Annotated in this window: 27 protein-coding genes and 2 pseudogenes (1 of these 29 running past the window's edge); 18 read left to right on the top strand and 11 right to left on the bottom strand. The window is 72.1% G+C overall.

Annotation, left to right across the window (positions count from 1 at the left end; translation table 11 throughout):
• The 7 genes and pseudogenes from ACFWJW_RS11525 to ACFWJW_RS11495 form a co-directional block, all read left to right on the top strand.
• Positions 1-1120, top strand: the end of a protein-coding gene (locus ACFWJW_RS11525; RefSeq protein ID WP_387238187.1) for an SDR family NAD(P)-dependent oxidoreductase. The gene continues 4355 nt to the left of window position 1, outside the view; the window shows 1120 of its 5475 coding nt (coding positions 4356-5475); the start codon falls outside the window, past its left edge; it ends in the stop codon at positions 1118-1120.
• A 47-nt stretch (positions 1121-1167) separates the two neighbouring features.
• A complete protein-coding gene (locus tag ACFWJW_RS11520; protein WP_387238165.1) occupies positions 1168-12159 on the top strand; it encodes a type I polyketide synthase in 10992 nt (3663 codons plus the stop codon).
• Between the two features lie 36 nt (positions 12160-12195).
• Positions 12196-21993, top strand: a pseudogene (locus tag ACFWJW_RS11515) (type I polyketide synthase); the annotation flags it as partial.
• A 366-nt stretch (positions 21994-22359) separates the two neighbouring features.
• On the top strand, positions 22360-23145 hold the full coding sequence (locus ACFWJW_RS11510) for a hypothetical protein (protein WP_387238162.1): 786 nt from the start codon (positions 22360-22362) through the stop codon (positions 23143-23145).
• Between the two features lie 36 nt (positions 23146-23181).
• Positions 23182-26277 carry an amino acid adenylation domain-containing protein gene (locus ACFWJW_RS11505; RefSeq protein WP_387238159.1) on the top strand — a complete coding sequence of 1032 codons (3096 nt, stop codon included), beginning with the start codon at positions 23182-23184 and terminating at the stop codon, positions 26275-26277.
• Positions 26278-26333: 56 nt separating this feature from the next.
• Entirely contained in the window at positions 26334-27236 is a 903-nt protein-coding gene (locus ACFWJW_RS11500; protein ID WP_387238156.1) for an FG-GAP repeat domain-containing protein, read from the top strand.
• 29 nt (positions 27237-27265) lie between these two features.
• Positions 27266-33043, top strand: a pseudogene (locus ACFWJW_RS11495) (type I polyketide synthase); the annotation flags it as partial.
• Positions 33044-33129: 86 nt separating this feature from the next.
• Here the strand turns inward: ACFWJW_RS11495 and ACFWJW_RS11490 are convergent.
• Positions 33130-34419 (bottom strand): cytochrome P450, encoded by a 1290-nt coding sequence (locus ACFWJW_RS11490; protein WP_387238153.1) that lies wholly within the window; start codon positions 34417-34419, stop codon positions 33130-33132.
• Between the two features lie 553 nt (positions 34420-34972).
• On the opposite strand from ACFWJW_RS11490, the gene ACFWJW_RS11485 reads away from it, so the two are divergent.
• Complete coding sequence (locus tag ACFWJW_RS11485) at positions 34973-35755, top strand: DUF3159 domain-containing protein (RefSeq protein ID WP_387238151.1); 783 nt, start codon at positions 34973-34975, stop codon at positions 35753-35755.
• Between the two features lie 263 nt (positions 35756-36018).
• Positions 36019-36780, top strand: a complete 762-nt coding sequence (locus ACFWJW_RS11480; RefSeq protein WP_387238148.1) for a thioesterase II family protein — start codon at positions 36019-36021, stop codon at positions 36778-36780.
• Positions 36781-36852: 72 nt separating this feature from the next.
• Here the strand turns inward: ACFWJW_RS11480 and ACFWJW_RS11475 are convergent, their stop codons facing one another.
• A complete protein-coding gene (locus tag ACFWJW_RS11475) occupies positions 36853-38478 on the bottom strand; it encodes a flavin monoamine oxidase family protein (protein ID WP_387238145.1) in 1626 nt (541 codons plus the stop codon).
• Between the two features lie 370 nt (positions 38479-38848).
• On the opposite strand from ACFWJW_RS11475, the gene ACFWJW_RS11470 reads away from it, so the two are divergent.
• A complete protein-coding gene (locus ACFWJW_RS11470) occupies positions 38849-39901 on the top strand; it encodes an Lrp/AsnC family transcriptional regulator (protein ID WP_387238142.1) in 1053 nt (350 codons plus the stop codon).
• On the opposite strand, the gene ACFWJW_RS11465 is transcribed toward ACFWJW_RS11470, so the two are convergent.
• Both ACFWJW_RS11465 and ACFWJW_RS11460 read right to left on the bottom strand, forming a co-directional pair.
• On the bottom strand, positions 39891-41414 hold the full coding sequence (locus tag ACFWJW_RS11465) for an amidase family protein (RefSeq protein WP_387238140.1): 1524 nt from the start codon (positions 41412-41414) through the stop codon (positions 39891-39893). The genes ACFWJW_RS11470 and ACFWJW_RS11465 overlap by 11 nt on opposite strands.
• Positions 41415-41461: 47 nt before the next feature.
• Positions 41462-43018 (bottom strand): AbgT family transporter, encoded by a 1557-nt coding sequence (locus tag ACFWJW_RS11460; protein WP_387238137.1) that lies wholly within the window; start codon positions 43016-43018, stop codon positions 41462-41464.
• A 410-nt stretch (positions 43019-43428) separates the two neighbouring features.
• Between ACFWJW_RS11460 and ACFWJW_RS11455 the strand changes: the two genes are divergently transcribed.
• On the top strand, positions 43429-43848 hold the full coding sequence (locus ACFWJW_RS11455) for a hypothetical protein (protein ID WP_387238134.1): 420 nt from the start codon (positions 43429-43431) through the stop codon (positions 43846-43848).
• 152 nt (positions 43849-44000) lie between these two features.
• On the opposite strand, the gene ACFWJW_RS11450 is transcribed toward ACFWJW_RS11455, so the two are convergent.
• The 3 genes from ACFWJW_RS11450 to ACFWJW_RS11440 all read right to left on the bottom strand — a co-directional run bounded on the left by ACFWJW_RS11450 (position 44001) and on the right by ACFWJW_RS11440 (position 45883).
• Positions 44001-44444: a hypothetical protein gene (locus tag ACFWJW_RS11450; RefSeq protein ID WP_387238130.1), complete on the bottom strand. Its 444-nt coding sequence runs from the start codon at positions 44442-44444 to the stop codon at positions 44001-44003.
• Positions 44445-44740: 296 nt separating this feature from the next.
• Positions 44741-45313, bottom strand: a complete 573-nt coding sequence (locus ACFWJW_RS11445; protein WP_387238127.1) for a dihydrofolate reductase family protein — start codon at positions 45311-45313, stop codon at positions 44741-44743.
• 174 nt (positions 45314-45487) lie between these two features.
• Positions 45488-45883, bottom strand: coding sequence for a dihydrofolate reductase family protein (locus ACFWJW_RS11440; RefSeq protein ID WP_387238124.1), 396 nt, complete (start codon positions 45881-45883; stop codon positions 45488-45490).
• 121 nt (positions 45884-46004) lie between these two features.
• Here ACFWJW_RS11440 and ACFWJW_RS11435 point away from each other — a divergent pair, with 121 nt between their 5' ends.
• Entirely contained in the window at positions 46005-46520 is a 516-nt protein-coding gene (locus tag ACFWJW_RS11435) for a DinB family protein (RefSeq protein ID WP_387238121.1), read from the top strand.
• 88 nt (positions 46521-46608) lie between these two features.
• Here ACFWJW_RS11435 and ACFWJW_RS11430 read toward each other — a convergent pair whose 3' ends face one another.
• On the bottom strand, positions 46609-47502 hold the full coding sequence (locus ACFWJW_RS11430; RefSeq protein ID WP_387238118.1) for a GNAT family N-acetyltransferase: 894 nt from the start codon (positions 47500-47502) through the stop codon (positions 46609-46611).
• A gap of 176 nt (positions 47503-47678) precedes the next feature.
• On the bottom strand, positions 47679-48620 hold the full coding sequence (locus ACFWJW_RS11425; RefSeq protein WP_387238115.1) for an MBL fold metallo-hydrolase: 942 nt from the start codon (positions 48618-48620) through the stop codon (positions 47679-47681).
• Between the two features lie 309 nt (positions 48621-48929).
• Here ACFWJW_RS11425 and ACFWJW_RS11420 point away from each other — a divergent pair, with 309 nt between their 5' ends.
• The 6 genes from ACFWJW_RS11420 to ACFWJW_RS11395 all read left to right on the top strand — a co-directional run bounded on the left by ACFWJW_RS11420 (position 48930) and on the right by ACFWJW_RS11395 (position 55824).
• Entirely contained in the window at positions 48930-49136 is a 207-nt protein-coding gene (locus tag ACFWJW_RS11420) for a hypothetical protein (RefSeq protein ID WP_387238112.1), read from the top strand.
• Positions 49123-50520: an amidase gene (locus tag ACFWJW_RS11415; protein ID WP_387238109.1), complete on the top strand. Its 1398-nt coding sequence runs from the start codon at positions 49123-49125 to the stop codon at positions 50518-50520. Before ACFWJW_RS11420 ends, ACFWJW_RS11415 begins: the two co-directional genes overlap by 14 nt.
• 161 nt (positions 50521-50681) lie before the next feature.
• A complete protein-coding gene (locus tag ACFWJW_RS11410; protein WP_387238106.1) occupies positions 50682-51254 on the top strand; it encodes a TetR/AcrR family transcriptional regulator in 573 nt (190 codons plus the stop codon).
• A 222-nt stretch (positions 51255-51476) separates the two neighbouring features.
• Positions 51477-53213 (top strand): sensor histidine kinase, encoded by a 1737-nt coding sequence (locus tag ACFWJW_RS11405; RefSeq protein WP_387238184.1) that lies wholly within the window; start codon positions 51477-51479, stop codon positions 53211-53213.
• A 98-nt stretch (positions 53214-53311) separates the two neighbouring features.
• Entirely contained in the window at positions 53312-53965 is a 654-nt protein-coding gene (locus tag ACFWJW_RS11400; RefSeq protein ID WP_387238103.1) for a response regulator, read from the top strand.
• Positions 53966-54258: 293 nt separating this feature from the next.
• Positions 54259-55824, top strand: a complete 1566-nt coding sequence (locus ACFWJW_RS11395; RefSeq protein ID WP_387238100.1) for an alpha/beta hydrolase — start codon at positions 54259-54261, stop codon at positions 55822-55824.
• A gap of 204 nt (positions 55825-56028) precedes the next feature.
• Here ACFWJW_RS11395 and ACFWJW_RS11390 read toward each other — a convergent pair whose 3' ends face one another.
• The gene (locus ACFWJW_RS11390; RefSeq protein ID WP_387238097.1) at positions 56029-56847 is read right to left on the bottom strand and encodes a tyrosinase family protein; all 819 of its coding nucleotides are present in this window, start codon (positions 56845-56847) and stop codon (positions 56029-56031) included.
• 40 nt (positions 56848-56887) lie between these two features.
• Positions 56888-57361, bottom strand: coding sequence for a tyrosinase family oxidase copper chaperone (locus tag ACFWJW_RS11385; RefSeq protein WP_387238094.1), 474 nt, complete (start codon positions 57359-57361; stop codon positions 56888-56890).
• Between the last annotated feature and the right edge of the window lie 310 nt (positions 57362-57671).

Raw genomic sequence — 57671 nt, 5'->3', positions numbered from 1 at the left:
GGCCCGGGTCCTGGACGGTCTGCCCGCCGACGCCCCGCTCACCGGGGTGGTGCACACGGCCGGTGTCCTGGACGACGGGGTGCTCGGTTCCCTCACCCCGGAGCGGCTCGACGCGGTGCTGGCGCCCAAGGTGGACGCCGCGGTGAACCTGCATGAACTCACCAAGGACCGTGAGCTCTCCGCGTTCATGCTGTTCTCCTCGGCGGCCGGGGTGCTCGGCGCCCCGGGACAGGCCAACTATGCGGCGGCCAACAGCTTCCTGGACGCCCTGGCCGGCTATCGCCGTTCGCTGGGCCTCCCGGCGGTCTCCCTCGCATGGGGACGCTGGGCCGGCACCAGTGAGATGACCGGCGGGCTCGACCAGTCCGACCTGCGGCGGATGAGCAGTGGCGGCATCGACGCGCTGACCTCCGCGGAGGGGCTCGCCCTGTTCGACGCCGGGACCGTCTCGGCGGAGAGCCTGCTGATTCCGGTACGGCTGAACACCGCCGCGCTGCACGCCCGGGCGGCCGACGGGATGCTGCCACCGGTCATGCGGGACCTGGTCCGGGCGCGCGTGCGCCGCTCCGCCGCCGGCGGGCAGGCCATGGCCGAGGACCTGCGCGGGCGCCTCGCCGGGCTCGGCGGTCCCGAGCGGCAGCAGCTGCTGCTCACCGTGGTGCGTACGCAGGTGGCCGCGGTCCTGGGTTACTCCGGGCCGGAAGAGGTTCCCGGCGGGCGGCCGTTCAGCGAGCTCGGTTTTGACTCGCTGACCGCTGTGGAGCTGCGCAACACCCTGACCGCGGTCACCGGACTGCGGCTGCCGGCCACCCTGGTCTTCGACTATCCGACCTCGGAAGTCCTCGCCGAAAAGCTCCGTGCGGAGCTGCTCGGCGAACGGGACGAACAGTCCGCCCTCCTCTCCGTCTTCGCCGGGCTCGACCGGCTGGAACTCTCGCTGCCCGAGATCGCCACGGACGAGGTCGCCCGGGACCGGCTCGCCGTCCGGCTCCAGAGCCTGCTGTCGGAGCTGGGCGGGGCGCAGGAGGACGACGGGGCCGGGACGGTCGCCGCGACGCTGGACGCGGCGAGCGACGACGAGGTCTTCGACTTCATTGAGCGAGAGTTCGGGAGTTCCTGATATGGCACGTGCACACGTCGCGGGCGTCACCTGGAGGGCCGCAGCAGATGGCGAATGAGGAGAAGCTCCGCGAGTACCTCAAGCGGATGACGGCCGAGCTCTACGAGACGCGTCAACGCCTTCAGGACGCCCAGGAGAAGAGCCATGAACCGCTCGCCATCGTCGGGATGAGCTGCCGGTACCCGGGCGGGGTGACCTCGCCCGAGGAGCTGTGGCGGCTGCTCGACTCCGGTGGCGAGGGAATCACCGGATTCCCCGACGACCGCGGCTGGGACACCGAGGGTCTGTACGACCCGACGGGCCGGGCCGAGGGCACGTCGTACGCGAAGGAAGGCGGCTTCCTGCACGAGGCGGCCGACTTCGACCCCGCCTTCTTCGGGATCAGCCCCAAGGACGCGCCCGCGGTGGACCCGCAGCAGCGGCTGCTCCTGGAGACGTCCTGGGAGGCCCTGGAGCGGGCCGGGATCGATCCGGCGAGCCTGCGCGGCAGCCGGACCGGGGTGTTCGCCGGGCTCATGTACCACGACTACTTCGGCAGCACGAGTTCCGGGTCCGCGCTCTCCGGCCGGGTCGCCTACCACTTCGGCTTCGAGGGCCCCGCGATCACCGTGGACACCGCGTGCTCGTCGTCGCTGGTGGCGCTGCATCTGGCCGGGCACGCCCTCCGCAAGGGCGACTGTTCGCTGGCCCTGGTCGGCGGGGTGACCGTGATGGCCACCCCGTGGACCTTCATCGAGTTCTCCCGGCAGCGCGGGCTGGCCGCGGACGGCCGGTGCAAGTCCTTCGCGGACGCGGCCGACGGCACCGGCTGGGCCGAGGGCGCCGGTGTGCTGCTGGTGGAGAAGCTCTCCGACGCCCGGCGGAACGGACACCCGGTGCTGGCCGTGGTGCGCGGTACCGCGGTGAACTCCGACGGCGCCTCGAACGGGCTGAGCGCCCCGAACGGCCCCGCCCAGCAGCGGGTCATCGAACAGGCCCTGGTCAACGCGGGACTGGCCCCCGGCCAGATCGACGCGGTCGAGGCACATGGCACCGGTACCACCCTCGGTGACCCCATCGAGGCGCAGGCGCTGCTGGCGTCGTACGGACAGGACCGGGAGCGGCCGCTGTGGCTCGGCTCGGTCAAGTCGAACCTCGGGCACACCCAGGCCGCCGCCGGGGTCGCCGGCATCATCAAGATGGTGCTGGCCATGCGGCACGGCGTGCTGCCCAAGACGCTGCACGTGGACCGGCCCTCCAGCCATGTGGACTGGACCGCGGGCGCGGTGGAGCTGCTCACCGAGGCGCGCGAGTGGCCGCGGACCGGGCAGCCCCGGCGGGCCGCGGTGTCCTCCTTCGGGTTCAGCGGCACCAATGCGCATGTGGTGCTGGAGCAGGCCGAAGCGGTGGCGGCCGTCGGGACCGACACCGGGGCCGAGGACGGGGCGGAGGCCGCCGCGGAGCCGGTGCCGACCGCCGGGCCGGTGCCCTGGGTGCTGTCCGCCCGTTCCGAAGAGGCGCTCGCCGCCCAGGCCGCCCGGGTCGGCTCGTTCGCCGAGGACCGGCCGGAGACCACGCCGGCGGACATCGGCTGGTCGCTGGTCAACACCCGCTCCGCGCTGGAACACCGCGCGGTGGTCCTCGGTGCCGACCGGGACGGACTGCTGTCCGCCGCCCGGGGGCTGGCCGCCGGACGGCGCCCGGCCGGAGTGGTCGCCGATGTCGTCGCCGACGGCAAGCTCGGTGTGCTGTTCACCGGGCAGGGCTCCCAACGGCCCGGGATGGGCCGGGAACTGTATGCGGCGTACCCGGTGTTCGCCCGCGCCTTCGACGAGGTCTGTGCCGCGTTCGACGGCCGGCTGCCGAAGCCGCTGCGCGAGGTCGTGCACGGCGCGGGCGAACTCCTCGACCAGACGCAGTACACCCAGGCCGCCCTGTTCGCCCTTGAGGTCGCGCTGTACCGGCTGACCGAATCCTGGGGCCTGGCGCCGGACCTCCTGATGGGCCACTCCATCGGTGAGATCACCGCCGCCCATGTGGCCGGAGTCTGGTCGCTGGCGGACGCCGCCACCCTGGTGGCGGCCCGTGGCCGGCTGATGCAGGAACTCCCCTCCGGCGGCGCCATGGTGTCGGTACGGGCCACCGAGGACGAGGTCCGCCCCCTGCTGGCGGGCGAGGACCAGGCCGGTCTCGCGGCCGTCAACGGGCCCGAGTCCGTGGTGCTGTCCGGTGCCGAGGACGCGGTCGGCCGGATCGCCGCCGAACTGTCCTCGCGCGGCCGCAAGGTGAAGCGGCTGCGGGTCAGCCATGCCTTCCACTCGCCGCTGATGGAACCCATGCTCGACGCCTTCCGCGCGGTCGCGAAGGGCCTCACCTACGCCGAGCCCCGGATGCCCGTGGTGTCCAACGTGACCGGACGGCTCGCCACCGCCCAGGAACTGTGCGACCCCGAGTACTGGGTGCGGCACGTCCGCGAGGCGGTGCGCTTCCACGACGGCCTGCTCGCCGGGCACGCCGAAGGGGTCACCACCTTCCTCGAACTCGGGCCCGGCGGGGTGCTCTCCGCCATGGGCCAGGACTGTCTGCCCGGTCACGACACCGTCCGGTTCCTGCCCGCGCTGCGCGAGAACCGCACCGAACCCGTCGCGCTGCTGGAGGCGGTGGGCGGGGCGTACGCCCGTGGCGCCACCGTGGACTGGAACCCGCTGCTCACCGGAGCCCGGCGGGTCGAGCTGCCCACCTACCCCTTCCAGCGGCGGCGGTACTGGCTGGACGAAGCGGCCGTCACCGGCGAGCCGGACCGTCCGGCCGCCGCGGACGACGCCCGGTTCTGGGACCTGGTCGCCCGCGAGAACCTCCCCGAACTGCTGCACACCCTGGAGCTGGACGAGGACCAGCCGCTCGGTGCGATCCTGCCGGCGCTGTCCGCCTGGCGCCGGCGTCAGGAGCACGAGTCCACGGTGGACAAGTGGGCCTACCGGATCTCCTGGAAGCCGGTTCCGGCCGGCGCCGCCGCGCTCACCGGCACCTGGCTCCTCGCCGGACCGGACGAGGACGACCGCCTCGCGGACGCCCTCACCGCGCACGGCGCCCAGGTGGCACGTCTCGCCCTCGGCGGCAGCCGTGAGGAACTCGCCACCGCCCTGGCGGAACTCGGCGGCGAGATCGCCGGAGTGCTGGCCCGGCCGACCGTCACCGAGGCACTGGCCCTGGTACAGGCGCTGGGCGACGCGGGTATCGGCGCGCCCCTGTGGTGCGTCACGAGCGGGGCGGTGTCGACCGGCGCGGCGGACCCGCTGCGGGAGCCGGAGTTCGCCCAGGTATGGGGGCTCGGCCGGACCGTCGCCCTGGAACGGTCCGACCGCTGGGGCGGACTCATCGACCTGCCCGCGGAACTCGACCGGACCGCGGCGGCCCGGCTCTGTGCCGTCCTCAGCGGCGCCGGTGACGAGGACCAGCTCGCCATCAGGCCGGCCGGGGTGTTCGCCCGCCGGCTGGTCCGCGCCCGCCTCGACCGGGACGCCGCGCCCTGGAAGCCCCGGGGCACCGTACTGATCACCGGCGGCACCGGTGCGCTCGGCGCCGCGTCCGCCCGCTGGCTCGCCGCCAACGGGGCCGAGCACCTGGTGCTCACCAGCCGCCGTGGCCCGGACGCCCCCGGCAGCAGCGAACTCGCCGCGGAACTCACCGCGCTGGGCGCCGAGGTCACCCTCGCCGCCTGCGACGTGGCCGACCGGGAGAGCCTCGCCCGGCTGCTCGACGGACTGCCCGAACCCCCGTCGGCGGTGCTGCACATCGCCGGCACCGGCGGGCCGGTCATGCCGGTCACCGAGCTCGGTGAAGCGGACCTCGACGGGGTTCTCGCCTCCAAGGTCGCCGGTGCGGCCCACCTTGACGCCCTTCTCGGGGACCGGCAGCTGGACGCGTTCGTGCTGTTCTCCTCCGTCGCCGGGGTCTGGGGCAGCGGCGGCCAGGCCGGTTACGGCGCGGCCAACGCCTACCTCGACGCCCTCGCCGAACAGCGCCGGGCCCGCGGACTCACCGCCACCTCGGTGGCCTGGGCCCCCTGGGGCGGGGGCGGCCTCGCGGAGGACGCCGCCGTACAGGACCAGCTCCGTCAGCGCGGACTGCCCGCGATGGCGCCGGAACTGGCCATCAGCGCGCTGGCCGCGGCGCTCGGCCAGGACGAGACCTGTCTGACCGTCGCCGATGTCGACTGGGACCGGTTCATCCCCGGCTTCACCTTCGTCCGGCCGAGCCCGCTGTTCGCCGGAGTGCCCGAGGCCCGCGGTCTGCTGAGCGGGGGTGACGGCCCGGCGGTCGCCGATTCGGCGCTGCGCCGGGAACTCGCCGGGCTGACCGACGCCGACCGGGACAAGGCGCTGCTGGACTTCGTCCGCACCCAGATAGCGGACGTGCTCGGCTACGACAGTCCCGAACTCGTCGATCCGGCACGGGCGTTCAAGGACCTGGGCTTCGACTCGCTGAGCGCGGTGGAGTTCCGCAACCGGCTCACCACCGCGTCGGGGCTGACCCTGCCCGCCACGATGATCTTCGACTATCCGACCCCGGCGGTCCTCGTCCGCCATCTGCGGGACGAGATCACGGACTCCGCCGGCACCCCGTCGGCCACTCCGACCGCCGTCGCGGCGTCCGACGAACCGATCGCCATCGTCGGCATGGGCTGCCGGCTGCCCGGCGGCGTACGGAACCCGGAGCAGCTGTGGCAGCTCCTGGCCGAGGGGCGGGACGGGATCACCCCGTTCCCCGCCGACCGGGGCTGGGACACCGAGGGGATGTACGACAGCGACCCCGACCAGGCCGGTGCCAGCTATGTGCGGCACGGCGGTTTCATCGACGGCCTGGCCGAATTCGACGCCGGCTTCTTCGAGATCAGCCCGCGTGAGGCGCTCTCGATGGACCCGCAGCAGCGGCTGCTGCTCGAAGTGGCCTGGGAGGCCATCGAGGCCGCCGGGATCGACCCGGCGACCGTGCACGGCACCGACACCGGCGTCTTTGTCGGCGCCAACGGCAACGACTACATGAGCGTCCTGGCCGGCGCCGGACAGGGACCCGACGGGTTCCTGGGCACCGGCACCAGCTACAGCGTGATGTCCGGCCGGGTCGCCTACGCCCTCGGCCTCGAAGGCCCCACGATGACCATCGACAGCGCCTGCTCGTCCTCGCTGGTGGCGCTGCATCTCGCGGCCGCCGCCCTGCGGTCGGGGGAGTGCTCGCTGGCCCTGGCCGGCGGCGTGACGCTGATGACCACCCCCGGCTCCTTCATCGAGTTCAGCCGGCTGCGCGGACTGGCCCCCGACGGCCGGTGCAAAGCCTTCGCCGAGGGTGCCGACGGCACCAACTGGGGCGAGGGCGTCGGTGTCCTGCTCGTCGAGCGGCTCTCCGACGCGGTGCGCAACGGCCATCCGGTGCTCGCCGTGGTCCGTGGTTCCGCGATCAACCAGGACGGTGCCTCGAACGGCCTGACCGCGCCCAACGGGCCCTCCCAGGCCCGGGTGATCCGGCAGGCCCTCGCCGCCGCCGGTCTCGCAGCGTCCGAGGTGGACGCGGTGGAGGCACACGGCACCGGCACCCGCCTCGGCGACCCCATCGAGGCGCAGGCGCTGCTCAGCACGTACGGGGCGGAGCGCGACGGGGACCGGCCGCTGTGGCTCGGTTCGGTGAAGTCGAACATCGGGCACACCCAGGCCGCCGCCGGGGTCGCCGGCGTGATCAAGATGGTGCTCGCCATGCGGCACGGGCTGCTGCCGCAGACGCTGCATGTGGACGCGCCCTCGACCCATGTGGACTGGTCCAGCGGCGCGGTGGAACTGGTCACCGCGCCCCGGGCCTGGCCCGAACTGGACCGGCCCCGGCGCGCCGGGGTGTCCTCCTTCGGCTTCAGCGGCACCAACGCCCATCTGATCCTGGAGCAGGCCCCGGACCTTCCGGCGCCCCCCGTGGACGACGCGGTGGCGGACGGACCGCTGCCGTGGGTGCTCTCCGGCAAGACCCCGCAGGCACTGGCCGCCCAGGCCGCACGGCTCGCGGAGCACCTCACGGCCGCCCCGGACACCGCGCCCGGCGACCTCGCCTGGTCGCTGCTCACCTCCCGGTCGGCCTTCGAGCACCGGGCCGCGGTGATCGGCACCGACCTTGACGACCTCCGGCGCGGCCTGGCGGCGCTGGCCTCCGGTGCCGCCGGGGCCGAGGTGGTAACCGGCACGGCCACCACCGGTGCGCTCGCGGTGATGTTCACCGGCCAGGGCGCCCAGCGGGCCGGCATGGGCGCCGGCCTGCACCGCCGCTACCCGGTCTTCGCGCGGGCCTTCGACGAGGCCGCCGCCGAACTGGACCGGTGGCTGCCGCGGCCGCTCCGGGAGATCGTCTGGGCCGAACCCGGCTCCCCGGACGCCGCGTTACTGGACCGGACCCAGTACACCCAGGCCGCCCTGTTCGCGGTCGAGGTCGCCCTGTACCGGCTGCTGGAGTCCTGGGGCGTCCGCCCCGACCGGCTGGTCGGCCACTCCATCGGTGAAGTGGTCGCGGCCCATGTGGCCGGGGTGTGGTCGCTGCCGGACGCCTGCGCCCTGGTCGCCGCGCGCGGCCGGCTGATGCAGGAACTGCCCGCCGAGGGCGCGATGGTGTCGGTCCGCACCACCGAGGACGAGGTCACCGCACTGCTCGCCGGGCGCGAGCACGAGGTCGGTATCGCGGCCGTGAACGGCCCCGCCTCCGTGGTCATCTCCGGAGCGGAGAAGGCCGTACTGGAGGTCGCGGAAACCCTCGCCGCCGCGGGGGTCACCACCAAGCGGCTGACGGTCAGCCATGCCTTCCACTCCCCCCTGATGGAACCGATGCTGGACGCCTTCCGGCGGACCGTGGCCGGGCTGACCTTCCGGGCGCCGCGCATCGAGATCGTGTCCAACGTGACCGGCCGGCCGCTCACCGCGGAGGAGGCGTGCTCGCCGGACTACTGGGTCGGCCATGTCCGCGGTGCGGTGCGGTTCTGCGACGGGGTGCGCGCCCTGGAGGCCGCCGGGGTGCGGACCTTCCTCGAAGTCGGCCCGGACGGCGTGCTGTCCGGGATGGGCCAGGAGTGCGTGACCGGCGAGGACACCGTGCTGGTGCCGACGCTGCGCCGGGACCGCGCCGAGGACGGGGCCGCGGTGACCGCGCTGGCCCGGCTGCGGCTGCGGGGCGTCCCGGTCGACTGGACGGCCTTCTTTTCCGGACGCGGTGCGCGGCGGGTGGACCTGCCCACCTACGCCTTCCAGGGTGAGCGCTACTGGCCGCGGCCCTCCGGCACGGCCGGTGATGTCACCGCCGCCGGACTGGGCGCCGCCGGTCATCCGCTGCTCGGCGCCGCCGTCGCGGTGGCCGGCTCCGACGAGGTCCTGTTCACCGGGCGGATCGGCACCCACAGCCACCCCTGGCTCGCCGACCACGCCATCGGCGACCTGGTCCTGCTGCCCGGCACCGCGTTCGTCGAAATGGCGATACGGGCCGGTGACGAGGTCGGCTGCGGACTGCTGGAGGAACTGACGCTGGCGGCGCCGCTGGCGCTGCCCGAGCGGGGCGCGGTCCGGCTCCAGGTCGTGGTCGGCGCCGCCGACGAGGACGGCCGCCGCTCGCTGAGCGTGCACTCCCAGCCGGAGTCGGCCGCCGCCGAGCAGGACTGGACCCGGCACGCCACCGGCGTCCTGGCCCCCGCCGGCGCCCCCGGCGGCTACGCCGAAACGGCCTGGCCCCCGGCCGGCGCCGAGCCCGTCGACACCGCCGACTACTACCCGCGGCTGGCCGAGGCCGGCATGCACTACGGCCCGGTCTTCCAGGGCCTGCGGGCGGCCTGGCGGCGCGGCGAGGAGGTCTTCGCCGAGGTCGCCCTGCCCGAGGCGGCGGCCGAGGACGCCGGTTCCTTCGGGCTGCATCCCGCCCTGCTGGACGCCGCGCTGCACGCGGCCGGGCTGGGGTCCTTCTTCGACGGTGAAGGGGGCGCACGGCTCCCGTTCGCCTGGAGCGGTCTGACGCTGCACGCGGCCGGCGCCGCCACCTTGCGGGTGCGGATCGCACCGGCCGGGACGGACGCCGTCTCGGTGGCCGCCGCGGACGAGACGAACACCCCGGTCGCCACCGTGGAGTCCCTGGTCCTGCGCAGCCAGGACCCGGCCGCCACGGCCCTGGCGCCGTCCCTGCCCGACTCGCTGTACCGGACCGACTGGCCGGCGCTCGCCGCCGAACCCGCCGACACCACGGCCTGGGCGACCCTCGGAGTGCTCGACGGGGCCCCGGAGACGGCCGTTCGGTACGCCGGCCTGGCCGCGCTGACCACCGCGCTCGACACCGGCACCCCGGCGCCGGAAGTGGTACTCGTCCCGTGCGCCGGCGACACCGATGCCGATGAACTCCCCCGTGAAATACGGTCGTTGACCGGGCGGATGCTGGAGCTGGCCCGGGACTGGCTGGCCGATGACCGCCTGGAGCACACGACCCTGGCCGTGGTCACCCGCGGCGCGGTCGCGACGCACGCCGACGAGGGCATCGCGGATCTCGCCGCGGCCCCGGTCTGGGGCCTGCTGCGGTCCGCGCAGTCGGAGAACCCGGAGCGGATCGTCCTGATCGACTCGGACGGTTCGGGCGGCCCGGAGCTGCTCGCCGCGGCGCTCGGCTCCGGGGAACCCCAACTGGCCGTACGTGCGGGCGAGTTGCGGACCCCGCGGCTGGCGTCGCTGGCCTCCGGCGGCACGCTGGTGCCACCGGCCCGCGGCGCGGCCTGGAAGCTGGACATCACCAGCGCCGGCACGTTCGACAACCTCGCGCTGGTGCCCTCGGACGCGGACCGCGCCCTGGTCCCCGGCGAGGTCCGGATCGGGGTGCGCGCGGCGGGGCTGAACTTCCGCGACGTCATGATCGCGCTCGGGATGTACCCGGAGAAGGCGGCCATGGGCATCGAGGCCGCCGGTGTGGTCCTCGAAGCCGGCCCCGAGGTCACCGACTTCGCCCCGGGCGACCGGGTGATCGGCATGTTCGCCGGGGCGTTCGGGCCGGTGGCCATCACCGATGGCCGGATGCTGGCGCGGATCCCCGACGACTGGTCCTACGTCCGGGCCGCCTCGGTGCCGATCGTCTTCTCCACCGCCTACTACGGCCTGGTGGAGCTCGGCGGACTCCAGGCCGGGGAGTCGGTGCTGGTGCACAACGCGGCCGGCGGAGTCGGCATGGCCGCCGTACAGCTGGCCCGGCACCTCGGCGCGGAGGTCTTCGGCACGGCCAGCACCGGAAAGTGGGACACCCTGCGCGCGAACGGTCTCGACGAGGAGCACATCGCCTCCTCCCGCGACCTGGACTTCGAGGAGAAGTTCCGCCGCACCACTGGCGGCCGCGGAATGGATGTCGTCCTGGACGCGCTGGCCCGGGAGTTCGTGGACGCCTCGCTGCGTCTGCTGCCCCGCGGCGGCCGGTTCCTGGAAATGGGCAAGACCGATGTGCGCACCCCCGAGGAGGTCGCGGCCGCCTACCCCGGTGTGGAGTACCAGGCATTCGACCTGATGATGGGCGCCGGTCCGCAGCGGGTCGGCGAGGTGCTGCGGGAGGTGGTGCGGCTGCTCGACTCCGGTGCGCTGCGGCCGGTCCCGGTCACCACCTGGGACGTCCGGCGGGCCCCGGACGCCTTCCGGTACCTCGCCAAGGCCCGACACACCGGCAAGCTCGTGCTGACCATGCCGGAAACCCTCGACGAAGGGGGCACGGTCCTCGTCACCGGCGGCACCGGCACCCTCGGCGGACTGGCCGCCCGGCGCCTGGTGCGCGAACACGGCGTCCGGCACCTCCTGTTGACCAGCCGCACCGGCCGGTCGGCGGACGGCGCACCGGAGCTGGAGAGCGAACTGCGCGCCCTCGGCGCCGAAGTGGAGATCGCCGCCTGTGACGCGGCCGACCGCGAGGCGCTGCGGGAGCTGCTCGCCGGCATCCCCGCCGACCGTCCGCTGACCGCGGTGGTGCACACCGCCGGAGTCCTGGACGACGGGGTGATCGGCTCGCTGACCCCGGAACGGCTCGACACGGTGCTGCGGCCCAAGGTGGACGCCGCGGTGAATCTGCACGAGCTCACCGCCGGCCAGGACCTCGCCGCCTTCGTCCTGTACTCCGCCGCCGCCGGCACCTTCGGCGGCGCCGGGCAGGGCAACTACGCGGCGGCGAATGTGTTCCTGGACGCGCTGGCCGCCCACCGGCGGGCCAACGGTCTGTCCGGCACCGCGCTGGCCTGGGGCCTGTGGGCGGAGACCAGCGGCATCACCCGGCATCTCGGCGAGGCCGATGTCCGGCGGATGAGCCGGGCCGGAATGCCCCCGCTGTCCACCGAAGAGGGCATGACGCTCTTCGACGCGGCACTGCGGGCCGACGAACCGGCGATGCTGCCGGCCCGGCTGGACGTCTCGGTGTTCCGCGGCGCCCCCGCCGAGGCCGTACCCCCGCTGCTGCGCGGGCTGGTGCGGACCCCGGCCCGGCGGACGGTGGCGGCGGCCACCCGCTCGGCGGACGACTTCGCCCAGCGGCTGACCGGCCTGACCGCCGAGGAGATCGACGGCGTGCTGCTGGACTTCGTCCGGGAACAGGCCGCGGCCGTCCTCGGCCACGGCTCGCCGGCCGCGGTGGAACCGGGCCGGGCGTTCAACGAGATGGGCTTCGACTCGCTGACCGCGGTCGAGTTCCGCAACCGGCTGAACGGGGCCGCCGGGCTCCGGCTGCCCGCCACGCTGGTCTTCGACTACCCCAACGCGGACGTGCTGGCGGCGCACCTCAAGGAGATGCTGGCCCCCGAGGCCGCCGATCCGGCCGCCGTGGTGCTCGGCGAACTCGAACGGCTGGAGAGCGCCCTCGCCGCGCTCTCCCCGGACGAGGGTGCCGGAGCCTCCATCGCCGGCCGGCTGAAGGCCCTCACCACAGCGTGGGAGGACCGGCGGTCCACGGCCGGCCCGACCGATGTCAAGGACAGGCTCCAAGCGGCGAGCACCGACGAGGTCTTCGCGTTCATCAACGACGAACTCGGACTCTCCTGATGCGCAAGCCGGAGACCGACAAGGAAGGCGCGCCTGATGGCGGATGAAGAGAAGCTGGTCGACTATCTCAAGCGGGTCGCGGCTGATCTGCACGACACCCGGCAGCGCCTGCGCGAGGCCGAGGAGAAGGGCCGGCAGCCGCTCGCGATCATCGGCATGAACTGCCGCTACCCGGGGGCCGCTACCCCGGAGCAGCTCTGGGATCTGGTCGCCGCCGGTGCGGACCCGATCTCCGACTTCCCCGCCGACCGCGGCTGGGACACCGACGAGCTGTACGACGCCGACCCGGAGAAATCCGGCAAGAGCTATGTCAAGCAGGGCGGCTTCGTCTACGACGCGATCGACTTCGACGCCGCGTTCTTCGGCATCAGCCCGCGCGAGGCGCTCGCGATGGACCCCCAGCAGCGGGTGGTGCTGGAAGCCGCCTGGGCGGCCTTCGAAGACGCGCGGATCGACCCGTCCAGCGCGCGGGGCAGCGACACCGGGGTCTTCTTCGGTGCCAGCGGCGCCGAGTACGTCCCGGTGATCCAGCAGCTCCCGGACGCGTCCGAGGGCTACACGATGACCGGCGTGGCCAGCAGCGTGCTGTCCGGCCGGGTCTCGTACTCCTTCGGCTTCGAGGGCCCCGCGGTGACCGTGGACACCGCCTGCTCGTCCTCGCTGGTCGCTCTGCACATGGCGGCCCAGGCGCTGCGGCAGGGGGAGTGCTCCCTGGCGCTGGCCGGCGGGGTCACGGTGATGGGCACCCCCGGGGTGTTCACCAGCTTCTCCCGGCAGCGCGGACTGTCCCCGGACGGCCGCTGCAAAGCCTTCGCGGCCGGGGCCGACGGCACCGGCTGGGCGGAGGGCGTCGGGGTGGTGCTCGTCGAGCGGCTCTCCGACGCGCTCCGCAACGGGCATCCGGTGCTCGCGGTGCTGCGCGGTTCCGCGGTGAACCAGGACGGCGCCTCGAACGGCCTGACCGCGCCCAACGGCCCCTCCCAGATACGGGTCATCCGCCGGGCCCTGGAGAACGCGGGCATCACCGCGGCCCAGGTCGACGCGGTCGAGGCGCACGGCACCGGCACCACCCTCGGTGACCCCATCGAGGCGCAGGCGCTGCTCGCCACGTACGGCAAGGCACGGACCGCGGAACGGCCGCTGTGGCTCGGCTCGGTCAAGTCCAACATCGGGCACGCCCAGCAGGCCGCCGGTATCGCCGGTGTGATCAAGATGGTGATGGCGCTGCGCCACCGGGTGCTGCCGAAGACCCTGCACGTGGACGCGCCCACCCCGCACGTGGACTGGGAGTCCGGTGCGGTGGAGCTGCTCACCGAGGCCAAGCCGTGGGAGAGCGCCGACCATCCGCGGCGCGCCGGGGTGTCCTCGTTCGGCATCAGCGGCACCAATGTGCACCTGATTCTGGAGGAGGCCCCCGCCGCCGAGGCCGGCCCCCCGGCCGCCGAGGAGGCCCCGGCCCGGACCCCGGGCCTGGCCGCCACCGGCACCGTGCCCTGGATCCTGTCCGGTGCGACCGCCGGGGCCCTGCGGGCACAGGCCGCACAGCTGCGGGCCTTCGTGGCGGACCGGCCGGAGCTGGACCCGGCCACCGTCGGATACTCCCTGGCCACCACCCGGGCCGCCCTGGAGCACCGGGCGGTCGTCGTAGGCGCGGACCGCGCGGAGCTGCTCGGCGGGCTGACCGCGCTGGAACACGGTGAGCCCGCCGGAAACCTGGTGGAAGGCATCGCCGGCAGCCGCGGCAAGACCGCTTTCCTCTTCCCCGGCCAGGGCTCGCAGTGGGCCGGCATGGCCGTGGAACTGCTCGACTCCGCCCCGGTGTTCGCCGACCGGATACGGGAGTGCGAGACCGCGCTGTCGGCGTTCACCGACTGGTCGCTGACCGACGTCCTGCGGGGCGCACAAGGCGCACCGGGCTTTGACCGGGTGGACGTGGTGCAGCCCGCGCTGTGGGCGGTGATGGTCTCACTGGCCGCGCTGTGGCAGTCCTGCGGCATCACCCCGTCCGCCGTGGTGGGGCACAGCCAGGGCGAGATCGCCGCCGCCTGTGTGGCCGGGGCGCTGTCCCTGGAGGACGCGGCCCGGGTGGTCGCCCTGCGCAGCAAGACCCTGATCGAACTGGCCGGACACGGCGGCATGGTGTCCGTTCCGCTGCCGCTGGACCAGGTGGAGGAGCGGCTGCGGGCCTGGGGCGAGCGGCTGTCCGTCGCCGCGGTCAACGGGCCCGGCTCGGTGGTCGTCTCCGGTGAACCGCGGGCCCTGCAAGAGCTGCTGGACGGCTGCGCGGCCGACGGGGTGCGCGCCCGCCGGATCGAGGTGGACTACGCCTCGCACTCGGCCCAGGTGGAGCAGATCCGGGAACGGCTGCTGGAGGTGCTCGCACCGGTCCGCCCGCGGGCCGCCGGCATCCCGGTGTACTCCACGCTCACCGGGGACTGGCTGGACACCACGACCATGGACGCGGATTACTGGTACCGCAGTCTGCGGCAGACCGTCCTGTTCGAGCCGGCCGTCCGCGGTCTGCTCGACGCCGGCTACGGCACCCTGATCGAGGTCAGCGCGCACCCCGTCCTCGCGCTCGGCGTGCAGGACACCATCGAGGCCACCGGCAAATCCGCGCTGGTCACCGGTTCGCTGCGGCGCGACGAGGGCGGCGTGGACCGGTTCCTCACCTCGCTCGGGCAGGTGCACGCCCATGGCCAGAGCCCGGACTGGGCCGCCGTGTTCGGCGGGGCCGCGGACGGCACGGTCGCCCTGCCGACCTACGCCTTCGAGCGGCAGCGGTACTGGCCGAAGGGCACGATGACCGCGGCCGGGGACGCGGCCGGCTTCGGGCTGAGCGCCGCCCGCCACCCGCTGCTCGGCGCCGTGGTGACCCTGGCCGACGACGAGGGAGTGCTGTTCACCGGGCGGCTGTCGCTGTCCACCCACGCCTGGCTGGCCGACCATGTGGTCGCCGGGCGGGCGGTCCTGCCCGGCACCGCGTTCGTGGAACTGGCCGTGCGCGCCGGTGACGAGGTCGGCTGCCAGGTCCTGGAGGAACTCACCCTCGCCGCCCCGCTGGTACTGCCCGACCGGGGCGGCATCCGGCTCCAGCTCGCCGTCGGCGGGCCCGACGACGCCGGCCGCCGTGAGCTGAGCGTGCGCTCCCGGCCGGAGGACGCACCCGACGAGGAGCCCTGGACCACGCACGCCACCGGCACCCTCGCCACCGGCGCGGGCTCCGCCGGCCCGCGCGCGGAGTCCTGGCCGCCCGAGGGCGCCGAACCCGTCGAGTGCGACGGGCTCTACGAACGGTTCGAGGGCACCGGCCTGTCCTACGGCCCGGTGTTCCGGGGCCTGCGCGCGGTGTGGCGACGCGGCGGCGAACTGTTCGCCGAGGTCGCGCTGCCCGAGGCGGCCGAAGACGAGGGCGCCGCGTTCGGACTGCATCCCGCGCTGCTGGACGCGGCCCTGCACCCGCTCGCCCTCGGCGGGTTCGTCGAGGACGGGAGCGGGGACCGGCCGTGGCTGCCGTTCGCCTGGTCCGGGGTGCGCCTGCACGCCGCGGGCGCCGGCACGGTGCGGGTACGACTGACCCCGACGGGCACGAACGCGCTCTCGGTGACCGTCGCGGACGCCACCGGAGCCCAGGTCGCCTCGGTGGCCTCCCTGATGCTGCGTCAGCTGACCGCCGACACGCTCGACGGGACCGGCCCCGCCTTCCACGACGCGCTCTTCCGGGTCGACTGGACCCCGGCGCCGGCCCCGGCGGAGATCTCGGCCGGCACCGTCGCCCTGCTCGGCGCGGCCGCCCCGGACCACCGTGCGGCACTCGAAGCGGCCGGCTCCCGGGTCGACGAGTACCCGGAACTGGCCGCGCTGCGCCGCGCCATGGACGCCGGTGCGCCGGTGCCCGACGTCGTGCTCCTCTCCTGCGCCTCGCCGGAGGCGCCCGAGGTCACCGCGGCCGTACGGGAGGCGACCGGCCGGCTGCTCGAACTCGCCCAGGACTGGCTGGCCGAGGAGCGGTTCGCCGACGCCCGGCTGGTGATCGCCACCCGGGGCGCGGTGGCCACCGAGCCCGGGGCGGACCTGACGGATCTGGTGCACGCCCCCGTCTGGGGCCTGCTGCGCACCGCCCAGTCCGAACACCCCGGCCGGTTCGTCCTGCTGGACTCCGACGGGCTGGAGACCTCGGCCCGGGCCCTGCCCGCCGCGCTGGCCCTCGGCGCGGACCAGCTCGCCCTGCGGGCCGGTGAGATCCGGCTGCCGCGGCTGGCCAGGATGGCCGTATCCGCCGACCCCGCACCCGAGTTCACCCCCGGCGGCACGGTACTGATCACCGGCGGCACCGGAACCCTGGGCGCGCTGTTCGCCCGTCATCTGGTGACCGAGCACGGCGTCCGGCACCTCCTGCTGACCAGCCGCAGCGGCAGCTCGGCCAAGGGCGCGGCCGCATTGACGGCCGAACTGCAAGAACTCGGCGCCGAAGTGGAGATCGCTGCCTGCGACGCGGCCGACCGTACGGCGCTGCGCGAACTGCTCGCCGCCATCCCCGAGGACCGCCCGCTGACCGGCGTGATCAGCGCCGCCGGCACCCTGGACGACGGGGTGCTGGAGTTGCTGGACCAGGAGCGTCTGGACGCGGTGATGCGGCCCAAGGTGGACGCCGCCTGGCATCTGCACGAGCTGACCCGGGACCTCGACCTGGCGGCCTTCGTGGTGTTCTCCTCCGCCGCCGGTGTCCTCGGCGGCTCCGGACAGGCGAACTACGCCGCCGCCAACGCCTTCGTCGACGCCCTCGCCGCACACCGGCGGGCCACCGGGCTTCCCGCGCTCTCCCTGGCCTGGGGCCGCTGGACGGAGACCAGCGGTCTGACCGAGGCACTGGACGAGGCCGCGCTCGCCCGGATGTCCCGCTCCGGGATGACCGGACTCTCCACGGAGCAGGGCGTCGCGCTGTTCGACGCGGCACGCGCCGCGGGGGACGCGCTGCTGGTCCCCGCACGGCTCGACCTCGCCGCGCTGCGGCAGCAGGCCGGTTCCGGGATGGTGCCCGAGCTGCTGCGCGGCCTGGTCCGGATGCCCGGCCGGCGGCAGGTGGACAGCGGCGCCGCCGCCACCTCCGAACTGCGCGAGCGGCTGACCGGGATGTCCGCGGCGGAACGGGACCGCACCCTGCTCGATCTGGTCCGCGCCCAGGTCGCGGCCGTGCTCGGCTACGCCGGTCCGCAGGCCGTGGAATCCTCCCGGCCGTTCAAGGAGATCGGCTTCGACTCGCTGACCGCGGTCGAACTCCGCAACCGGCTCGGCGCGGCGGTCGGCCTCCGGCTGCCCGCGACCCTGGTGTTCGACTATCCGACCCCGCTGGAGCTCGCCGGGTTCGTCCGGGACGAACTGCTCGGCGCGGCCGCTGGCACCACAGCCGGTGCACCCGCCGCCGTCCGCGCCGATGAGCCGGTCGCCATCATCGGGATGAGCTGTCGCTACCCCGGTGGCGTCGACTCACCGGAGAAACTGTGGCAGCTGCTGACCAGCGGCACGGACGCGGTGTCCGCCTTCCCCGCGGACCGGGGCTGGGACATGGAGCGCCTCTTCGACCCGGACCCGGACCACCCGGGCACCAGCTACTGCACCGAGGGCGGATTCCTCTACGACGCGGCGCGGTTCGACGCCGGCTTCTTCGGGATCAGCCCGAAGGAGGCCCTGGCGATGGACCCGCAGCAGCGGCTGCTGCTGGAGACCTCCTGGGAGACCTTCGAACGCGCCGGGATCGACCCGGCGACGCTGAAGGGCAGTGGCACCGGAGTGTTCGCCGGGGTGATGTACAACGACTACGGCATGCTGACCGCCGCGTCCGAACAGCTCGACGGCTATGTGGGCGTCGGCGTCGCCGGCGGCGCCGTCTCCGGCCGGATCTCCTACACCTTCGGCCTGGAGGGCCCCGCGGTCACCGTGGACACGGCCTGTTCGTCCTCGCTGGTCGCCCTGCATCTCGCGGTACAGGCCCTGCGGCAGGGAGAGTGCTCCCTCGCCCTGGCCGGCGGGGTGTCGGTGATGGCGACGCCGGGCACCTTCATCGACTTCTCCCGGCAGCGCGGGCTCGCCCCGGACGGCCGGTGCAAGTCCTTCGCGGACGCGGCCGACGGCGCCGGCTGGGCCGAGGGCGCGGGCGTCCTGCTCGTCGAGCGGCTGTCCGACGCGGTGCGCAACGGGCACCCGGTGCTCGCCGTGGTGCGGGGGTCGGCGGTGAACCAGGACGGCGCCTCCAACGGGATGACCGCGCCGAACGGCCCGTCCCAGCAGCGGCTGATCCGCCAGGCCCTGGCCAACGCCCGGCTGAACGCCGACCAGATCGACGCGGTGGAGGCACACGGCACGGGCACCACCCTCGGTGACCCCATCGAGGCACAGGCCCTGCTGGCGACCTACGGGCAGGACCGGCCCGAGGACCACCCGATGTGGCTCGGCTCGATCAAGTCCAACATCGGGCACACCCAGGCCGCGGCCGGTGTGGCCGGGGTGATGAAGATGGTCCTCGCCATGCAGCACGGCGTACTGCCCCGGACGCTGCATGTGGACCGGCCCTCCACCCACGTGGACTGGGAGTCCGGCGCGGTGGAGCTGCTCACCGAGGCACGCGAGTGGCCGGAGACCGGACAGCCCAGGCGGGCCGCGGTCTCCTCGTTCGGGATCAGCGGCACCAACGCGCATCTGATCCTGGAACAGCCCTCGGCGGCCCGCACCCCGGCCGACGCCGGCACCGGGCCGGCCCCCGCGGTGCTGCCGTGGGTGCTCTCCGCGCACTCGGCCCAGGCCCTGCGGGCGCAGGCCGGACGGCTGGCCGCCCTCGCCGAGGGCGACCCGGACCCGGTGGACGTGGGCTTCTCCCTGGTGTCGACCCGGTCCGCGCTGCGGCACCGCGCCGTGCTGGTCGGGGACCGCGAGGCCCTGCTCACCGGCGCCCGGGCACTGGCCGAGGGGACGACCCCGGCGGGTGTGGTCTCCGGCGTCGCGGGGGAGGGCCGGATCGGCGTGCTCTTCACCGGCCAGGGTGCCCAGCGCCTCGGAATGGGCCGCGAACTCCACAGGAATCACCCGGTGTTCGCCCGCGCCTGGGACGAGGTGTGCGCGGCATTCGACGCACTGCTGCCCCGGCCGCTGCGCGAGGTGGTGTGGGCCGAACCGGGCACCGCCGAGGCGGCCCTGCTGGACCAGACCCAGTACGCCCAGGCCGCGCTGTTCACCGTCGAGGTCGCGCTGTTCCGGCTGGTGGAATCCCTCGGCGTGGTCCCGGACGCCCTGCTGGGCCACTCCATCGGTGAGGTCACCGCGGCCCATCTCGCGGGTGTCTGGTCACTGGCGGACGCGGCGAAACTGGTCGCGGCCCGCGGCCGGCTCATGCAGAGCCTGCCCGCCGGCGGCGTGATGGTCGCCGTACGGGCCCCCGAGGACGTGGTGCTGCCGCTGCTCTCCGGCCAGGTGAGCATCGCCGCGGTGAACGGGCCGGAGGCCGTGGTGCTCTCGGGCGCCGAGGCCCCGGTGACCGAACTCGCCGCGGCCCTGGCGGACAAGGGCTACCGCACCAAGCAGCTCCGGGTCAGCCATGCGTTCCACTCGCCGCTGATGGACCCCGTCCTGGACGAATTCCGTACCGTCGCCGAGAGCCTGACCTACGCCGAACCGCGGATCCCCGTGGTCTCCAACCTGACCGGCCGGCTCGCCGAGCCGGACCAGTTGCGCGACCCCGGTTACTGGGTCCGGCACGTCCGGGAAGCCGTGCGCTTCCACGACGGCATGCAGGCGCTGCACACCGAGGGCCTGGACACCTTCCTCGAACTCGGCCCCGGCGGTGTGCTCAGCGCCATGGGCCAGGAGAGCCTGCCCGGCGGGGAGTTCCTGCCCGCGCTGCGCAAGGACCGGGCGGAGCACGAGGCGCTGCTCCAGGCCCTGGCCGGCGCCTATGTCCGCGGCGCCACGGTGGACTGGCTCCCGCTGTGCGGCGGTGGCCGCCGGGTCGCCCTGCCCACCTACGCCTTCCAGCGGCAGCGGTACTGGCCCGAGGCCGACGGCCCGGCCGGTGACAGCCGCCCGGACGCGGCGGACCCGGTCGAGTCCCGCTTCTGGGAGCTGGTGGAACAGGAGGACCTCGGCGCGCTGCTGCGCACCCTGGACCTCGACGAGAACCAGCCGATCGGCGCGCTGCTGCCGGCCCTGTCCGCCCTCCGCCGCGGGGAGTCCGCGGTGGACGGCACGCGCTACCGGGCCGACTGGCACGCGGTCAGCGATCTGTCCACGGCCGGACTGTCCGGCACCTGGGCGCTGCTCGTCCCGGAGCAGCACCTGGAAGGGGACTGCGCACGGTCGGTCGCCGAGGCGCTGCGGGCGCACGGCGCCGAGGTGCGGCAGCTCACCGTGACCGGCGCGGACGCCGGCCGGGAACGGCTGACCGGGCTGCTCGCCGGACTCCCGGCGGACCTCGCCGGGGTGGTCTCCCTGTGGGCACTGGACGACCAGCCGCACCCGGAGCACCCCTCGGTCCCGTCCGGCGTGGCCGGAACCCTGGCGCTGAACCAGGCGCTCGACGAGGCATCGCCGGGAACACCGCTGTGGTGCCTGACCCGGGGCGCGGTCTCGCTGACCCGTACGGGCCGTACGGCCGGCACGGCACCGGCACTGGTGTGGGGCCTCGGCCGGGCGGTCGCCGCGGCCCGGTCCGGACACCGGGGCGGCCTGATCGACCTCCCGGAGACCCTGGACGCCCGCCAAGGGGCCTGGCTGGCCCAGCTGCTGGCCGATGCCGACGGCGAGGACGAGCTGGCCCTGCGCCCCTCCGGGGTGTTCGCCCGCCGCCTCGGCCACGCGGGCCGGGGGGCCGCCCACCGGCCCTGGCGGCCGACGGGCACCGTGCTGCTCGCCGGTGAACTGGGCGCCGCCGGCGCCCAGGTAGCCCGCTGGCTGGCCCGTAACGGCGCCGCGCATCTGCTGGTGCCCCCGGCACTCGCGGGGGAGTCCCTCGGCGTCCCGGTGACCGTCATCGACGAGGCCCTGACCGACCGCGAGGCGGTGGCCCGGCTGCTGGACCGCGTCCCCGCGGCCCATCCGCTGAGCACCGTCGTGCACGGCATCGGCGGCGCCGGGGACCAGCCGGTCGGCTCCGCCACCGTCGCCGAGTTCGGCCAGGTGCTGGAGCGGGCCGTGCGCGAGTCCGAGAATCTGCACGAACTCGCCCGCGACGCCCCGGCGTTCGTGCTGCTCGCCCCGGCGGCGAGCACCTGGGGTGATCCCTCGCGGGCCGCGGTCACCGCGGCGGGGGCGTACCGCGAGGAGCTGGTGCGCCGGCGCCGGGCCGAAGGGCTCAGCGGAACGGTGCTCTGCTGGGACGGTGCGCCCGCCCCGGAGAGCGTGTTCGCCCGGGCGGTCGAGTGCGGCGAGCAGTCCGTCACCGTCGCCGAGGCGGACTGGGCGGAACTCGCCGTCACCCGGACCGGTTCGCTGCTGCGTGCCCTGCCCGAGGTGCGCCGGCCCGCCCAGGAGCCCGCGGCGGACACCGGTGACGACGTGGACCCGGAAGCCTTGCGGGCCTATCTGAAGGAGCTGACCGCGGCGGACCGGCAGGAGACCCTGCTGGACATCGCCCGCGGTGTGGCGGCCCGGGCACTGGGACACGAAAGCGCTTCGGCGGTCGAACCCGACCTCGATTTCCTCGATGCCGGCTTCAATTCGCTGTCCGCGGTCGAATTCCGTAATGCACTGAACCGCATCACCGGACTGTCGCTGCCCGCCGCGCTTGTCTACGATTATCCGACGCCCAACGCGGTCGTCGAGTTCCTGGAATCCGAACTCGGCTGACACCGCCCGGGTGTTGTTCAGGTCCTCGCCGGACGGGCCCGTCCCGTCCGGCGAACCGGCCTTCCCCCTGGGCCGGTTCGGGGTACTAAGGGGGTGTCTCTTCGATCTGCGTGGATCAGCCTGCGGCGTCTGGTGCCGTGCATCGCAAGGCGGAGCGTCTCCCTCGGACTGGGTGTCCGTGGGTGATGCGACAACGCCGCGAGGTGCGGTGCCAGGCGTCGCAGGCCCACGGAGATCGGAGAGACACCCCCTTTAAGGGGTTCCTTAGGGGTGTTCCGTCTCCCGGGACGGCCCATACGCTGCGTGCACCGACACGCTCAGCTCGGAGAGTGAATCCACATGGCAGTTCCTGGCTCGTGGAAATCGTTGACTTCGGACGGAAAGGATCTGGTACTCGCGGTCGATTTCGCGGTGACCGGAAGGCCGCAGGCAGGTTTTCCGGATTTCGTCGCGCTTGCCAATCCGCAATTCTCGCTCTGGGAGACACTCCCGCCCGCCCCGGAGGAGGACGCCGGAATGACCGGCGCCGACTACGTCGAACGCTGGGCGGCGGATGTGCTCCGGGAGGGCCGGCCGGTCCGGGCCGTCATGGGCTACTGCGTCGGAGCGGTGTACGCGGCGGCGCTGGCCGAGCGCATCGGGCGCAGCCAGGGCGAGACGCCCGTCCTCGTCGGCTTCGACCCCGAGCTGCCCCGGCGTGATGTGGTCTGTCACCACTTCCTGACCACCATGGAGGGGATGTCCGGGCTGCTCACGCCGGCGGAGATCGCGCACGCCCAGCAGGCCGCGGGGCAGGCGCTGACCGACGAGGGCGACATCAAGCAGTTCGGTGAGCGGCTGCTGGAGATCTTCCGGGAGGTCGGCGGCCCGGCCTTCGCGCGGGTGGGCCTGGACGCCAAGCGCAGCGAGGAATTCGTCGCCACCTTCGGCCTGTTCCTGCACTTCTTCGTGCGGGGCAGCGACCTCGACCCGACGGCCGGCTGGAAGTCGCTGACCGCGATGACCTCCGCGACCCCCACCAGTGGCCTCAACCCGCTGTCCGAAGCCGACCGGGCCGCCCGGGTGGCCAAGGAGATCCGCTTCCCCGTCGAGCACGCCGATCTGTTGCGCACGCCCGACGTCGCCACCACGGTCACCGGTCTGCTGAGCTGACCGACCGCACCCCAGCACGTCGAAAGGAACTCGCGCATGCAGCCCATGAGCACGCCCCTCTCCCGGGCCAGTCAGAAAGAGGAGGCGTTGTGGCTGCTCGACAAGCTGGTCCCGGACAGCGGGGTGAACAACATCCCGGCCGCCATCCAGGTGGCGGGCCGGCTGCGGACCACGGCCCTGCGCGAGGCCGCCGCCCGGCTCCTGCGCAAGCACGAGGTGCTGCGCACCGTCTTCCATGACGAGGGCGCCGGGCTGCGCAAGGCGATCCTGGCCCCGGCGGACGCCACGGTCGACATCGAGGTGAGCCGGTCGACGGCGGACGGGCTGGCGGACGATCTCACCGCGCTCGCCGCCCGCCCGTTCAAGTTCAACGGCCGGCCCATGCTGCGGATCTGCCAGGTCGAGGCGCCCGAGGGCGATGTGCTCTGCGTCGTGGCCCACCACCTGGTGTTCGATGTGGCGTCCGCGCAGATCGTGATGGGTGAGCTGACCCGGCTCTACGACGCGGTCCTCGCCGGGAAGGATCTCTCCGGCGAGGCGATCGTGCCGGTCGCGGCGGTCGCCGCCGACGAACCCCGCCCGGAGAGCTTCCAGTTCTGGCGCGACCATCTGAGCGGCTTCGACGCCGGCGCGCTGGATCTGTGGATGGACCGGCAGGGGAGCGCGGAGACCACCTTGAAGGGGGCCACCGTCGCGCACGACCTCTCCGACGGGGCCCGGGACGTCGTCCGCCGGCTGCGCAGGGAACTGCGGGCCTCCGAACCCGTCATCCTGCTCGCCGCCTACTATCTGCTGCTCGCCCAGCACGGCGCCGGGCCGGACATCGTGATCGGCTCGCCCGCGGACATCCGCGGGCAGCAGGCCGCCGGCGCCATCGGCTACTACGTGAACATCCTGGCGCTGCGCGTCCGGACCGACCCGGCGCAGAGCTTCCGCGCCCTGGTGCGGCAGGCCCGGGACGTGTTCCTGGAGGCGGTCTCCCATGTCGATGTGCATGTGGACCTGCTGCTGCCGGAGATCCCGCGGGTCAACTCCGCATGGAGCACCACGCTGTTCCGGCATATGTTCAACTACCTGCCGGGCGGGCTCTCCGCGGAGACGACCATCGGCGGCCTTCCGGCGCGGGCCCTGATGGTCCGCAACGGCTACAGCCGGATGAACCTCGAATTCGACATCCTCTCGGAGCCGGACCGCATCACCGTCGAGGCGCTGTACGGGGTGGAGTCCCACCGCCGGGCCGATGTCGCACTCCTTCTCCAGCGCTATGACGCGCTGCTGGTCGCGGTCGGCGCCGAACCGGACCGGCCCGTCGGCGAACTGTCCTCCTGGTCGGAGCGGGACCGTACGGTCATCGCCGCGGCCAACCGCACCGCCACCGACGCACCGACCCCGTCCGTGCTGCGCACCGTCGCCGAACGGGCGGCCGCCGCCCCGGAGGCGGTCGCCGTCGCGCACGGCGACCGCAACGTGACCTACGCCGAGCTGTGGCAGGCGGCCGTGGACACCCGGGCGCTGCTGAGCGCCTCCGGGGTGGCCGAGGGCGATGTGGTCGCCGTGGCCGCTCGCCGTGGCCCCGAACTCGCCGCCGCGGCCCTGGGCGTGTGGCTGGCCGGCGGCGCCTACCTGCCGGTCGACCCCGACCATCCCGCGGACCGGATCGCCTACCAGCTCTCGGATTCCGGCGCCCGTGCCGTACTGGCCGGTGACACGGTCACCCTGCCCGACGGCACCCCCCGCCTGGACATGGCCGGTCTCCGCGCCGCGGAGGGCGGGCCCGCCGTCCTCCCGGCGGACCCCGACCCCGTCTCCTGCGCCTATCTCATCTACACCTCCGGTTCCACCGGCCGCCCCAAGGGCACCAAGGTCGCGCACGGCAACCTGGCCAATCTCGTCCAACACTTCCTCGACGAGCTCGCGCCCGGCCCCGGCGACACCACGCTCTGGATGACCACCTTCGCCTTCGACATCTCCGCGCTGGAGCTGTTCCTCCCGCTGGCCTCCGGCGGACGGCTGGCCGTCGCCCCCGACGAGGCCCGGGTGAACGGCGGCGTGCTCAGGGACCTGCTGATCCGGCACGACGTGGGCATCGTGCAGGCCACCCCCACTACCTGGCGGACGGTGCTCGATCAGGTGGGCGACCACCTGGCCGGCCGGCGGGTGCTGTGCGGCGGCGAGGCGCTCCCCGCCGACCTGGCGGCGCGACTGCTGGAGACCGCCGCTGAGGTCCGCAATGTCTACGGCCCCACCGAGACCACCATCTGGTCCACCGCGGGCCGGCTCGACGCCGGGGACGGGGCGGTGCACGCCGGCACCCCGCTGCGGAACACCACCGCCTTCGTCCTGGATCCGGCCGGCCGGGAACTCCCGCTCGGCGTGCACGGCGAACTGTGCCTCGCGGGCGCCGGAGTCGCGATCGGCTACCACGACCGCCCGGAACTCACCGCCGAACGGTTCGGCGAGCACCCCGAGTACGGGCGCTTCTACCGCACCGGGGACCTGGCCCGCTGGCGGGACAACGGAACACTGGAGGTGCTCGGCCGGGTGGACCGACAGATCAAACTCCGCGGCAACCGCCTGGAACTCGCGGAAATCGAGGCGGTGTTGCGGGAGTACCCCGAGGTGACGGACGCCGCCGTGGTCACCGTCGGCGATCTCAGCGCGGACGCCGTGCTGGTGGCCTTCGTGGTGGCCCACCCCGCCGAGGGCCTCGCCGAGCGGCTGTGGGAACACGCCAGGGCGAAGCTGCCCTCGTCCGCGGTGCCGCACGACTTCGTGCTCACCGATGAACTCCCCACCAACGCCAACGAGAAGGTGGACTACCCGCACCTCACCCGGCTGGCCATCGCCCGTCGCGCCGCGGCCGGCCATGGCGCGGCGGCGGAACACCACGAGGATGCCCTGGTCGACGCGCTGCTCACGCTGTTCCGTGAGCTGCTCGGCCGGGAGGACGTCACCGCCGACGCGAACTTCTTCGTCCTGGGCGGGCATTCCCTGCTCGCCGCCCTGCTGGTGCAGCGCATCCAGGAGTCCTTCGGAGCTGAGGTCCGCCTCGCCGAGTTCTTCGCCCTGCCCACCCCGCTGGGCCTCGCCGCGTTCCTGCGGTCCCACGGGGTGGATCCCGGTACCGACTGACCCCCAGGTACCCGCGCCAGCACGCACAAGAACGGCTGACCGAGGAGAGTTGAGACATGCCGGCGATGATCATGAACGGCCATTGCAAATCCTTCAACGGCGACGGGAAGCGGGATCTGCTCGTTCGCCACGACACCAACGGTGAACTGCTGGTCTTCCCGCACAGCGGAAAGTTCGACGGCACCCGCACCTTCCTCGACCCGGTGACGATCGGTACGGACTTCAGCTGGGAGAAGCACCTCATCATCCGGACCATCGACATCCGCGGCAACGGCCTGGCCAGTGTGCTCGCCGGCAGCGAGGAATCGGTCAACACCGAGCATCCGCACGGGGTCTACCTCTACGAGAACAAGGGCGGCCTCAACGGCCTCAACACCCTCAGCGAGCCGGTCCGGATGTCCGGCCGTCGCGACGACGGCCGTATCTGGGAGAGCATCGGCGTCGCCGACGTCAGCGGGGACGGCAAGGACGACACCTTCGGCCGGGAGAGCGAACTCGGCCATGTGGACTGGTTCCGCAACACCGGCGACGTGGTGGAGAACGACACCTTCGACAAGACGCCGCAGCGGCTGACCGTCACCGAGCCCACCGACTTCCCCTTCGGCATGGCCGATGTGACCGGCACCGGCCGGCTCGATCTGCTGATCCTGCGCGACAACGGCGATCTGTGCGTCTACGAATTCCCGCCCGGACCGGACGGCTTCCTCGGCGACGGAGCCGGCCAGGGCACCTGGTACACCGTCGGCAACCTCGGCGCGGACTGGAACCCGCTGGAGGACGCGCTGGCGGTGACCGATATCGACCTGGACGGCAAGCCCGATCTGCTCGTCCGGCAGCGCGACGGCGTTCTGGTGGCGTACGCGCACTCCGGCACGTTCGACCGGAAGAAGCCGATGAACACCTTCCACCCCCCGGTCGCCGTCCTCCAGGACTGCGCGGAGTACCACACGCTCACCTGATCCCCAGGCCCTTCGGTCGGAGTCCGCGTATGAATGCCCTCGACGAAAACCCCTCACTGATCCAGAAGTTGCACGGGATGTCCCGGCCCGAGCAGGACCGGGCGCTGCTGGATCTGGTGTGCCACCACGCCCTCGGGGCGCTGCGCCGCGTCCGGCCCGATGACGCACCGCGGACCCTGGCCCCGGACCGCCCCTTCACCGACCTCGGATTCGACTCGCTCACCGCGGCCGATCTGCATGTCCGGCTGGTGGGAGCCACCGGACTGCCGCTCCCGGTCACCGTGGCCTTCGACTATCCGACCCCGGTACGGCTGGCCCGGCAGCTGCGCGCCGGACTGTTCGGTGCGGACGGCGGGGACGACGGGGACGGCGCGGAAGCCACCTCCGCGCCCCCGGAGCAGGGTGTGGCCGACGACGCGGACCCGATCGCCATCGTCGGGATCGGCTGCCGCTTCCCCGGCGGGATCGGCAGCCCCGAACAGCTGTGGCGGCTGGTCGCCGAGGGCGGCGAGGTCGTCGCCGGGCTCCCCGAGGACCGCGGCTGGGATCCGGAGACCCTGTACGACCCGGACCCGGACGCCCCGGGCAAGACGTACGTCCGCCGCGGCGGATTCCTCCGCGACGCGGCGGAGTTCGATGCGGAGTTCTTCGGGATCGGCCCGCGTGAGGCGCAGGCGATGGACCCGCAGCAGCGGCTCGTCCTGGAGACCTCGTGGGAGGCGCTGGAGCGGGCCGGAATCGACCCGACCGCGCTGCGCGGCAGCCGCGCCGGGGTCTTCCTCGGGGCCGAGCCACAGGAGTACGGGCCCAGGCTGACCCGGGCCGGCGGGCTGGAGGGCTATCTTTCCACCGGCAACACCACCAGCGTCATCGCCGGCCGGGTCGCCTACGCCCTGGGCCTGGAAGGCCCCACGATGACGGTGGACACCGCCTGCTCGGGCTCCCTGGTCGCGCTGCATCTGGCCTGCCAGGCACTGCGGCAGGGGGAGTGCTCGGTGGCCCTGGCCGGCGGGGTGGCCGTCATGGCCGCGCCCGGCACCTTCCTGTCCTTCTCCCGGCAGCGCGGCCTCGCCCCGGACGGCCGGTGCAAGCCGTTCTCGGCCGACGCGGACGGCACCGGCTGGTCCGAGGGCGTCGGCGTACTGGTCGTGGAGCGGCTCTCCGACGCCCGCCGCGCCGGGCATCCTGTACTCGCCCTGGTCCGCGGCTCAGCGGTCAACTCCGACGGCGCCTCCAACGGCCTCACGGCGCCCAACGGCCCCTCCCAGCAGCGGGTGATCCGCCAGGCCCTGGACGCCGCCGGACTGGACCCGCACCAGGTCGACGCGGTGGAGGCGCACGGCACCGGCACCAGGCTCGGCGACCCGATCGAGGCCCAGTCCCTGATCGCCGCCTATGGCACCGGACGTACCGAACCGCTGTGGCTGGGGTCGGTCAAATCCAACCTGGGCCACACCCAAGCCGCCGCCGGTGCCGCCGGAATCATCAAAATGATCATGGCGATGCGGCAGGAACTGCTGCCGCGCACCCTGCATGTCACCGAGCCCACCCCGCATGTCGACTGGGCGCAGGGCACGGCCGCACTGCTCACCGAGGCCCGGCCCTGGCCGCGCACGGACCGGCCGCGCCGGGCCGGCATCTCCTCGTTCGGCTTCAGCGGCACCAACGCGCACGTCATCCTGGAACAGGCCCCGCCCGCCCCCGCACCGCCGCCCGCCACCGCACACCCCCCGGTCCTGGCGCTGCCGGTCTCCGCGCGCACTCCCGACGCCCTGCGGGCACAGGCCGCCCGGCTGAAGTCCTTCCTCGACGAGCACCCCGAGCCGGCCCTCGCCGACGTCGGCCGCGCGCTGGGCACCACCCGGGCACCGCTGGAACACCGTGCGGTGCTGCTCGCCGCCGACCGGGCGGAACTCACCCACCACCTGGACGCCCTGGCCGCCGGCACGCCGGGCGCCGGGGTCCGCCAAGGGCAGGCCGGGCCCGGCGCGGTCGCCGTGCTGTTCACCGGCCAGGGCGCCCAGCGGCTCGGGATGGGCCGCGAGCTGTACGCCGCCCACCCGGTGTTCGCCCGTGCCTGGGACGAGATCTGCGCCGAGCTCGACGTCCATCTCCCCGGCCCGTTGCGCGCCGTGGTGTGGGCGGAACCGGAGAGTCCCGAGGCCGCCCTGCTGAACGAGACGGTGTACGCCCAGTCGGCGCTGTTCGCCCTGGAGGCCGCGCTGTTCCGGCTGCTGGCGTCCTGGGGGCTGCGGCCGGACTTCCTGCTGGGCCACTCCCTCGGCGAGGTCACCGCCGCCTATGTGGCCGGGGTGTGGTCGCTGCCCGACGCGGCCGCCCTGGTCGCCGCCCGTGGCCGGCTGATGCAGGAGCTCCCGGCCGGTGGCGCGATGGTGTCCGTACGGGCCACCGAGGAGCAGGTCACCGCCGAACTCGGCCGATTCGAGGGGCGGGTGGGCCTCGCCGCGGTCAACGGGCCCGCCTCGGTGGTGCTCTCCGGGGACGAGGACGCCGTCACCGAGATCGCCGCCACCCTCGCCGCGCGCGGCCACAAGACCCAGCGCCTGCGGGTGAGCCACGCCTTCCACTCCCCGCGGATGCAGCCGATGCTGGACGGCTTCCGCTGGGTGACCCGGGTGATGTCCTACAAGCCGCCGAAGATTCCGGTGGTCTCCAACCTCACCGGCCGGATCGCCACCGGCGAGGAACTCTGCGCACCGGACTACTGGGTGGACCACGTACGCGGCGCCGTCCGCTTCGCCGACGGCATCCGCGCGCTGGCCGACACCGGGGTGCGCACCTTCCTGGAAGTGGGGCCGGACGCGGTGCTGTCCGCGATGGCACCGGACTGTGTGCCCGGCGAGGACCGGCCCGTGTTCCTGCCCACGCTCCGCCGCGACCGCGCGGAGACCCGCGAAGTCACCGGTGCCCTCGCCGGTGCCTGGGCGCACGGCGCGGAGGTGAACTGGGCCGCGTTCCACGGCGGTTCCGGCCACCCGGTGGACCTGCCCACCTATGCCTTCCAGCGGCGGCGGTTCTGGCTGGACGCCGGGGACCAGGAGCTGGACGCGGCCGCACTCGGCCAGGCCGACGCCGGACATCCGCTGCTCGGCGCGGTGATCGAGTCCGCACAGGACGACACCCGCCGCTACACCGGCCGTCTCTCGCTGCGCTCCCACCCCTGGCTGGCCGACCACGCCATCAACGGCGCCGTCCTCCTGCCGGGCACCGCCTTCGTCGACCTCGCCCTGCACGCCGGCGACCGCGCCGACTGCCCCGCCCTGGCCGAACTGACCCTGGAGAGCCCGCTGGTGCTGCCGGACACCGGTGCGGTACGGCTCCAGGTCGAGGTGGCCGCGCCGGACGAACACGGCGACCGCGGGGTCCTGGTGTCCTCCCGTGCCGAGGACGATCCGGCCGAGGTGCCCTGGACCCGGCACGCCACCGGCCGGCTCACCGCCACCGCCCCGGACCACGACGGCCCCGACCTGCGGGTCTGGCCGCCGGACGGGGCCGCACCGGTCGATCTCGGCGGGCTGTACGACGGGATGGCCCAGCGCGGCTACGACTACGGCCCGGAGTTCCAGGGCCTGCGCGCCGCCTGGCGCCGTGGCGCGGAGGTGTTCGCCGAGGTCGCCCTGCCCGAGGGGGCCGACAGCGCGGACTTCGCACTGTCCCCGGCGCTCCTCGACGCGGCCCTGCACGCCCTGGACCTGGGGGAGTTCCTGCCACGGGACGGACGGCCCTGGGTGCCGTTCGCCTGGTCCGGGGTGACCCTGCGGGCCGTCGGCGCGCCGGCGCTGCGGGTGCGGCTGTCCGCCGCGGGGGACCACGCGGTCGCCCTGGATCTCGCCGACTCGACGGGCGCCCCGGTCGCCTCGGTGCGCTCCCTGGTCTCCCGGCCGGTCGCCGCCGAACAGACCGCGGCGGCCCGGAAGGGCGTGGTGGCGCAGTCGCTGTTCCGGCCGGACTGGACCACGGTGGCCACCCCGGGCACACCGGCCGGCGACTGGGCGCTGCTGGGCGACGGCGACGGCCCCCTGGGCCGGGCGCTGCGCTCCGGCGGGGTCCGCCTGCGCTGTCACACCGAACTCTCCGCCATGGACGTACCGGACCTCCTGGTGGTCCCCTGCGCCCCCGCCGAGGGCGCGCCGCCCGAGGCCGCCCGCCGCACCGCACACCGCGTCCTCGCGCTGCTGCGGTCCTGGCTCGCCGACGAGCGGTTCGCCGGCTCCCGGCTCGCCCTGGTGACCGAGGGCGATGACTTCGCCGCCTCGGTGGTCTGGGGCCTGGTGCGCTCGGCGCAGGCCGAGCACCCGGACCGGATCACGGTGCTCGACGTGGATTCCTGGACGGCCTCCGGCCCGGCCGTGGCCGGTGCGCTGGCCACCCATGAGCCTCAACTGGCGCTGAAGGACGGCCAGTTGCGCCTGCCACGACTGGCGCGGGTCACCCCACCGGACGCCGGTGCGGACTGGGACCCGGACGGCACCGTGCTGATCACCGGCGGCACCGGCGGGCTCGGCGCGCTCGTCGCCCGGCACCTCGTCGGCGCGCACGGGGTGCGGCACCTGCTGCTGGTCAGCCGCCGGGGACCGGACGCACCGGGCGCGGCGGACCTGCGTACCGAGCTGACCGCGCTCGGCGCCACCGTGACCGTCGCCGCCTGCGATGTCTCCGACCGTGCGGCGCTGACCGGGCTGCTCGCCGGGGTCCCCGCCGCGCATCCGCTGCGCGCCGTGGTGCACGCCGCCGGGGTGCTCGACGACGGGGTGCTCACCTCGCTGACCCCGCAGCGCTTCGACGGCGTCTTCCGGCCCAAGGCGGACGCGGCCTGGCTGCTGCACGAACTGACCGCGGACCTGGAACTCACCCGGTTCGTGCTGTTCTCCTCCACCGCCACCCTGCTCGACGGGGCGGGGCAGGCGAACTACGCGGCCGCCAACCTGTTCCTCGAAGCGCTGGCCCGGCACCGTCGGGCCGCCGGCCGCCCGGCGACCGCGCTGGCCTGGACGCTGTGGGACGAGGCCGACGGGATGGCCGGCCGGCTCGGCGAGGCCGGCCTGCGCCGGGCCACCCGGTCCGGTTTCCCGCCGCTCGCCCCGGCCGAAGGTCTGGCACTGTTCGACGCCGCGCTCGCCACCGCGGAGACCACCCTGGTCCCGCTGCGGATCGACCAGGCCGTGCTGCGGGCCCGACCCGGCGGCGTCCCCGCGCTGCTGGCCGGGGTGGTCCGGGCGCCCTCCCGGCCTGCCGCCGACGCCCAGGCACCGGCTCCGGCCGCGGAATCCCTGGCCACCCGGCTGGCGGCGCTCTCCGCCGAGGAGCAGCGCCGCACCCTGCGGGACCTGGTCCGCGGGCAGGTCGCCGAGGTCCTCGGCTACGACCGCCCGGATGCGGTGGCCGGCGGACGGGGCTTCCTCGAACTCGGCCTGGATTCGCTCGCCGCGGTCGAACTGCGCAACCGGCTGACCGCCGCCGCCGGGGTGACCCTGTCCTCCACGCTGGTCTTCGACCACCCCACGCCGGAGGCGGTCGCGGAGCACTTGGCCGGTCGCCTCATCGAGAGCGAAGCGGACCGGACCGCCTCGGTGTTCGCCGGAATCCGCCGGCTGGAGGCGGAGCTGGCGGCCGTCGCCCCGGACGACGAGGAGTACGCCGGTGTCGCGGCCCGGCTGCGCGGACTGCTCACCACATGGACCGAAACGCATCGCCCCGAAGAGCGGCCGGACGAGCCCGCCCTGGGGGCCGCCACCGCCGAGGAACTCTTCGACATCCTCGACAGCGAACTGGAGGCCGGCCGGTAGCGACCAGATCCCCCGGCAGATCACCGACCCCGGCCCTCAGGGGCCGGTGATCTGCCGGGGGAGTGGCGACCAGCGCGGACCGGCTACTACCAGCGGACCGGCATCGCGTGCAGTCCGAAGACGAAGTTCTGGTATTTGAAGGGCAGTTCATCCATCGGCTTGTCGAGCCGCAGCTCGGGAATCCGCCGCAGCAGCGTGCCCAGACCGATCTCCAGCTCGGCGCGGGCCAGATTCTGCCCGATGCACTGGTGCACCCCATATCCGAAGGCGATGTGGTGCCGGGCCTTGCGGTGGATGTCGAACCTATCGGGGTCCGCGAACGCCCGCTCGTCCCGGTTGGCCGACGCGCTCAGCACGAAAATGCCCTCACCGGCCAGGATTTTCCGGCCGTCGATCTCGATGTCCTCAACGGCGACCCGGTCGAAGGCGGCCCAGTCCGACACCGAGTGGAACCGCAGCAGCTCATCGACCGCGCCGGGCAGCAGCGCGGGGTTCGCGCGGAGTTCGGCCAGCTGCCGCGGATGCTCCAGCAGAGTCAGCATGCCCAGCGGAAGCATGTTCGCGGTCGCCTCGTGTCCGGCGGTCAGCAGCAGGAACGCCATGCCCACCAGTGCCGCCCGGGTCAGCTCACCGCTGCCGACCTGTTCGTTGATCAGCCGGCCGATGAGGTTGTCGCCGGGTTCCCGCACGGCCGCCTTGACCAGCTCGTCGAGGAAGTCGATGAGCCCCTCCATCGCCGCCTTGAGCTGCTCGGGCTCGGCGTCCAGCTGGACCAGTGTCCGGGTCGCGGACTGGAAGTACTCGTGGTCCTCGTACGGCACGCCGAGTAACCGGCAGATGACCAGCGAGGAGAGCGGCAGCCCCAGATCCTCCACGAGGTCCGCCGGGGAGCCCTTCGCCAGCATGTCGTCGACCAGCCGGTCGGTGATGCGCTGGACCTCCGGCCGCAGCTCGTTCATCCGCCGCGCACCGAACTCGGAGATGAGCATGCGCCGGTAGTGACCGTGCCGGGGCGGATCCAGGTTGATGAACTGGCCCTCGTGGAACTGGGCGATCTCCGCCAGCTCGGTGAGCTGCTCGGCGGTGAGCGGTTCCGCGTCGTCCGTGCCCTCGTCGGCCGGCGGCTCCTGGGGCGGCCGGACGCTGGGGAAGCCCGGCCGGTTCGCATCCGAGCTGACCCGGGGATCGGTCAGCAGCTGCTGGGCCTCGGCATGCCGGGTCACCACCCACGCGGTACCGCCGTGCGGCAGCTGTACCCGCACCAGCGGGGAGTCCGCGCGCAGCCTTTCGTACTCCGGTGGCGGGGCGAAGGGGCAGCGCCGGGCCATGGGGAAGCGCAATTCCCGCACCGACCCGTTGCTGTCAATCTCCGTCATGGAATGCTCCCCTCAAGGTAATTGCCAAGTGACAGGCCAGGAACTTATTGGCGACAGGTAGCGGAGTCAAGATCCCAAAGTTTTTGCCAGGCATTTGTGAAGGTGTTCGCTATTGCCCGTCAGGCGTCCCGCGGCGCAGCTAAGGGCGGGCGAAGAAATGCCCTCGCATTACCCAAATCGGGCGCCAATTCGGCGGCGGATGAATATTCGGAGAATTGTCCGGCGCGCAGCATAAAACGCCTGCTCAACTCGCCGGGCCCGGGTGGAACGGTCCGGCGCTATGCGGTGAATCGTCCGGGCGTACGCGGCCGTGCCCCGACGCTGGGCGAAACGACCGCCCCGGGCACCTCCGGCGGCCCGCCAGACGGACGGGGGGGTAGAGCTACCTCCACCCTTTCTTGGGACCTAGCTGGGATGTCCGAGGGATCGTCTCCGGCCACCATGGGACATGTTGCAGAGCCTCGTGGGGAGAACGAACCGTGCACGACACCGATGTGACCAGGCCGCATACGCGCCACCGAGCCAAGGCCGGAAACTCTCACCTGGGGGAGACGTGAAGCACTCGGCCGAGTCGCACTCCTCGTCCGTGACCGACGCACCCGAGGAGGCCGCCAAGGACGAGCCGAAGAAGGTCCCGGAGAACTTCCAGGACCAGCTGGCCTACGCCTGGGAGTACATCGGCGGGGTCTACGGCACGATCCTGACCATCCTGCCGGTCATCACCTACATCGTGGTCAATGCGCTGACCAGCATGTGGCCGGCGATCTGGGCCTCCATCGGCACCGCGGTCCTGGTGGGCATCTTCCAGCTGCTGCGCAAGGAGAAGCTGGCCGCCGCGTTCGTCGGGCTCGGCACCGTCCTCATCACCTCCGGCGTCGCCGTGTTCGTCGGCGAGGCCAAGGGCTACTACCTGCTGGGCAACTGGATCACCGTCGGCATCGGGAGCATTCTGCTGCTGTCCGTCCTGGTGCGCCGGCCCCTGATCGGCCAGGTCTGGTCGGCGGCCAACCTCCAGGGCACGTTCTGGCGCAAGGACCGCAAGTCGCTGTTCTACTACGACCTGGCGACGCTGCTCTGGTCGTTCCTGAGCTTCTCCCGCTTCGCGGTGGAGCGGTGGCTCTACAACATGGACGAGACCACCTGGCTCGGCATCGCACGGCTCGTCATGGGCTGGCCGCTGACCTTCTTCGCCGTCATGACGAGTATTTGGGCGGTCCGCAAGGTGGACGGGCGGCGCAAACTCCACGACCCGAATTACAAGGATCCCAAGCAGCAGGAGGAATCCGAGGAGAGCGGCCCGGCGGATACGGAGACCACCAAAAGCCGCGGAAAATAGCGACGCCGAGCCCATGCAGCACAGTGGGCGAGGCGACCCTCCGGTGAATGCCCCTCCCCCGTGTCGGTGACGGTTCGCGAACGTCGCTGCCAGGGGTATGACACCGCCACGATTTCCGGTCCGTTGTCGCGGACCGGAAATCGTGGTTTCTGCGCCCGTCCCGTAGGGGCGTCCACGGAGGGTTAGGGGTTGCCGACGGCACGGCCGGCAAGCACTGTCGTGCGAGGGGTTTCACCCGTACGGAAATCTGAGGGGACGCACACGTGAACGCGCACGCCGATGAGGATCTGTGGATCCGACGGTTCCATCCCGCGCCGGAGGCGGCGACCAGGCTGGTCTGCCTGCCCCACGCCGGCGGCTCGGCCAGTTTCTATTTCCCGGTGTCCAGGGCGCTCGCCCCGGCGATCGATGTGCTGGCAGTGCAGTACCCCGGCCGTCAGGACCGCCGGACCGAGCCCTGCCTGGACAACATCGCGGACCTCGCCGACGAGGTGACCGAGCGGCTGCTGCCCTGGACCGACCGGCCGCTGGCCATCTTCGGACACAGCATGGGAGCCACCCTCGCCTTCGAGGTGGCGCTCCGTCTCGAACAGCGCGACATCACCCTCCAGGCGCTGTTCGCCTCCGGCCGCCGGGCACCGTCCCGGCACCGCGAGGAGACGGCGCACCAGTACGACGACGCCGCACTGGTCCGGGAGATCAAGGCGCTCAACGGCACCGAGTCCCAGACGCTGGACGACGAGGAGATGCTCCGCGCGGTGCTGCCCGCGATCCGCAGCGACTACCGGGCCGCGGAGACCTACCGCTATCAGCCGGGGCCGCCGCTCAACTGCCCCGTCTACGCCATGATCGGGGAAAGCGACCCGAAGGTGAGCGTCGATGAGGCCCGTTCCTGGGCCGACCACACCGTGGGCCGCTTCGAGTTGCAGACCTACCCCGGCGGGCACTTCTACCTGAACGCCCAGGCACCCCGCATCATCGACGCCATCTCCCAGGCGGTGTCGGCGACTTCCGGGACCGTCTGACCGCAGAGATATGACGAGGGCCTGCACCGCCCGGTGCAGGCCCTGCGCACGCGGCCCGAAGAACCCGCACGCTCACTCCGGGAGCCGCACCGGCGCGATCTCGTGGAAGACATCGCCGGGGCCGGGGTTCTCCGGATCCGTGCTGCCGCCGAGGTGGTTGACCACGCCCCAGACCGCGTTCAGCGCCGTGGTCACGGCACCCTCGGCGAACCCGCCGGTCCAGGAGATGTCGTCCCCGCACAGGAAGAAGCCGCGATGCCGCGGAGCGAGCTCGTGCTGCATGAAGTGGCTGAACAGCCGGCGCTGGTAGCGGTAGTGACCGGGCAGGTTGGCCTTGAAGGCACCCATGAACCGCGGCTCGGTCTCCCAGGTGATCGCCAGCGGTGCGCTGATGACGTGCGAGCGGATGTCCACCCCGGGATAGATCTCGCCCAGTTTGGTCAGCAGCAGCTCCAGCCGCTGCTCCGCCGACAAGGTGGCGAACTTCAGCGAGTCATCGTTCCAGGTGTAGGACAGGCACATCACACCCGGCCGGTCCGGGCCCGAGTCGAAGAGGTAGACACTGCGCGGCATCCGGTCCGTGAGGGTCATACCCATCGCCATCCGGCCGGTGTCCGGATCGGTGTCCAGCCAGAACGGCCGGTCCGTCAGCACGAACACCTTGGAGGAACCCATGTAGTGGGTGCGCTCGACGGCGCTCCACAGGCCGGCCGGGAGCAGCTCCGGATCGCTGTCCACATGATTGAGCAGGGCCCAGACGTGCGGGCTGAACACCACGGCCGGATACCGGTCCCGGCGCCCGTCGGCGTCCGTCACCGTATAGCCCTCGGCATCGCGCCGGATGCCCACGGCCGCGGGCCGCGGCGCGCCCCCGTGCAGACCGGCCAGCGAGGTGCCGGCCGGCCAGTGCGCGAGCCGGTCGGGCCGAAGCGTCCACAGCCCACGGGGCACTTGCTGGGCGCCGCCCTCGATCGTCATCTGGTCGTCGTCCGCCGCGGTGCACACGACACGGAGGATCTCGATGATGGAATTCGGGAAGTCCGTGTCCCAGCCACCGGTACCGAATCCGACCTGCCCGAAGATCTCCCGGTGCCGGAAGGACGCGAAGGCCGGACTGGTGGCGAGAAAACCATAGAAGGACTGGTCGTCGTACTCCTTGACCAGCTGATTCCAAATCGCCTTCAGTACGGGTATATCGCGGCGGCGGATCGCGTCCTGCAAGCTGGAGAGTTCGGCGCGGTCCTGCAACGCCTTGGCCCAGGCATCGGCCACTTCCTGGAACTCCGAGGGCAGATCGGCCGCCGACCGCGCACGATGCGTGCGTCCCTCCAGGTTCACCAGAGTGGCAGGGGTGCAGGACGCCAGCGGATTGGGGAACGGCGAGGTACGCAGCCCGAGTGCGTCGATGTAATGGAACAGCGTGGTCGCCGACAGCGGAAAGCGCATCGCGCCCATCTCGGCCCGTAACGCGGGATATTCCGGGAACGGCACCGAGCGCATCCGCCCGCCCAGCTGCTCGGCCTCGTACACCACCGGCCGCAGCCCGAGCCGCATCAGCTCATAGGCCGCCGTCATCCCGGACATCCCGCCGCCGATCACCGCCACCGGAGTGCCGTGCCGGTGCCGGGGTACGGTGCCGAGCCCGGCCGGATGTCGCAGCCAGTCGTCATAGGCGAAAGGGAAATCCGGCACGAACATGGTCACTCGTTCCGAACTGGCCAAGGTCATGAGGCAACCTCTCGATCGGTCGCGGTCGGAGCGGATCCCGATACCACTCGGGTCGGCGTTCCCGCAAAGAAGAGAGCCGGCACGCGCCGTACGAAGTTCCCCGTGGGCCACCGGTATTCCCCGGTGGGAACCTAATTTCCGCGCATAACGCGCGGCAACCCCTACCGACCCCGGCTTCGCAAACCCGGACCCACGGACCCGCGCGCACCCCCTGAAGGCGATTCAGGGGTATCTGCCTCCCGCGTCCGGAGCGTATTTTGCCCGCCGCCGGGATTACGGTCCGGCGGCCATATGGGGCGGCATCCTGGAGAGGGAAGTGCCCCCTCTATAGACTCGTCGGGTGAGCAGCGAAACCGAGGTGCCGCGTCCGGAACAGCTGGACGAGGACGATCTGCTGCTGGCCAACGCCCTCCAGACCGCGCCCCGCGCGACATGGAGCGAACTGGCAAAGGTACTCGGCCAGGACGCGGTGACACTGGCCCGCCGATGGGAGCGCCTCAGCAGCAAGGGCCTGGCCTGGGTCACCCCCGCGCTGGGCCCCGGTCTCCTCAACCGGACCTGCCGGGCCTTCGTCGAGATCCACTGCGAGCCGGGCAGCGCCGCTCAGGTATCGGCCGCGCTGTCCCGCCGGCCCCACCTGCTCACCCTCCAGCATGTCGCCGGCACCTACGACCTGTTCGCGATCGCCTTCACCCCGGACTTCGCCTCGATGTCCGACTACCTCCTCACCAGCCTGCCCCAGCAGGAGGGCGTCGTCCGGGTCCGTTCCCACCTGGTGACCCGCAACTTCCACACCGGATCACAGTGGCGCCTGGGCGTGCTGAACCGGCGCCAGGAGCGGACCCTGCTCCGCACCGGGCCGGAAGCGCAGGGCGCCGAGGCCACGGCGTACAGCACCTGGGAACGCGAACTGATCGTCGCGCTGAGCAAAGACGGCCGGCGCCGCTATATCGATATCGCCGCGGAGCTGGATGTCACACCCCGGACCGTGCAGCGCCGGCTGAACCGGCTGCTGGGCAACCGCGACCTGCTGCTGCGCTGCGATGTCGCCCGGCCCCTCGCGGGCTGGCCGACCGGCGCCCTGCTGTGGCTCAACGTCCCGGACGAGCGGCTGGAGGAGGCCGGCCGTACGCTCGGTGCCTTCCCGGAGACCCGCAGCTGCGCGGCGCTGTCCGGCGTGAACAACCTGCTGGTCACCGTCACCCTGCACTCGGTGGACGCGCTCCACGACTGGGCGGTGCAGCTGCGCCAGGCGCTGCCCTACGCGGAGATCGCGGACCGTTCCGTGGTGCTGCGCCAGGACAAGCTGTGCGGTCATCTGCTGGATGTGTGGGGACGAAGCCGTGGCGTCGTCCCCCTCGACATCTGGCGGCCGAGCGGCCTCAGCCGGTGACGCGGGCGCCGTCCGTACTGGCGCCGATGATGCGGGCGCCGCTGTCCGTACCGCCGCCGGTGACGCGGGCACCGTCCGAACCGGCGCCGGTGACCGGGAGCGCGACGGCCGGCCGCCGCAGCCCCGCACCGAGCGTCCGCTCGATCTGCCGGGCCAGCCGCAGTACGCCGAGATCGTCGCCGCTGCGCCCGACGATCTGCACCCCGACCGGCAGCCCGTCCGCAGTGAAGCCGGCCGGCACCGACAGGGCGGGCACCCCGAGCACGGTGAACCAGTACATGGAGCGCATGCAGTCGAGATAGTTCTCGCTCCTGGTGTGGCCGATGCGCTCCGGCCACAGCTGCTCCGCGCTCCACGGCAGCACCTGGGTCGTGACCGTCACCAGATAGCGGTACTCGCGGGTGAATTCCACGAACCGCTGGAAGAGCAGCCCGCGCAGCTTGTGCGCGCGCATCAGACCGGCCGAGGTCGTCGCCAGCCCGTTCTCGATGTCCTGGCGGACCCTGATCCCGAACACCTCGGGGTTCGCGGCGTACCGGTCACCGTAGTTGAGCGCCCGGTACCAGCCGCGCAGGGTGCGGAACGCCTCGTCGGCGCCGGTCATGTCCGGAGCCGCGACGCCGACCTTGCGGGAAATCCCGGCCAGGGCCCCGGGCACCGGGTCCATCGCGGTGCGTACGGCGTCGTCGACCGCCAGCTGACCGCCGAGGTCCGGACTCCACGCCACCGGTACGTCCGAGAAGTCGCCCTCCAGACCGGCATGGAACCGGGACGGATCGCCCAGGCCCCAGGGAGACCTCGGATCGGCCCGGGTCAGCACCGCCATCTGGAGCGCGACATCGTCGACGGTGCGGCCGAGCGGTCCCTGGATGCTCAGCGGCGCGAACGGATCCTTGGCCGGCCACATCGGAACCGAGCCCACCGAGGGCCGCAGCCCCACCACATTGCAGAAGGTCGCCGGGTTGCGCAGCGAACCGCCGGTGTCGCCGCCGTCGGCGAGGGCCACCATGCCCGTCGCGACGGCGGCCGCCGCACCCCCGCTGCTGCCACCGGCCGTCAGGCTCAGGTCGTACGGGTTGCGGGTGGGGCCGAACAGCTCGTTGGTGCTCTGGATGCCCGCACCGAACTCGGGCACATTGGTCTTGCCCACCGTGACGGCACCCGCGTGCACCAACTGCTCCACGACCAGCGCGTCATGGTCCGGCACATGGTCGGCGTAGAGCGGGGAACCGTAGGTCGTCCGGATGCCCTTGGTCGGGGCGAGGTCCTTGTGCGCGACCGGGAGGCCGTGCAGCGGACCCAGCAGTTCGCCCCGTGCGGCGGCGGCATCGGCGCGGGCGGCGAGCTCCCGGGCGCGGTCCTCGGCGAGCGTGATGATCGCGTTGACCTTCGGGTTCACCGCGTCGATCTGGGCGAGGTGCGCATCGAGGATCTCGCGCGCCGACACCTCACGGCGCCGCTGGAGCTCCACCAGTTCCCGGGCCGGCAGCCACAGGAGATCGTTCTCGGTCACAAGATCAGCAGTCCTTGTCTCGTCTTCTCGGTTGTCGGGGAATGCGCTCACGGCAGATGGATGGGGGCACCGGGGCCCAGCGGCAGGCCGAGGAAGTAGAAGCCGGTGAGGATGACGGTCCAGACCGTCGCGAAGGAGAGGGCGAACGGCACCAGCCGGGAGATGACCGTGCCGAGTCTCAGCTCGGGCTGGTACTTCTGCGCCGAGACCAGCGCGAAGTACAGGAACACCTGCATCGGCGTGATCGCCCCGGTCACGGAATCGCCGATCCGGAACGCCGCGTGCACGGCGGCGGGCGACAGGCCCAGCAGCATCCCGGCCGGCACCATGACGGTGCCCAGGATCGACCACAGGGCGGAGCCCGAGGTGATCAGCAGATTCAGCAGCGAGGTCACCAGGACGACCGCGAGCAGAATCCCGAATCCGCCGAGCCCGACGGACTTCGCCCCGTCCGCGAGGCCGATGGCGAACAGCTTGCCCAAGTTGCTCCACGTCAGCAGATTGATGGTCTGCGCGATCGCGAAGACGAGCACCACGAACCCGGACATGTCCCGCACCGCGCCGACGAGGTGCGGGTAAACGGCACGCGCCTCCCTACCGACCCCACCGCAGCGGGCGTAGACGATGCCGAAGAGGAAGAACAGCCCGGACAGTACGAGGGCGAGGCTGTCGACGAAGGGGGAGGGCGCCAGCACCCCGTCCTCCCCGCGCAGCGGGCTGCCCGGCAGCAGCCACGCGGTGACCATCGCCGCGGCGGCCATCAGCGTCACCCCACCGCTGATCAGCAGCGCCCGGCGCTGCGCCGGGGTCGCCAAGGTCTCGGCCGCCCCAGTCTCCGCACCGCCGGAACGCGCCGGGTCGTGCCGCGGGTCCCAGGGCGCCAGCCGGGGTTCGAGCACCCGGTCGATGAGGAAACCGCCGACCAGCGGCAGCAGGAGTCCGGCCGTTGCGGTGAAGAACCAGTTCATGGCGATATGGACGTGGTAACCGTCGATGCCCGGCAGCAGCTCCGCCGCGCTCTTCGTGATACCGGTCGTGGTCACATCGAGAGTGCCGAGCAGAATCCCGCCGTCGTAGCCGCTCCCCACGCACACAAAGGCACCGAGCAGACCCGCCACCGGGTTCCGCCCCACCGCCTTGAAGACGATCGCGGCCAACGACGGCAGCAGGATGTAGGCCGAATCGGCCAGTACGTGCCCCTGACAGGCGACGAACGCGACCAGGTAGGGAACCCAGCGCCGCGACACCCGCAGGAACGCGATCCGCATCAGACATTCCAAGGCCCCGGTGCCCTGCGCGACCCCTATGCCCATCGCGATGACCAGCACCGGCCCGAGCGCGGGAAAGGCCATGAAGGAGTCGATGGCGGTGCCGAGAAGATGGCTGAGCCCCTCCGGCGTCAGCGCACCGAGCACCGGAGCCGGGCTTTTCTCCCCCGGCACCTGAACCGCCACATCGAAGGCGGCGACCACCGTCGACACCACAGCCACCAGCCCGAAGATCCCGGCGAAGAGCGCAAACGGATGGGGCAGCCGGTTCACCACTCGCTCCACCCGCCCCAGCAGTCCGTCCATCGGAATCGGGTCCCGTTCCAGTGCCTTCATTGCTGCTGCCTCTCGTCCCGGAGCGTGCCAGCGGTGTGCGTGCCGGCCACTATCGGGCGGGCGGCGCAAGGCTCGGGAGAGGTGAAGGGGAATGTCTATCGCGAGCTCGATATTGCAGAAAAACGGCCATCGGGCTGTCGGTCATCGGCTATCGGTCATCGGCCGTCGGCCCGGCGGGGCCTGGCTTCCGCTTACCATGTCCCGGTCAACTGATCACGGCGGGGGAGCGGGGGAGAGGGCCGAGGGCTTTCTTCTCCTTCGCAGCCGAGGCGCTGCCCGCCGTAGCTGGTGGGCGCGCGCTCGGCTCAAAGCCACAACTGCAAAGGGACGTCATGCGTTTCCACCGAATACTCGCCACTGTCGGAACCGTCTGCGCCTTGGCGTCGGTTTCCGCTTGCGGCCTGCCCTCCGTGGGCTCGCCCCAGGACGCCGGGGAATTCCTCCAGTCGACGCTGCACTGCGAGAGCGTCGACATCGCCTCGCCTCCCGAGGTGCAGCGGGTGGAAGCCATGGGGATGACGGGCATCAACGGCGGCGGCGAGTGCGAGGACCCGGCGGGCGGCGGCGGTGACGTCGACTTCCTCACCATCGAGGACATGGAGGCGTTCCAGACCGCCGTCAAGGGGGACGAGGACGAACAGGACGACCTCATGATCGGCGACGACTTCGCCGTCGACCCGGGCAGCGACGACCAGCGCCGCCAACTCCTCAAGGCCGGGCTGCTGTTCCTCAACTGCACCCCGGACTTCAAGGCCCCTTCCGGCAATTCGGCGGACGACGGCGAAATCGACGGCTGCTCCACGACCGACTATTCGGAGGACCTCGACTGACCTCCCACCGACGGAACTGCGCGGACCGACCTCGTCCGCGCGGATCCGTCCCCGGTCGCGGACGGGCCACACCGACCGTGACGAGACGGGCCAGCGTCCGTGACGAGACGGGCCCGCGCCCGCAGCCGCACGCCCTTGCGCGCGAACCCGCCCTACCTTTCGGCGAACGCAGCGCGCAACTGCTTGCCATGCACGATCACGAAGACCCCGGCCAGCAGAAGACCACACACCCCCTGCTCCATCTTCAGCCACAGCGGAAAAGCGCCGGGCACCGCGATGATGGCCGCAATGGCCACCACCATGATGCCGGAGGCCCACCGCAGCCGGAGGTAGGAGCGACGGTGGCCGCGGGCCGCCCGAGCGGCGAAAGAGGCCATGAGCAGGGAAGTGACCACGACGATGGTCGCCCGGACCCAGACGGCATCGGTCACGAGGTCAGGGTGGTTGCGCAGCAGAATGATGGCGAGGAGCGTCAGCGCGCTGAGGCCGACATAGCAGCCGACGAGCAGCCTGGCGCTACGGAACGCCTCCCGTACACGTGGCCGGCTCAGCCTCTCCTCGGAAACCCCGGCGGGGCGCCACCTGCGGGTGCTCATGATGTCCCTTCCGCTCTCTTGCACCGCCCCCTCGACGGCCGTTACCAGGATCCGGCCCACCCGCCGCCATTTCCTCGTCCACCCGGACGAAGCACCCTCCCACCGCTGTCAGGGTCTCGCCGGGGCCGCCCCGTAATGGATCCCCGCCACTGCTCTCAGGGTTGTGGCGAGATGCCTGGTCAGGGACCTGGACCAGACCGTCCGGAGGGGAAGTAGCTCGCGGGGCCTTTTGCTACGGCGGTCATGTCGTGGTCCGTCCTTCTGCCCGGGGGCGTACTTCGGGTGTGGGAGCCGTGTCAGCGGACGACGTCGAAGACGTTCTTCTGTAGGCCGTTGGCGTACGCCTCGTGCTCGACGAGCTTGAGCTGCTGAGCGTCCTTGTCCGTAGCGCTGAACAGCCGCTTGCCCGCGCCGAGCAGCAGCGGGAAGACGAGCAGGTGGTAGCGGTCGATCAGACCGGCGTCCGAGAGGGCTTGGTTCAGGGCCGCGCTGCCGTGGAGGATGATCGGGCCGCCCTCGGTCTCCTTGAGCGCGGCGACGTCGTCGACCGAGCGCAGGATCGTGGTCTCGCCCCAGTTGGAGACCAACTGGTCGGTGGTGAGAGTGGTGGAGACGACATACTTGGACATGGCCTTGTAGTTGGGGAAGTTGGGCATGTCCGGCCACACTGGGCTGAACGCCTCGTAGCTGACCCGCCCCATGAGCATGGCGGTGGCTTCCTGCTGCTCCCGCCCCTTGATCTCGAACGCGTCGGGGAGGAACTCGATGTTCTTGAACGTCCAGCCCGAGTTGCGGTAACCGGGTTCGCCGCCCGGCGCCTCCACGACGCCGTCGAGCGAGATGAACGCGGTGCTGATCAGGGTACGCATCTTGAGGGTCCTCGGTATCTCGTGCCTGGTGACGCATGGGTTCGGCCGGTACACGCTTCGGTCGCACTCGTGCCGTCATGGCCGTCGCGCACACCCGCCGTGATCTCTGACTGCTGACCACGGAGAAACTCATCGGTCGCCGCCCGCCCGTCGGGGCGGCTTGAACGATGCGGTCTAGTCGGCCCGTTCGTGACGAAGGAGGACCACCTGGGAGTCGAAGGTCCGGGTCTCGACCAGGGTCAGGTCGAACCGCTGCTGCGGAGTGAAGACGCGCTTGCCGCCGCCGAGCACGACGGGGTGCACGAAGATCTGGTACTCGTCGATCAGCTGATGCTCGGTCAGGAAGCCGGCCAGCGTGGAGCCCCCGAACAGCAACAGGTGCGCGCCGCCGTCCTTCAGGGCGGTGAGCTCCTCGACGACGTCGGTGTTGATGACGCGGGTGTTCCAGTCCGCCTGGGTCAGCGTCGAGGAGACGGCGACCTTGGGCGCCGCGCGCCAGACGGGCGCGAACGCGAGGTCGTGCTCGTGGGTGGAGAACTCCTCGGCGCGGGGCCAGTAGTTGGACATCATGTCCCACACCACCCGGGAGCGGCGTTGGCTTGGCCATGGAGTGGGGAGCCGGCTGTCGGGCGTAGCGCGTAGCCGAAAACCAGATGACAGTCGGGGGCCTGGCGCCCTACCGTCCGCGGGCATGGCGCCTTCACTTGAACGTCCCCCCTTGCAGGCCGACGAACGCACCGCGCTCATCGGCTGGCTGGATCTCCAGCGGCAGATCCTGCGATGGAAGTGCGAGGGCCTGAGCGAGGCGGATGCGCACCGCTCCGTCATCCCGACCTCGCCGGCGATGACGATGGCCGGGCTCATCAGCCATATGCGGTGGGTCGAGCACCTCTGGCTGGAGGTGGTGTTCCTCGGCGGCGACAAGACGCGGAACCCGTACTTTGACGAGACGGGCGAGGACGCCGACTGGCGCACCGATGGCGTCCCGCTGAAGCAGCTGCTCATGCAGTACGAGGCGCAGTGCGCCCGCAGCAATGAGATCGTGTCCACCGCCTCCCTGGACGATGTCGGCCGCCACCCCGACTACCCCTCCGGCAACCCCAACCTCCGCTGGATGCTCATCCACCTCGTCGAGGAGACCGGACGGCATGCGGGACACGCGGACATCGTGCGGGAACTGCTCGACGGGGCGAAGGGGTACTACTAGGGCGGACACGCCCTGGATCTCTCCGGCGCCGAACACGCCTGTTTCCGCAGCTTTCTGGATCGGCGCCGGGGCGAACAGCCCCAGGACGCTAGCCGGCTTGCGGTTCGGCGTGTGCGAAGTCGTACACCGCCCACTCGGTGATCGGGAGGTACCCGATGCGCTGGTAGAGGGCGTTGCTGGTGGGGTTGGCCGGGTCGGCGTACAGCACGACGTCCGTGGCGCCCGCGGTCAGCGCGGCCTGGCTGACCTCGGCCGTCACGGCGCCCGCGTAGCCGCGACCCCGGAGGTGGGCCGGGGTGTGGACGGGGTCCACCCGGACCATGCCGCCGACCATCGAGGTCGCGCCTGCCATGGAGACCGGGGTGCCGTCCGGGGTCTCCCAGAAGGTGAAGTGTTTGTCGGCGAAGCGGGTGCTTGCCCAGGAGTCGGCGTCGATGGTGGCGGCTTCCCTGACGTCCGTGGTGAACTCGCGGAGAAAGACCATGAGTTGGTCACGGTCCTGTTCGCCCACGAGCCGGCCCCGGCCCTCTGGGACTGGTGTTGGCGGGGTGAGCGTGCCGAGGCGGTACAGGCGGATCCGGTCGCGCAGTGTGGGTGTTGCGCCGGTGCGCCGCTGCCACGCCTCGGCGAAAGCGGTGGCGGTGTCGTGGTCCGCGCTGACGAAGGGCAGGGAGCGCCCGAGGGCGGTCAGGTGGGTGGCCAGGTGGGCGGCGAGGGTGTCGGCGTGCTCGGGGGTGAGGTGGGTGAGGCTCAGGCCGCGGATGAGGCAGAAGGTGGCGTGGACCCTGCCCGCTCGCTCCAGTCGGCCCAAGACGGGGGCCGGGGTGCTTGGGGCGCCGAATGCGCCCGCTCCGCGTGTGCGCAGTGTCTCGATGGTTGTCAGCGGTGTGGTGTGCAGGGCGGGGCGCGAGCGCAGGAATTCTCCGGCTCGGGTGTGGAAGTCGTCGACGTCTTCGGTGAGGTGCCAGCCATCCGGGCGCATGCTTCATGATCCCGGATGCACTCGGCTGCGGGGAAGGGAATGCCCGGAGATCAGTCACCGTCATGCCTGAAACGTGCTGCCTACCGCGTGTGGACGGCGGCCCCGGGCCCCGTGCAGGTCTGTGTTCGGCGGCTGATGGGGCTGACGGGCTGATCTGACGTGCGCGGCCCGGGATTTCACGCCTGCGCCGTGGGGGTGTGGCCGGGGCCGGGCTCCAGGAGAGGGGCGAGCCGGAAGGCGTCGCCATCGGAGCGCACCAGGCCGCCGGTGGGGGCGGGGAAGTGGGTGCCGAGCAGCAGGGTGTCGGTGTCGGCCAGGGCGGCGAGGAGGTGGCGGCGGGTGGCGGTGGCCTGGTCGGGGTCGATGTCCACGCAGCTTCCCATGGTGGGGTCGAGCAGTTGGACGGGGTGGTGGACGCAGTCGCCGGTGATCAGGGCGGTGGATGTACGGCCGCGCAGTTCGACGGCGAGGTGGCCAGGGGTGTGGCCGGGGGTGGGGATCAGGCGGATGCTCGGCGCGATGTCGGTGCCCTCTGCCGGGATGTCGATGAGGTCGAGAAGACCGGCGTCCTTGATGGGGTGGACGGAGTCCCGGAACATCTGCTGCCGGGCTTCGTCCATGTCCACCGCCGCCCAGTGGTTCCACTCCGTGCGGGCCGTCAGGTAACGGGCGTTGCGGAAGGTGGGCTTCCAGGTGTCGCCATCGGCGTACGTGTTCCACCCGACGTGGTCGGTGTGGAGGTGCGTGAGGATCACGAGGTCGATGCTCTGGGGCGGAAAGCCGGCGGCTTCGAGGTGCGCGAGGTAGTCGCTGTCGAGGTTGTTCCAGGCGGGGTTGGCGCGTGGTTTGCCGTTGCCGATACCGGTATCGACGAGGACGCGCAGGCCGTCCACGGAGAACGCGAAGCTGTGGCTGCTCAGCCGCAGGATGCCGGCCTCATCGGTGAAGACGGGCCGTAGCCAGGGAGCTTGGGCCACCACGTCAGGTGTGGCCGCCGGGAGCAGCCAGGGGCCGGTCTGCGGGGGCAGGGCGATCTCGTCGATGCGATGGATGGTGAGGTCGCCCAGGTCCCAGGTCGCGGGCGGGCTGCTGGCGGAGGGGGTGAAGTGGCTGTGCATCGGTCTTCTTTTCCGTTCTCGGCTGGTGCTCGGAGTGGGGCGGGGCGGGGCGGTGCGGCCTGGCGGCGCCCGCCGGGGGAAGTGGCGGATCGGGTTCAGGACGGGCGGCGGGCTCCTGCTCTCGGGGAGATGCGGGAGCTGACGCCGACCGTGACGGACCCTCAGTCACAAACGCTATTTATTTGCTTTAGATGACGCTAGTCCCTACCGTCGACTAAGGCAAAACTTTTGCTTTTGCTGTGGACGATCGCCGGGCGGCCGCTGGACGGCCTCCCCGCAACGCACGCCGCACGTACAGGAAGGGGATCCATGAGCGACGCCGAACTCACCGCCACGGAGGCCGCCAAGTGGGCGCTCCGTGCCGGGCTCCTGCTGGAGAGCGAGCGCCATGCCGAGGTGGCCGCCACCGCGAACCACATCCACTCGGTGGTGCGCACCTTGCGTGAACTGGACTTCGGGGAGACACCGCCCGCCACCCACACCATCGAAGGGGAGGCCACCGATGGCTCTCTTTGAACTGACCCTCGCCGAGGCGGCCGACGCCGTGGCGCAGGGGGAGCTGTCCCCGGTGGAGCTGACCGGTTCCGTGCTCGAACGACTCGACGCCGTCGAAGACCGGCTCGGGGCGTACGTCACCGTGGCGAGTGAAGCGGCGCGAGAGGCAGCCGTATTGGCGGAGCGTGAGATCGCGGCCGGCCGGTATCGGGGCCCACTGCACGGCATCCCGTTCGGGCTGAAGGACCTCATCGATGTCGCCGGTCTGCCGACCACGGCCAGTTCCCGGGTGCGGGCGGGGCATGTCGCACGGGCCGACAGTGCGGTGGCCCGGAGCCTGTTCGACGCCGGTGCGGTCCTCCTGGGGAAGACGCACACACATGAATTCGCTTACGGGCTGACGACGCCCCAGACGCGCAATGCCTGGGACCAGGGCCGTATCGCGGGCGGATCGAGCGGTGGTTCCGCGGTCGCGGTGGCCGCCGGAGCGGCCACCTTCGCCCTGGGCACGGACACCGGAGGTTCCATCCGCGTACCCGCGGCGCTGAACGGAATCGTCGGGCTGAAGCCGACCTACGACCTTCTCTCCCGGCACGGTGTGACCTCGCTGTCCTGGTCCCTGGACCATGTCGGCCCCCTCACCCGCACGGTGCGGGACGCGGCGCTCGTACTCTCCGTGCTGACGGGCCAGGACTCCCAGGGCCCCGCCGGCCCCAGTGTCGCGCGGCCCGGCTACCCGCTCCCTGGGGAAGGGGACTTGACGGGCCTGCGGATCGGAGTGCCGGTCAACTACTACTTCGAGCGGATCAGCCCCGCGGTCGAGACCGCCGTACGAGGTGCCCTCGCCCAGATGTCGGACCTCGGGGCCGAGCTCGTCGAGGTCGAGATTCCGCTGGCCCGCTACGTCCAGGCGACCCAATGGGGCCTGATGGTCCCGGAGGCGACCGCCTACCACGAACGTGCGCTGCGGTCGGTCCCCGAACTGTACGCACCGGATGTCCGGGTCCTGCTGGAGGCCGGCGAACTCCTTTCGGCCGGTGACTACCTGCGGGCCCAGCGGGCCCGCAGTCTCATGCGCCAGGCGTGGGGACGCGTGCTGGAACAGGTCGATGTGATCGCTGCGCCCACGGTGCCGATGACGGCCGCCGAGGTGGGCCAGGACACCGTGGAATGGCCGGACGGTACGACGGAGAGTGTCTCCGACGCCTATGTCCGTCTGTCCGCCCCCGCGAACATCACCGGAATACCGGCGCTGACCCTGCCGGTCGGCCGCGATGACGCGGGCCTGCCCGTCGGCATGCAGCTGATGGGGCCGCCTATGGGGGAGGCCCTCGTCCTGCGTACCGGCCAGGCTTACGAAGCAGTCCAGGACGGGCGCGGTGAACCGGCGCCGGTGACGGCCTGAAGAGCGCGGCCCACGCGGGTGGGCGGCAGCCGGTTCAGCCGTGGGTGCCGGTGCGCCCTCGCCGGAGGCCGGCCGAGCCCCGTGGGCGAGGCTGCTGAGTGACCTACGTCCGAGAGGAAGGACCCACTCCAGATGCAACGATTTTGCTTTAAGGTGGTGGCATGAGTCCCAAGGCCATGGCTCGCCCCGGGGGGCGCAGCGCCCGCGTCCAGGAGGCAGTGCACGCCGCGGTGCGGGAACTCGAAGCCGAAGCGGGCCGCGCCTCGCTGACCGTGCCGGCCGTCGCGGCCCGCGCGGGTGTCACCCCGTCGACGATCTACCGCCGCTGGGGCGACCTCCATGAGCTGCTGTCCGACGTGGCGGTCGAACGCCTGCGTCCCGAGGAGCCACCCGCTGACCACGGGAGCCTCCACACCGATCTGGAGTCCTGGGCCAGGCAGTTCCTCGACGAAATGGCCTCTCCGTCGGGCCGCGCCTATATCCGCGACGCGCTCCTCGGCGACCCTGACGGCAGCAATGCCGGTCAGTGCTCCGCCTACGCCGCCGACCAGATCGGGGTCATCCTCGGTCGCGCGACGGGACGCGGCGAAGCGGCTCCCGACGTCGAAGCGGTCATGGACCATGTCGTGGCCCCGATGATGTACCGCATCCTGTTCCAGCCGGGCCGGCTCACCCCTTCCTACGCGGATCGCCTCGTACAAGCCGCCCTTACCGCGCCCGTCCCGCCCGACTGACGGAGCGAGCGGTCGGCCTCGTCACCGACGTCGTGGGACTTTGGTTGCTGCACGTCGCGACGAAAGGTGGTGTCGCCGACGCGAGGCGCTGCATAACGTGGCTGCGTGACAGGTGTGGAAGGTAAGGAGCGTGCACAGCGCGCTCGCCAGGCGCCCGCGGTAAGGGTGCGTACGGTGTTGCGGCGGCTGGCCGAACCGGGCAGGGCGCTCTTCGGTCCCGGGATGTGGCCGCCCCGGCGCATTGTGCTGGAATCGCTGCTGAGCCTGGTGCTGGCGACGCTGGCGGGGGGAACCGAGGCCCTGCGCGACGGGGGCGCGGTACAGATCACCGCCGTCGCGCTGGCTGCCGGACTGCTGTTGCCGCTGCGCCGGGTGCTGCCCGGAACGGTCCTGCTGGTGGCCATCGCGGCTACGTTCCCGTTCGTCGGTTTCGCACCGCTGGTCCCCGTCGCCAGTTGGTCGGCCGGGCGCCGAATCGCCGGGGTGGGCAGGGCGACCGGCACCTTCGCCGTCGCGTACGTCCTCAACTACTGCCTGGACCTCTCGCGGGAGTTGCCCCGCGTCTCGCCGGGGCTCCTGGTCATCGGCGCCCTGGTGACGCTGGTCGCGACCATCGTGCCCGGCCTCGCCGGCCGCTACTGGTCGCAGCGCCGCACGCTGCTGGACACCCTGCGCGAGTACAACGCCCAACTGCTGCGCGAGCGCGCGATGATCGCCGGACAGGCCCGGATGCGGGAGCGCCAGCGCATCGCGCAGGACATGCACGACAGCCTCGGCCATCAGCTCGCCCTCATCTCGGTGCACACCGGAGCGCTGGAGGTGGACCGCGAGCTGACCGGGCGGCAACGGGAGGCCGTGGGGGTGCTGCGGGAGGCGTCGGTGGGCGCGATGCACGAGCTGCGCGAGGTGGTGGGGCTGCTGCGGGACGGCACCCACGCCCCCGGTGACGGGGCCACTCCCTCGGCCGCCGCAGGCAGCGCCCCCACCCCTGCCCTTGAGGCCATGGGGGAGGAGGCCGCCAAGGCGCCGTCGCGCGGGGTGGCCGGCATCGAGCGCCTGGTGGAGGTCTCCCGTAGCGCGGGTACGGCCGTGGAGCTGCGGCGCTCGGGCGAGATGCGTCCGCTCGCCCCGACCGCCGATCACGCGGCGTACCGGATAGCCCAGGAGGGCCTGACCAACGCCCATAAGCACGCCCCGGGCGCCTCGATCACCATTGAACTGCGCTATGAGCCGGACTCGTTGGTCGTGGAGGTCGCGAACGGCCGCGTGCCCGAGACCGCGGACGACGGCGGGAGTGTGGTGAGCGGCGGCCAGGGACTGACCGGGCTCCGGGAGCGGGCCCGGCTCGTCGGCGGCATGGTGCATGTGGGCTCCACGGCGGACGGCGGCTTCCGGCTGGCGGGGGTGCTGCCGTACACCTCGCCGGAGCGCGGTGCCACCAGCTCCTCGCCCGGCGTCGAGACGGCGACGTTCGTTGACCCCACAGGCGACTTTCGGCAGCAGATCGCGGGGGGTTCGCTCGGCGAAGCTGATCCGGTCATCGACTGGAACGGATCGCCGAAGGAGCTGGCCAAGGCCATGAGTACGCAGAAGAGAAGCAGCGGTATAGCCATCGGTTGCGGAGTGGCGGCACTGCTCGCTCTGCTGCTGGTGGCCGGCCTCCTCGTCGGTGGGGCCTTCTTCGTGACCGAGATGGACAAGGCCATGATCGAGCCGAAGGAGTACGCGGCGGTGAAGGTGGGCCAGTCCGAGACCACGGTGCGCAAGCAGTTGCCCGAGGGCTCCTCCCTCCTGACCGAGGGCCTGGACAAGGGCGCACCGCCGGTGCCCAAGGGCGCGAAGTGCCTCAGCCTGAATTCCTCGGAGCTCGGCAGCAGCTGGGAAAAGGAGCCGGTCTTCCGGTTCTGCTTCAAGGAGGGCAAGTTGATCGAGAAGAAGTCCTTCGAGGTCACGACGTAGGGGCGGAATGCTCGCCGTGAGGTCGGGGCGGGCGTTCGTGATCGGGGATGATGGTGAGCGGCCGCAGCTATGACCGTTCAAGAGGGCGCAGGAGACTCGTGATCAAGGTTCTCGTCACGGATGACGAGCCGCTCATTCGGGCGGGTATCAGGATGATTCTCACCTCGGCCGACGACATCGACGTCGTCGCGGAGGCGGCGAACGGTCGCGAGGCGATCGAACTGGCCCGCGCCCAGCGGGTGGACGTCGTGCTGCTCGACATCCAGATGCCGGTCATGGACGGGCTGACGGCCCTGGCCGAACTCCGCCGGGCCGCCCCTGATGCGCGGGTGCTGATCCTCACCACCTTCGGGGAGCAGCAGAACGTGCTGCGTGCCCTGGCGGAGGGCAGCGCGGGCTTTCTGCTCAAGGACTCGGCGCCCGCGGAGCTGATGCGGGCGGTACGGGCCGCCGCGGCCGGGGACGCATATCTGTCGCCGGGTGCCACCCGCCATGTCGTGGACTCGCTGGCGTCCGGCCAGAGCGTGCGCCGCGCCGAGCAGGCCCGCCGTCGGCTGGAGACCCTGTCGGACCGTGAGCTGGAGGTCCTGGCACTGCTGGGCGAGGGCCTGTCCAACGCGGACGCCGGCCAGCGGATCCACATGAGCGAGGCCACGGTCAAAACGTATGTGAGCCGCATCCTCGCCAAGCTGGGCTGCGAAAACCGGGTACAGGCCGCACTCCTGGCACGAGACGCCGGCCTGGGCACCTGAACAAGCCACCCCGACCGCCCCCCGCCAACGAGTCCCCCCCGAGCGGGCCGCCCTTGCGGTCCCCGCCAGTCACCACCTCAGCGAAGTCCAGGCAGCTGCCCGGGTCGGCGTACCCCTAGCTGCTGCACACACACCTCACGACGGGCCGGTGACGGCACGCCCGCGCCAAGGGCACCGGCCCGACCTCAGCAACTGCCCTGGTCCGGGGGCTGCTCATAAGTAATCCGAGCGCCCAACGCACCCTGGGCGCCCAGCACATCACTCCTCTCCCACCCAGCAACAGAAAGTCAGTCATGTCAGGATTTCCGACGTTCCGCACCACCTCACTGCTCTCCGCCGCCCTCCTGCTCACCCTCGGCGCCACCGCCACGGCCTGCGGCCCGGACAAGGGCGACGCCGGCCGCCCGGACTCCTCGCCCGCGGGGGCCGCCGCGGTCCCCGCCGCCCTCGCCTCCCAGAAGCTCAACTGGCAGCCCTGTACGGCGCCGTCCACCGCTCAGGGCGGTGGCGCCGCGCCCGGAAAGCTGCCGGACGGCACGGCGTGGGAGTGCGCGACCATGAAGGCGCCCCTGGACTACGCCAAGCCCGCCGGCGACACCATCGACCTCGCGATGATCCGCGCCAAGGCCGAGAGCGGCGGCAAGCGGACCGGCTCGCTGGTCTTCAACTTCGGCGGGCCGGGCGCCTCAGGTGTGGCCACCCTGCCGGGCTACACCCCGGCCCGCACCCTGCGCTCGCACTACGACCTGGTCAGCTTCGACCCGCGGGGCGTCGGCAACAGCGCGGGTGTGCGGTGCCTGAGCGACAAGGAGATCGACGCACAGCGCGCCGAGACCCACGATCTGGCGGGGGCGGCCGAGCAGAACAAGCGGACCGCGGCGGCCTGCGCCAAGCACTCCGGGAAGGTGCTGCCGCACATCGGCACCGAGAGTGCCGCCCGCGACATGGATCTGATGCGCCAGGTACTGGGCGATGCCCGGCTCAACTACTTCGGCATGTCCTACGGGACCGAACTGGGCGGTGTCTACGCCCACTTGTTCCCGAAGCACGTCGGCCGCACCGTTCTGGACGCCGTGGTCGACCCCACCCAGGACGCCGTACAGGAGTCCCTGGGCCAGGCGAAGGGCTTCCAGCTGGCGCTGGACAACTACCTCGCGCACTGCGTCAAGACGCCCGGCAGCTGCCCGTACCGGAGCCCCGAGGACGGCCGCCGGCGGATCGTCGGCCTCCTCGCGAAGACCGCGAAGCAGCCGCTGCCGACGAAGAGCGGCCGCAAGCTCACCAAGGAGCAGGCGGTCATAGGCATCGTCGCGACGCTCTACTCCAAGGAAGCCTGGCCGGCCCTGTCGGTCTCGCTCGCCGACGCGGAGCAGGGGAGTGGCGACAACCTCCTGATGCTGGCCGACGACTACATGGGCCGGGACACCAAGGGGCGCTACGACACCATGCAGTCCGCCAATGCCGCGGTGAACTGCGCCGACACCAAGCAGCGACTCACCACCAAGGAGGTCCAGGCCAGGCTGCCGGAGTTCCGCAAGGCGTCCCCCGTCTTCGGTGAGCTGACCGCGACGGGCCTGCTGGGCTGCCAGGGCTGGCCGGTCACCGGCACCAGCGACAACCCGGAGGTCTCGGCGCCCGGAGCCGCCCCCATCGTCGTCATAGGCAACGCGGGCGACCCGGCGACTCCCGTCGCGGGCGCCCGGAAGATGGCCGAGAAGCTCGGGAAGGGCGTGGGGGTGCTGCTCACCGTCAAGGGCGAGGGTCATGGCACCTACGGCGTCAACCCGTGCGCCACCAAGGCCGTGAACGGACATCTGCTGGACGGCAAGGTCCCGGCGAACGGCACCGTCTGTTCATGACCATCGCGTAGCGCGCCGATGCGCACGCTCCCGTTGTCGGGGCGTGCGCATCGGCTGAGGTGCTGCGGTGCCGTGCGGGCCTGCGGCACTGCCTGCCGCAGGCCCGTGCGGGAGCCACAGCGGTCAGCAGGGCGAGCGCTCCCGGCCCCTGGACGGTGCCGCCCTCACGAACGGGCGGCGGCAGCGGAGAATGTCAGGTACCTGTCATCCATATGTATAGAACTTGGTGTGGTCCAGCAGGTCCGCCGGGGTGACGTCGTTCCATGGCTTCATGGTGTCGTGGAGGTCGACGACGTCGGGTGTGTTGCCGGTCGGCAGATACCCCGACTTGGGGTGCATCCGCTGCCAGTCGGCCCAGAGTTTGTCGATGAAGCAGTGGTGCAGCCAGAAGACCGGGTCGTTCGGCGAGGCGCCGGTGGTCATCTGCCCGCCGACCCAGACGTGCACCCGGTTGTGCAGATTCGGGCCGCGCCAGCCCTCGATGTGGTTGCGGAAGCTGTCGGACGAGCTGTTCCAGGGGGCGGCGTCGTAGACCGTCATGGCGAGTACCCGGTCGACCTCGGCCCGGGTCGGCAGTTCGCGGACCCCGGCGCCGAGCGAGCGGCGCAGGAACGTCCGCCCGTCCACCCGGACATTCATGGGCCACTTGCCGCCGGTGAAGGCGAACGGCCCCGAGGTCACCCGCCCGTCGCCGCTCCGCCCGTCGCCGCCGAGGAAGTCGTCGGCCCACAGGGAGCTGCGGGGTGTGCGATCGACGGTCCAGTCCCAGTAGGGGAGCATGACCGAGGGTGTGACGCTCTGTAGGGCTTGTTCGAACTGGAGCAGGAACCTGCGGTGCCAGGGCAGGAACGACGGTGACCGGTGGCCGGTCCGCTCTCCCTCGTCGGTGTCACCGATGATGAAGGCGTTGTGGGTGTTGATGAACTCGTCGTAGCGGCCGCTGCGCTTGAGCTCCAGCACCGCATCGACGAAGTTCCGCTTCTCGGTGGCGGTGAGGTCCGCCTGGTTCTTCCGGACTGCCATGTCGAGGACTCCTCGGTGGGGGGACGGGCAGGGTCGGGCCTCAGCCGGTGACGACGGGGACCAGGTCGGCGCCCTGGAGTTCACGGACGGCGGCGCGCGCCAAGGCACGTGGCGTGGTGAAGGTCTCGTAGTGGTTCACCAGGCTTATCCAGGTGCCGTCGGCATTCCGCATCACATGGAGGTCGTCGTTGTCGATGCGGACGACGAAGTCCATCCCCTCGTGGGGGCCGGCGGCCCGGCCGGTCTGGTGACCCCCGTGGCCTCCGTGACCTCCGTCATCGGTCGGCCAGCCCTCGATGTGGCGGCCCTGGTACACCTCGTCGAACGGCTCCGCCATCTGGTGCCCGCCGGACGGCCCGGCCCCGGCTGAGTGCCCGTGACCGGCTGAGTCTCCGCGGGCTGCGGCAGGGCGGCCGGCCGGGCTGTCGGCGAAGGCGGCCGGTGCGGCGAGCACCGCACCGGTCACGGCCGCGGCACTGCCGTACAGCACCTGGCGTCGGGTGGGACGCGACATGTTCCACTCCTCTGTTCGTCTCGGCTCCTCCTCGGGGTCGGGCCCGCAGAGGAGGTTCTTCGAGCCGGCGGGCCGACGGTCGGTCCGCGCCGCCACATGCTGGCAGGGACGAACGGATCATCAAGTTGTCCCGTTGAGTGAGGCAAGGAACGAGACAACACTTGGACAAAGGTGCAGGATTCAACGGCGCCGATCGTCTTCATGCCCCTGCACGGCTCGCCGCGTAACCGGAAATTCCGCGATGCCGGCCCCTCCTCGCCGCAGATCCTCCTCTCCCGAGATCGAAACCATGAGCCCCCGCACGGCCGGA

Origin of the sequence: Streptomyces sp. NPDC127097 (genome assembly GCF_042724075.1) — a bacterium.
Classification (GTDB): domain Bacteria; phylum Actinomycetota; class Actinomycetes; order Streptomycetales; family Streptomycetaceae; genus Streptomyces.
Note: the sequence above shows the minus strand (reverse complement) of the source record. Positions and strands in the feature narration are given on the sequence as shown.

What these genes read in the sequence shown, in the direction of transcription:
- ACFWJW_RS11420 (WP_387238112.1), top strand. Translation starts at nt 48,930, where the DNA reads ATGAGCGACGCCGAACTCACCGCCACGGAGGCCGCCAAGTGGGCGCTC.
- ACFWJW_RS11460 (WP_387238137.1), bottom strand. Translation starts at nt 43,018, where the DNA reads ATGAAGGCACTGGAACGGGACCCGATTCCGATGGACGGACTGCTGGGG.
- ACFWJW_RS11500 (WP_387238156.1), top strand. Translation starts at nt 26,334, where the DNA reads ATGCCGGCGATGATCATGAACGGCCATTGCAAATCCTTCAACGGCGAC.
- ACFWJW_RS11415 (WP_387238109.1), top strand. Translation starts at nt 49,123, where the DNA reads ATGGCTCTCTTTGAACTGACCCTCGCCGAGGCGGCCGACGCCGTGGCG.
- ACFWJW_RS11390 (WP_387238097.1), bottom strand. Translation starts at nt 56,847, where the DNA reads ATGGCAGTCCGGAAGAACCAGGCGGACCTCACCGCCACCGAGAAGCGG.
- ACFWJW_RS11405 (WP_387238184.1), top strand. Translation starts at nt 51,477, where the DNA reads ATGTGGCCGCCCCGGCGCATTGTGCTGGAATCGCTGCTGAGCCTGGTG.
- ACFWJW_RS11475 (WP_387238145.1), bottom strand. Translation starts at nt 38,478, where the DNA reads ATGTTCGTGCCGGATTTCCCTTTCGCCTATGACGACTGGCTGCGACAT.
- ACFWJW_RS11505 (WP_387238159.1), top strand. Translation starts at nt 23,182, where the DNA reads ATGCAGCCCATGAGCACGCCCCTCTCCCGGGCCAGTCAGAAAGAGGAG.
- ACFWJW_RS11395 (WP_387238100.1), top strand. Translation starts at nt 54,259, where the DNA reads ATGTCAGGATTTCCGACGTTCCGCACCACCTCACTGCTCTCCGCCGCC.
- ACFWJW_RS11425 (WP_387238115.1), bottom strand. Translation starts at nt 48,620, where the DNA reads ATGCACAGCCACTTCACCCCCTCCGCCAGCAGCCCGCCCGCGACCTGG.
- ACFWJW_RS11385 (WP_387238094.1), bottom strand. Translation starts at nt 57,361, where the DNA reads ATGTCGCGTCCCACCCGACGCCAGGTGCTGTACGGCAGTGCCGCGGCC.
- ACFWJW_RS11435 (WP_387238121.1), top strand. Translation starts at nt 46,005, where the DNA reads ATGGCGCCTTCACTTGAACGTCCCCCCTTGCAGGCCGACGAACGCACC.
- ACFWJW_RS11520 (WP_387238165.1), top strand. Translation starts at nt 1,168, where the DNA reads ATGGCGAATGAGGAGAAGCTCCGCGAGTACCTCAAGCGGATGACGGCC.
- ACFWJW_RS11430 (WP_387238118.1), bottom strand. Translation starts at nt 47,502, where the DNA reads ATGCGCCCGGATGGCTGGCACCTCACCGAAGACGTCGACGACTTCCAC.
- ACFWJW_RS11490 (WP_387238153.1), bottom strand. Translation starts at nt 34,419, where the DNA reads ATGACGGAGATTGACAGCAACGGGTCGGTGCGGGAATTGCGCTTCCCC.
- ACFWJW_RS11410 (WP_387238106.1), top strand. Translation starts at nt 50,682, where the DNA reads ATGAGTCCCAAGGCCATGGCTCGCCCCGGGGGGCGCAGCGCCCGCGTC.
- ACFWJW_RS11450 (WP_387238130.1), bottom strand. Translation starts at nt 44,444, where the DNA reads ATGAGCACCCGCAGGTGGCGCCCCGCCGGGGTTTCCGAGGAGAGGCTG.
- ACFWJW_RS11440 (WP_387238124.1), bottom strand. Translation starts at nt 45,883, where the DNA reads ATGATGTCCAACTACTGGCCCCGCGCCGAGGAGTTCTCCACCCACGAG.
- ACFWJW_RS11445 (WP_387238127.1), bottom strand. Translation starts at nt 45,313, where the DNA reads ATGCGTACCCTGATCAGCACCGCGTTCATCTCGCTCGACGGCGTCGTG.